Origin of the sequence: Paenacidovorax caeni (assembly GCF_001298675.1) — a bacterium.
GTDB lineage: Bacteria > Pseudomonadota > Gammaproteobacteria > Burkholderiales > Burkholderiaceae_C > Paenacidovorax > Paenacidovorax caeni.
Genome location: NZ_CYIG01000007.1, coordinates 218,859 through 265,271 on the forward strand (window position 1 = coordinate 218,859; position 46,413 = coordinate 265,271).

At 66.9% G+C, this 46,413-nt stretch carries 40 protein-coding genes and 1 pseudogene (1 of these 41 cut by a window edge); 10 read left to right on the top strand and 31 right to left on the bottom strand.

What is annotated here, in order from left to right; all coding sequences use genetic code 11:
• The 3 genes from BN2503_RS05170 to BN2503_RS05180 form a co-directional block, all read right to left on the bottom strand.
• A protein-coding gene (locus tag BN2503_RS05170) for a class I SAM-dependent methyltransferase (protein ID WP_054255573.1) crosses the window boundary here: on the bottom strand, window positions 1-451 show its 5' portion. 428 nt of this gene lie to the left of the window's left edge; 451 of the gene's 879 nt are visible here — the first part of the coding sequence; it begins with the start codon at window positions 449-451; its stop codon lies beyond the left edge, outside the window.
• A 157-nt stretch (window positions 452-608) separates the two neighbouring features.
• Window positions 609-1,388 carry a hydroxypyruvate isomerase gene (hyi, locus tag BN2503_RS05175; protein WP_054255574.1) on the bottom strand — a complete coding sequence of 260 codons (780 nt, stop codon included), beginning with the start codon at window positions 1,386-1,388 and terminating at the stop codon, window positions 609-611.
• A 75-nt stretch (window positions 1,389-1,463) separates the two neighbouring features.
• A complete protein-coding gene (locus BN2503_RS05180) occupies window positions 1,464-2,810 on the bottom strand; it encodes a glycerate kinase type-2 family protein (RefSeq protein WP_054255624.1) in 1,347 nt (448 codons plus the stop codon).
• A 103-nt stretch (window positions 2,811-2,913) separates the two neighbouring features.
• Here BN2503_RS05180 and BN2503_RS05185 point away from each other — a divergent pair, with 103 nt between their 5' ends.
• The 4 genes from BN2503_RS05185 (at window position 2,914) to BN2503_RS05200 (ending at window position 7,664) form a co-directional block, all read left to right on the top strand.
• On the top strand, window positions 2,914-3,579 hold the full coding sequence (locus BN2503_RS05185; protein ID WP_054255575.1) for a GntR family transcriptional regulator: 666 nt from the start codon (window positions 2,914-2,916) through the stop codon (window positions 3,577-3,579).
• Window positions 3,580-3,592: 13 nt separating this feature from the next.
• Window positions 3,593-4,558 (top strand): allantoinase PuuE, encoded by a 966-nt coding sequence (puuE, locus tag BN2503_RS05190; protein ID WP_054255576.1) that lies wholly within the window; start codon window positions 3,593-3,595, stop codon window positions 4,556-4,558.
• Window positions 4,559-4,638: 80 nt separating this feature from the next.
• Window positions 4,639-6,414 (top strand): 2-oxo-4-hydroxy-4-carboxy-5-ureidoimidazoline decarboxylase, encoded by a 1,776-nt coding sequence (uraD, locus tag BN2503_RS05195; RefSeq protein ID WP_054255577.1) that lies wholly within the window; start codon window positions 4,639-4,641, stop codon window positions 6,412-6,414.
• The gene (locus tag BN2503_RS05200) at window positions 6,411-7,664 is read left to right on the top strand and encodes a M20 family metallopeptidase (protein WP_054255578.1); all 1,254 of its coding nucleotides are present in this window, start codon (window positions 6,411-6,413) and stop codon (window positions 7,662-7,664) included. Before uraD ends, BN2503_RS05200 begins: the two co-directional genes overlap by 4 nt.
• Window positions 7,665-7,713: 49 nt before the next feature.
• On the opposite strand, the gene BN2503_RS05205 is transcribed toward BN2503_RS05200, so the two are convergent.
• Window positions 7,714-8,574, bottom strand: a complete 861-nt coding sequence (locus BN2503_RS05205) for an EAL domain-containing protein (protein ID WP_054255579.1) — start codon at window positions 8,572-8,574, stop codon at window positions 7,714-7,716.
• 315 nt (window positions 8,575-8,889) lie between these two features.
• A complete protein-coding gene (locus BN2503_RS05210) occupies window positions 8,890-10,659 on the bottom strand; it encodes a methyl-accepting chemotaxis protein (protein ID WP_082366500.1) in 1,770 nt (589 codons plus the stop codon).
• 212 nt (window positions 10,660-10,871) lie between these two features.
• Between BN2503_RS05210 and BN2503_RS05215 the strand changes: the two are divergent.
• Both BN2503_RS05215 and BN2503_RS05220 read left to right on the top strand, forming a co-directional pair.
• Window positions 10,872-12,358: pseudogene (locus BN2503_RS05215) on the top strand (nucleobase:cation symporter-2 family protein).
• A gap of 79 nt (window positions 12,359-12,437) precedes the next feature.
• Window positions 12,438-14,750 (top strand): NADP-dependent malic enzyme, encoded by a 2,313-nt coding sequence (locus tag BN2503_RS05220; protein WP_054255580.1) that lies wholly within the window; start codon window positions 12,438-12,440, stop codon window positions 14,748-14,750.
• Window positions 14,751-14,929: 179 nt separating this feature from the next.
• Here BN2503_RS05220 and BN2503_RS05225 read toward each other — a convergent pair whose 3' ends face one another.
• The 16 genes from BN2503_RS05225 to trxB form a co-directional block, all read right to left on the bottom strand.
• Entirely contained in the window at window positions 14,930-16,114 is a 1,185-nt protein-coding gene (locus BN2503_RS05225; RefSeq protein ID WP_054255581.1) for an MFS transporter, read from the bottom strand.
• A gap of 104 nt (window positions 16,115-16,218) precedes the next feature.
• Window positions 16,219-17,091, bottom strand: a complete 873-nt coding sequence (gene accD / locus BN2503_RS05230) for an acetyl-CoA carboxylase, carboxyltransferase subunit beta (protein ID WP_054255582.1) — start codon at window positions 17,089-17,091, stop codon at window positions 16,219-16,221.
• Between the two features lie 175 nt (window positions 17,092-17,266).
• Window positions 17,267-18,076: a tryptophan synthase subunit alpha gene (trpA, locus tag BN2503_RS05235; RefSeq protein WP_054255583.1), complete on the bottom strand. Its 810-nt coding sequence runs from the start codon at window positions 18,074-18,076 to the stop codon at window positions 17,267-17,269.
• Window positions 18,073-19,353 carry a tryptophan synthase subunit beta gene (gene trpB, locus BN2503_RS05240; protein WP_054255584.1) on the bottom strand — a complete coding sequence of 427 codons (1,281 nt, stop codon included), beginning with the start codon at window positions 19,351-19,353 and terminating at the stop codon, window positions 18,073-18,075. Before trpB ends, trpA begins: the two co-directional genes overlap by 4 nt.
• Window positions 19,331-20,095, bottom strand: a complete 765-nt coding sequence (locus tag BN2503_RS05245) for a phosphoribosylanthranilate isomerase (RefSeq protein ID WP_054255585.1) — start codon at window positions 20,093-20,095, stop codon at window positions 19,331-19,333. Before BN2503_RS05245 ends, trpB begins: the two co-directional genes overlap by 23 nt.
• The gene (gene truA, locus BN2503_RS05250; protein ID WP_054255586.1) at window positions 20,092-20,901 is read right to left on the bottom strand and encodes a tRNA pseudouridine(38-40) synthase TruA; all 810 of its coding nucleotides are present in this window, start codon (window positions 20,899-20,901) and stop codon (window positions 20,092-20,094) included. Before truA ends, BN2503_RS05245 begins: the two co-directional genes overlap by 4 nt.
• Window positions 20,901-23,552 carry a FimV/HubP family polar landmark protein gene (locus BN2503_RS05255; protein ID WP_054255626.1) on the bottom strand — a complete coding sequence of 884 codons (2,652 nt, stop codon included), beginning with the start codon at window positions 23,550-23,552 and terminating at the stop codon, window positions 20,901-20,903. Before BN2503_RS05255 ends, truA begins: the two co-directional genes overlap by 1 nt.
• 382 nt (window positions 23,553-23,934) lie before the next feature.
• A complete protein-coding gene (asd, locus tag BN2503_RS05260) occupies window positions 23,935-25,047 on the bottom strand; it encodes an aspartate-semialdehyde dehydrogenase (protein WP_054255587.1) in 1,113 nt (370 codons plus the stop codon).
• A 352-nt stretch (window positions 25,048-25,399) separates the two neighbouring features.
• Window positions 25,400-27,013, bottom strand: a complete 1,614-nt coding sequence (locus tag BN2503_RS05265; protein WP_074929997.1) for an alpha/beta fold hydrolase — start codon at window positions 27,011-27,013, stop codon at window positions 25,400-25,402.
• Between the two features lie 396 nt (window positions 27,014-27,409).
• Entirely contained in the window at window positions 27,410-28,480 is a 1,071-nt protein-coding gene (leuB, locus tag BN2503_RS05270; protein WP_054255589.1) for a 3-isopropylmalate dehydrogenase, read from the bottom strand.
• A gap of 114 nt (window positions 28,481-28,594) precedes the next feature.
• Window positions 28,595-29,251 (bottom strand): 3-isopropylmalate dehydratase small subunit, encoded by a 657-nt coding sequence (gene leuD / locus BN2503_RS05275; protein WP_054255590.1) that lies wholly within the window; start codon window positions 29,249-29,251, stop codon window positions 28,595-28,597.
• 11 nt (window positions 29,252-29,262) lie between these two features.
• Window positions 29,263-30,684 (bottom strand): 3-isopropylmalate dehydratase large subunit, encoded by a 1,422-nt coding sequence (leuC, locus tag BN2503_RS05280; protein ID WP_054255591.1) that lies wholly within the window; start codon window positions 30,682-30,684, stop codon window positions 29,263-29,265.
• 19 nt (window positions 30,685-30,703) lie between these two features.
• Entirely contained in the window at window positions 30,704-31,639 is a 936-nt protein-coding gene (locus BN2503_RS05285; RefSeq protein WP_054255592.1) for a LysR family transcriptional regulator, read from the bottom strand.
• Between the two features lie 172 nt (window positions 31,640-31,811).
• A complete protein-coding gene (rpmG, locus tag BN2503_RS05290) occupies window positions 31,812-31,982 on the bottom strand; it encodes a 50S ribosomal protein L33 (protein WP_054255593.1) in 171 nt (56 codons plus the stop codon).
• A 22-nt stretch (window positions 31,983-32,004) separates the two neighbouring features.
• Window positions 32,005-32,238, bottom strand: a complete 234-nt coding sequence (rpmB, locus tag BN2503_RS05295) for a 50S ribosomal protein L28 (protein ID WP_003058229.1) — start codon at window positions 32,236-32,238, stop codon at window positions 32,005-32,007.
• A gap of 159 nt (window positions 32,239-32,397) precedes the next feature.
• On the bottom strand, window positions 32,398-33,354 hold the full coding sequence (gene trxB / locus BN2503_RS05300) for a thioredoxin-disulfide reductase (RefSeq protein WP_054255594.1): 957 nt from the start codon (window positions 33,352-33,354) through the stop codon (window positions 32,398-32,400).
• Between the two features lie 125 nt (window positions 33,355-33,479).
• Between trxB and BN2503_RS21290 the strand changes: the two genes are divergently transcribed.
• Genes BN2503_RS21290 through lolA form a run of 4 tightly spaced genes read left to right on the top strand, consistent with a single transcriptional unit; the run spans window position 33,480 to window position 39,069 of the window.
• Window positions 33,480-35,819 (top strand): DNA translocase FtsK, encoded by a 2,340-nt coding sequence (locus tag BN2503_RS21290; RefSeq protein ID WP_054255595.1) that lies wholly within the window; start codon window positions 33,480-33,482, stop codon window positions 35,817-35,819.
• 6 nt (window positions 35,820-35,825) lie between these two features.
• Window positions 35,826-37,091, top strand: coding sequence for an ABC transporter substrate-binding protein (locus tag BN2503_RS05310; protein WP_199445239.1), 1,266 nt, complete (start codon window positions 35,826-35,828; stop codon window positions 37,089-37,091).
• 11 nt (window positions 37,092-37,102) lie between these two features.
• On the top strand, window positions 37,103-38,437 hold the full coding sequence (locus BN2503_RS20860; RefSeq protein ID WP_139235298.1) for a GGDEF domain-containing protein: 1,335 nt from the start codon (window positions 37,103-37,105) through the stop codon (window positions 38,435-38,437).
• 2 nt (window positions 38,438-38,439) lie between these two features.
• The gene (gene lolA / locus BN2503_RS05320; RefSeq protein ID WP_054255597.1) at window positions 38,440-39,069 is read left to right on the top strand and encodes an outer membrane lipoprotein periplasmic chaperone LolA; all 630 of its coding nucleotides are present in this window, start codon (window positions 38,440-38,442) and stop codon (window positions 39,067-39,069) included.
• 86 nt (window positions 39,070-39,155) lie between these two features.
• Here the strand turns inward: lolA and BN2503_RS05325 are convergent, their stop codons facing one another.
• From BN2503_RS05325 to BN2503_RS05370, 10 genes are all read right to left on the bottom strand, one after another.
• Window positions 39,156-39,512: a DUF1304 domain-containing protein gene (locus BN2503_RS05325; protein ID WP_054255598.1), complete on the bottom strand. Its 357-nt coding sequence runs from the start codon at window positions 39,510-39,512 to the stop codon at window positions 39,156-39,158.
• A gap of 90 nt (window positions 39,513-39,602) precedes the next feature.
• Complete coding sequence (locus BN2503_RS05330) at window positions 39,603-40,172, bottom strand: peroxidase-related enzyme (protein WP_054255599.1); 570 nt, start codon at window positions 40,170-40,172, stop codon at window positions 39,603-39,605.
• Window positions 40,173-40,198: 26 nt separating this feature from the next.
• Window positions 40,199-41,188: an acrylyl-CoA reductase (NADPH) gene (acuI, locus tag BN2503_RS05335; RefSeq protein WP_054255600.1), complete on the bottom strand. Its 990-nt coding sequence runs from the start codon at window positions 41,186-41,188 to the stop codon at window positions 40,199-40,201.
• Between the two features lie 21 nt (window positions 41,189-41,209).
• Window positions 41,210-41,851, bottom strand: a complete 642-nt coding sequence (acuR, locus tag BN2503_RS05340; RefSeq protein ID WP_054255601.1) for an acrylate utilization transcriptional regulator AcuR — start codon at window positions 41,849-41,851, stop codon at window positions 41,210-41,212.
• Between the two features lie 104 nt (window positions 41,852-41,955).
• The gene (locus tag BN2503_RS05345; RefSeq protein ID WP_139235297.1) at window positions 41,956-42,894 is read right to left on the bottom strand and encodes a prenyltransferase; all 939 of its coding nucleotides are present in this window, start codon (window positions 42,892-42,894) and stop codon (window positions 41,956-41,958) included.
• 127 nt (window positions 42,895-43,021) lie between these two features.
• Complete coding sequence (locus BN2503_RS05350) at window positions 43,022-43,639, bottom strand: uracil-DNA glycosylase family protein (RefSeq protein WP_054255603.1); 618 nt, start codon at window positions 43,637-43,639, stop codon at window positions 43,022-43,024.
• 8 nt (window positions 43,640-43,647) lie between these two features.
• Window positions 43,648-44,037, bottom strand: a complete 390-nt coding sequence (locus tag BN2503_RS05355; RefSeq protein WP_054255604.1) for a DUF488 domain-containing protein — start codon at window positions 44,035-44,037, stop codon at window positions 43,648-43,650.
• Between the two features lie 91 nt (window positions 44,038-44,128).
• On the bottom strand, window positions 44,129-44,422 hold the full coding sequence (locus BN2503_RS05360; RefSeq protein ID WP_054255605.1) for a hypothetical protein: 294 nt from the start codon (window positions 44,420-44,422) through the stop codon (window positions 44,129-44,131).
• Between the two features lie 67 nt (window positions 44,423-44,489).
• Window positions 44,490-45,287, bottom strand: coding sequence for an alpha/beta hydrolase (locus tag BN2503_RS19925; RefSeq protein WP_139235296.1), 798 nt, complete (start codon window positions 45,285-45,287; stop codon window positions 44,490-44,492).
• Between the two features lie 47 nt (window positions 45,288-45,334).
• Complete coding sequence (locus BN2503_RS05370; RefSeq protein ID WP_054255607.1) at window positions 45,335-46,306, bottom strand: IS481 family transposase; 972 nt, start codon at window positions 46,304-46,306, stop codon at window positions 45,335-45,337.
• Between the last annotated feature and the right edge of the window lie 107 nt (window positions 46,307-46,413).

Here is a 46,413-nt window from a genome sequence, read left to right on the forward strand (position 1 = left end):
GGCGCAAGCGTGGGGAGCTGTGCGGTGCCAGCGTGCGGCGCAGCGCCATCACCTCGGGCAGGTCGGCGTCGAGCCAGGTGTTGCGGCCCTGGTCGAGCCACTGGAAGTAGTGCGACAGGCCGCAGCCGAGGTTCACGCCCCAGGCCAGCGGGTGGCGCGCGAAGAAAGCCTCTCCCGCCGCGCGCACGCGCCGCGTGCGCCACAGGATGTTCAGCACCGTGGGGTAGTCGGCCAGGTAGCTGTCCACCCGGGTGTTCAGGGCGGCCAACTGGCGCTGGGCCTCGGTATCGTGGCAGGCCAGGTGGGGAAAGAGGGCATCGCCCCGGGCGCGCGCCGCCAGCGGAATCAGCAGCGTGCTGGGCACGGCGTGCAGCGGCTCGGTGGCAGGCGCCGCCACCCGCGGGGGCGATGGCGCGGGAGGCGGTGAGAAGAACGACAGCCCGTGTTGCATGGAAGAACCCTCGGCGCCAGCGACGGTGGCGATCGCCGCAATCTACGGTGCACGCCGGGGCCCGGCAATCGGTGGTGGCCGATACCTTGTGCTGAATCAAGACGGTGCGCTGCAACAAAAGGTACCCGGCGGGTCTTGGCCGCACGGAAACACGTTCTCAGCGGCACAGCGCAGCGCGCCAGCCCAGCCCGGCCTCGGTGGTGCTGGCGGGGCGGTACTCTGCGCCGACCCAGCCCTGGTAGCCGATGCGGTCCAGGTGCTGGAAGAGAAAACGGTAGTTGATCTCGCCGGAGCCGGGCTCGTGGCGCCCGGGGTTGTCCGCAATCTGGATGTGGCCGATGCGTGCCAGGTGCTGCGCCAGCGTCGCGGCCAGCTCGCCCTCGGTGCGCTGGGCGTGGTAGATGTCGTATTGCACGAAGGCATTGGGGGCGCCCACTTCGTCGAGCACGGACAGCGCCTGTGCCGTGCGCTGGAGGTAGAAGCCCGGTATGTCGTACCGGTTGATGGGCTCCACCAGCAGGCGCAGGCCGGCCTGGTGCAAGGCGGCTGCGGCAAAGCGCAGGTTGTCGACGAAGGTGCGGCGCAGCAGCGCGTCATCGGCGCCCACAGGGGCCTTGCCCGCCAGGCAGTTGAGCTGGGGGACACCCAACGTGGTGGCGTAGGCCACGCCCCGCGCCACGCCAGCGCGGAATTCGGCCACGCGCGCGGGGTCGCAGGCGATGCCGCGATCACCGCCTTCCCAGTCGCCGGCGGGCAGGTTGTGCAGCACGGCCTTCAGCCCTGTGGCATCCAGCCGGGCCTTGATTTCCTGCGGGCTGTGGGCGTACGGGAACATGAACTCCACGGCCTCGAAGCCCGCCTGCGCGGCGCGCTCGAAACGGTCGAGGAAAGGCACTTCGGTGAAAAGCATGCTGAGGTTGGCCGAGAAGCGGGGCATGGGCAGGTCTCCAGGAGCGAAAGGGGGATTTTTAGTGTTTTTGGCCTTCAGCGCTTATACAGAAAGCGCTAGGTGCTACAAAATAAGGAGTGCGCGGAAGTCGTTCACGTTGGTGTGGGTCGGCCCGGTGACGAACAGGTCGCCCAGCGGCTGGAAGAAGCCGCAGGCGTCGTTGCGGTCCAGGTGCGCGCCCAGGCGCAGGCCGAGGGCCTGGGCGCGTGCCAGGGTGTCGGGCGCCACATGGGCGCCGGCGTTGTCCTCCACGCCGTCGATGCCGTCGGTGTCGGCCGCCAGTGCCCACACCCCCGGCGCGCCCTGCAGCGCCTGCGCCAGCCCCAGGCAGAACTCGCCTGCGCGGCCACCGCGCCCCGGGGGCGTGCCCGGCGGCTGGGGGCGCAGGGTGACGGTGGTTTCCCCACCCGAAAGCAGCACACAGGGCCGCGTGAAAGGCTGGCCATGCCGCGCCACGGCGCGTGCCAGGGCGGCGTGCACTTTGCCCACCTCGCGCGACTCGCCCTCGATATCGTCTGACAGCACATGGGCCGCCAGGCCTGCGGCGCGTGCCGCCGTGGCCGCCGCCTGCAGCGATTGCCGCGGCGTGGCGATCAGGTGCACCGCGTGGCCGTGGAAGGCCGGGTCGCCCGGCTTCGGTGTTTCGCAGGCGCCGGCTTGCAGCGCTGCCCGTACGGGGGGCGGCACGTCGATACCGTAGCGCGCCAGGATGGCGAGCGCGTCGGCACAGGTGCTGGCATCGGGCACGGTGGGGCCGCTGGCGATGACCGAGGGGTCGTCGCCCGGTACATCGCTGATGCACAGCGTCACCACGCGCGCCGGCGCGCAGGCCGCAGCCAAGCGCCCGCCCTTGATGCGCGAGAGGTGCTTGCGCACGCTGTTCATCTCGCCGATGGTGGCACCGCTGGCCAGCAGGGCCTGGTTGATGCGCTGCTTGTCGGCCAGCGTCAGGCCTTCGCCGGGCAGCGTGAGCAGTGCCGAGCCGCCGCCCGAGACCAGGCACAGCACCAGGTCGCCGGCGCTCAGCCCCTGGGTCAGCGCCAGCATGCGCTCGGCGGCGGCCTGGCCGGCGGCATCGGGCACGGGGTGGGCAGCCTCGGCGACCTCGATGCGCTGCACCAGCCCGGCAGGGCGCGGCGGCGTGTGGCCATAGCGCGTGACCACCAGGCCAGACAGCGGCGCGTCCGCGGGCCACAGTGCCTCCAGTGCCTGGGCCATGGCGCCGGCGGCCTTGCCCGCGCCCAGCACCAGGGTGCGCCCGCCCGGGGCCGGCGGGGGCTGCAGGAACGCGCCCAGGGTGAAGCGTGGCAGCGCCTGGCGCACGGCCACGCCGTAGAGATGCTCCAGGAAGGCGCGCGGCGTGCGGAACGGGTCGGGGGTGGGGGTGGGGGCAAATGGGTGGGCGGTCACGGCATGTCTTTCGGCAGTTTCCGCCACGGTATCAGGGGAAGTGCCTAGGTGTCGGTCTACCAAAAGTGTATACACATTCTGTCGCCGCCGTTATCATGCGGCCATGGAAACGTCCACCACCAGTTTCATTGTCGAGAGCCTGACCCGGGCCATCGTCGAGCACCGGCTGCGCCCCGGCACCAAGCTGGCCGAGCAGAAGCTGGCCGACCACTTCGGCGTGTCGCGCACGCTGGTGCGCCAGGCGCTGTTCCAGCTGTCGCAAAACCGCCTGATCCGCCTGGAGCCCGCGCGCGGCGCCTTCGTGGCCGCGCCCTCGGTGGAAGAGGCCAAGCAGGTGTTTGCCGTGCGCCGCATGCTGGAGACGGAGATGACGCGTGCCTTCGTGCGCGAGGTCACGCCCGCCAAGGTGCGCGCCCTGCGCGAACACGTGGCGCGCGAGAAGGCCGCCGTTGCACAGGACGATGTGCCCGGCCGCACCGAGCTGCTGGGCGACTTCCACGTCTGCATGGCCGAGCTGATGGGCAACCAGGTGCTGGCGCAGCTGCTGGGCGAGCTGATCTCGCGCTGCGCGCTCATCACCCTGATGTACCAGAGCGCCAGCGCTGCCGAGCACTCGCACGAAGAGCATGCCGAGATCGTCAAGGCGCTGGCGGCGCGCGACGAGGCGCTGGCCGTGCGGCTCATGCAGGAGCACCTGCAGAACGTCGAGGCCAGCCTGACCTTCGAGCGCGAGCAGCCGGTCAACGAACTGTCTTTAGCCCTTTCCTGAGGCATTTGCGCACATGAACTCCTCCGCCGTTTACGACGCCACCGCTGCCTATCCACGCGACCTGATCGGCTACGGCCGCACGCCCCCGCACGCCCGCTGGCCCGGCGGCGCGCGCGTGGCGGTGCAGTTTTTACTGAACTACGAAGAGGGGGGCGAGAACTGCGTGCTGCATGGCGACCCGGCCAGCGAGCAGTTCCTGTCGGAGATGTTCAACCCGGCGGCCTACCCCGAGCGCCACATGAGCATGGAGGGCATTTACGAGTACGGCGCCCGTGCCGGCGTGTGGCGCATCCTGCGCGAGTTTGAAAAGCGCGGCCTGCCGCTCACCGTGTTTGGCGTGGCCACGGCACTGCAGCGCCATCGCGAGGTGGCCCAGGCCTTTGCCGAGCTGGGCCACGAGGTGGCTTGCCACGGCCTGAAGTGGATCCACTACCAGAACGTGCCCGAGGCGGTGGAGCGCGCCCACATGGCGCAGTGCATGGAAATCTTCGACACGCTCTACGGCCAGGGCGGCGACCACGGCCTGGGCTGGTACACCGGCCGCGACAGCCCCAACACCCACCGCCTGGTGGCCGATGACGGGCGCTTTGCCTACGACAGCGACTACTACGGCGACGACCTGCCGTTCTGGATGAAAGTGGCCAAGAGCGACGGCAGCGCGCACCACCAACTGGTGGTGCCCTACACGCTGGATGTGAACGACATGCGCTTTGCGCTGCCCCAGGGCTACTCGCACGCCGACCCGTTCTTCCAGTACATGAAGGACACGTTCGACGCGCTCTACGCCGAGGGCGACCCGGCCGGCGACAACGCGCCCAAGATGATGAGCATCGGCATGCACTGCCGCCTGCTGGGGCGGCCCGGGCGCATCACGGCGCTGCAGCGCTTTCTGGACCACATCCAGGCGCACAACAAGGTGTGGATTTGCCGCCGCATTGACCTGGCGCGCCACTGGGCGCAGTTGTATCCGGCACCGTGAATGCGCTGATTTCAGAAGAAAAGTGCCTCTGGCCCTTGCTGGATAAGCGCTAGCAGCTCCTATTTTTGAGAGTGAGACCCATGCCCCTGACCCTGCAAGAACTCAACGCCGCCACGCCCGAAGCAGCCGCGCAGATGCTCGACGGACTGTACGAGCACACGCCCTGGATTGCAGCCCAGGCCCTGGCGGCGCGGCCATTTGGCTCGCTCGCGGCGCTCAAGCACGCCATGGTGCGCGTGCTGGCACAGGCACCGCGCGAAGCCCAGGTGGCGCTGGTACGCGCCCACCCCGAGCTGGCGGGCAAGGCCATGGTGGCGCAAACGCTCACGGCCGAGTCGACCAACGAGCAGAGCAAGGCCGGGCTCACGCAGTGCACGCCCGAGGAGTTTGCGCGCATCCAGCAGCTCAACGCCGACTACAACGCGCGTTTTGGCTTCCCGTTCATCCTGGCGGTGCGCGGGCCGCGCGGCACGGGGCTCGCCAAGCAGGAGATCATCGACACCTTTGCGCGCCGCCTGGACAACCCGCCCGACTTCGAGCTGGCCGAGGCGCTGCGCAACATCCACCGCATTGCCGAGATCCGGCTGAACGACAAGTTCGGCGTGGTGCCCCAGCTCGGCAACGACGTGTGGGACTGGCAGGAAAAGCTGGCGCAGCACAGCGACCCGGGCTATGCCGAGAAAGGCCAGCTCACGGTCACCTACCTCACCGACGCCCACCGCGCCTGCGCCCAGCGCATCAGCCACTGGATGCACGACTGCGGTTTTGACGAGGTGGAGATCGACGCCGTGGGCAACGTGGTGGGGCGCTACCACCCGGCGGTGGCGGGGGCCAAGTATTTGCTGACGGGCAGCCACTACGACACCGTGCGCAACGGCGGCAAGTACGACGGGCGCTTGGGCATTTTTGTGCCCATGGCGAGCGTGCGCGAACTGCGCCGTGCCGGCCGCCGCCTGCCCTTTGGCGTGGAGGTGGTGGCCTTCGCCGAGGAAGAGGGCCAGCGCTACAAAGCCACGTTCCTGGGCTCGGGGGCACTGATTGGCGACTTCCAGCCCGCCTGGCTGGAGCAAAAAGATGCCGACGGCATCACCCTGCGCCAGGCCATGCAGCACGCGGGCCTGTGCATTGACGACATCCCGAAGCTGCGCCGCGATCCCGCGCGCTACCTGGGCTTCGTCGAGGTGCACATCGAACAGGGGCCGGTGCTCAATGGGCTGGACCTGCCGCTGGGCATCGTCACCTCCATCAACGGCAGCGCGCGCTACGTGTGCGAGATGCTGGGCATGGCCAGCCATGCCGGCACCACGCCCATGGACCAGCGCCGCGACGCCGCCACCGGCGTGGCCGAGCTGGCGCTGTACCTGGAAAAGCGCGCCGCCCGGGATGGCGACAGCGTGGCCACCATCGGCCAGCTGCAGGTGCCGTCGGGTTCGGTCAACGTGGTGCCGGGGCGCTGCCAGTTCTCGCTCGACCTGCGCGCGCCCACCGACGCGCAGCGCGACGCCCTGGTTGCCGATGTGCTGGCCGAGCTGGCCGCCATCGCCGCGCGCCGCGGGCTGCGCTACACGGCCGAGCTGTCGATGAAGGCCTCGGCCGCGCCCAGCAGCGCGCCGTGGCAGCAGCGCTGGGAACGCGCCGTGCAGGCCCTGGGCGTGCCGCTGCACCGCATGCCCAGCGGTGCCGGCCACGACGCCATGAAGCTGCACGAGGTCATGCCCCAGGCCATGCTGTTTGTGCGCGGCCTGAACGGCGGCATCAGCCACAACCCGCTGGAAAGCACCACGAGCGACGACATGCAGCTGGCCGTCGACGCCTTTACCCATGTCCTGAACCAGATCGCCACGGAAACCCCATGACTACCTACGAACAACTCGACGCCTGGATCGACCAGCACTTCGATGAGCAGGTGCGCTTCCTGCAGGAACTGGTGCGCGTGCCCACCGATACCCCGCCGGGCAACAACGCGCCGCATGCCGAGCGCACTGCCGAGCTGGTCAAGGGCTTCGGTTTCGAAGCCGAAAAGCACCCCGTGCCCGAGGACCAGGTGCGTGCCTACGGCATGGCGTCGATCACCAACCTGATCGTGCGCCGCCCCTACGGCGGCGGTGGCAAAACCATTGCGCTGAACGCCCACGGCGACGTGGTGCCGCCGGGCGAGGGCTGGTCGCACGACCCCTACGGCGCCGAGATCGTGGACGGCAAGATGTACGGCCGCGCCACGGCGGTGAGCAAGAGCGACTTTTCCACCTTCACCTTCGCCGTGCGTGCCCTCGAAGCCGTGGCCAAGCCCGCGAAGGGCGCGGTGGAGCTGCATTTCACCTACGACGAAGAGTTCGGCGGCGAACTCGGCCCCGGCTGGCTGCTGGCCCAGGGCCTGACAAAGCCCGATTTGATGGTGGCCGCTGGCTTCAGCTACGAGGTGGTGACGGCCCACAACGGCTGCCTGCAGATGGAGGTGACGGTGCACGGCAAGATGGCCCACGCCGCCGTGCCGCACACCGGGGTGGACGCGCTGCAGGGCGCCGTGGCCATCATGAACGCGCTGTACGCCGAGAACGTGAAGTACCAGCAGTTGACGTCCAAGGTGGCGGGCATCAAGCACCCGTACCTGAACATCGGCCGCATTGAAGGCGGCACCAACACCAACGTGATCCCGGGCAAGGTGGTGCTCAAGCTCGACCGCCGCATGATCCCCGAGGAAAACCCTGCCGCGGTGGAAGCCAGCATCCGCGCCGTGATCGCCCAGGCGGTGGACGCCTTCAATGCCCAGCGCGGCTATGCAGGCGAGGACGCCGTGCGCGCAGACATCAAGCGCCTGCTGCTGGCTAACGCCATGACGCCGCTGCCCGGTAACCAGCCGCTGGTGGACGCCATCCAGAAGCACGGCGAGGCCGTGTTTGGCGCCCGCCCCCCGGCGGTGGGCACGCCGCTGTACACCGACGTGCGCCTGTACGTGGAGCGCGGCATCCCTGGCGTGATCTACGGTGCGGGCCCGCGCACGGTGCTTGAGTCGCACGCCAAGCGCGCGGATGAGCGCCTTGATCTGGAAGACCTGCGCCGCGCCACCAAGGTGGTGGCGCGCACGCTGCACGACCTGCTGGGCTGACGGTCTTTTGCTCCTGAAAAATGAGCTGCTAGCGCTTGCTGGGTAAGCGCTAGCGCCTTATTTGGCTCAAACTTCGTAGCGCGGTATCGACGGCCACCGGGCGCCCATACAGCCAGCCCTGTGCCAGCTCCACGCCGTAGGCGTGCAGCGCCTCGTGCTGCGCTTGTGTCTCCACGCCCTCGGCCAGCACGCGGCAGCCCAGCTGGTGCAGTTGCGCCACGGTGTGGGCGATGTCCGCGTCGAGCGGGCCCCCCTGGCCTGCGTGGCGCACCACGGTAATGCACAGCTTGGCGATGTCGGGCTGCAGCACGCGCGCGGTATCCAGGTCGGCAAAGCCGCACCCGGTGTCGTCCAGCGCCAGGCCGACGTTCTGCGCGCGCAGGCTGGACACGGCCTCAGACAGCTCCAGGGCACCGTCCAGAGGCAGGTGCTCGGTCAGTTCAAGCAGCACGTCCTGGCGCCCCCCCAGCGGTAGCCTCTGCGCGGCACAGGCCAAGGCCTGCGGGCCCAGGTTGACGCTCAAAAAACAGCCTGGCGGCAGCCGCCCCTGGGTGCGCTGCAGCGCCAGCGTGGCGCTGTGCAGCTCCATGTCCAGCGTACGGCCGCAGGCGCTGGCGGCGGCGAAGAGCCGGTCCGGCGACTCCAGTACGCTGCCTTGCGGCCCCCGGGACAGCGCTTCGTAGCCGACGATGGCCCGGTCGTGCAGGCGCACGATGGGCTGCAGCAGTGTGCGCATGCCCTGCGGCCCGGCCAGCAGGTCTGCCACGAGCGCTGCTGTGTTTTCCCCCGAGACGCCGCAAGGCGGGGAGTGCGGCGCGGACTGCAGCCAGTCAGGTGGGCATTGGCCACCGTGCGCGGCCCAGGTATCGGCCGCCAATGGGCGCGCCAGCAAGACCAGCGGCATGCGCATGCCCGTGCCGGTGCCCAGTACCTGGGCCGGCAGCGGCTGTGCCCTGCAGCCTCAATGGCGCTGCAGGTTTCCTGCAGGTCGCGCACCAGCGTGCTGCGGCGCAGGCGAAACAGCATCGACCAGCGCCCAGCCGCGTCCTGCCGGTGCTGCGCCACGATCTCGTGCTGGGCCAGCAGGCGGCGCATCAGCGCACCGGCGGCATCGCCCAGTTCGCGCAGTGCCAGCTGCGCAGCCTGCACACCGAAGATGGCCTCCAGGCGCGCCGCGCTGGGCATGGCGATGGCCAGCACTGCGGTGGCCGGCGGGGTCTGGCCGTCAGAAAGATTCCCACTCGGCATCGTGGCTCTCCTGCGTGCTGCGGCGGGCTTGGGGCAGCTTGGCCGGTGCGGCGCGCAGCGCCGGGGGGCGGGGCTGCGGCGTGCCTGCGGCGGGCAAGGGCTTGGCCGCTGCCGGCAGCGGCCGCGCCGTGGCTGTGCGCGGTGGCGTGGATGCGGTGCGTGCTGGCATCCGGGCCTGCCCGTCGCCGTCGAGCGTGAAGACGCTCACCGCCGTGGCCAGCTGCGCGGCTTGCTGCTGCAGGGCTTCAGCGGCGGCTGCGCTTTGCTCGACCAGGGCCGCATTCTGCTGCGTGGCGCTGTCGAGCTGGGTGACGACGCTGCCGACCTGTGCGATGCCCTCGGTCTGCTCGGCCGTGGCGGCGCTGATCTGCGCGATCAGACCGGCCACACGCTGTGCCTGGTCCACGATGTCGGTCATGGTGGCGCCGGCGTCGCCCACCAGGCGCGAGCCTTCCTCGACCTTGGCGACGCTGTTGTCGATCAGTGCCTTGATTTCACGCGCCGCAGCGGCGGAGCGCTGGGCCAGCGAGCGCACCTCGCCCGCTACCACGGCAAAGCCCCGGCCCTGCTCGCCTGCGCGCGCGGCTTCCACGGCGGCGTTCAGCGCCAGGATGTTGGTCTGGAAGGCGATGCCGTCGATCACGCCGATGATGTCGCCGATCCTGCGCGAGCTGGCGGTGATCTCATGCATGGTGCTCACCACTTCGCCGACGACGACGCCGCCCTTGTGCGCGGTCTCGCTGGCGGATGCGGCCAGCTGCGTGGCCTGGCGTGCCGAGTCGGCGTTGTTCCGGACCGAAGCGGTCATTTGCGCCATCGACGATGTCGCTTGCTGCAGGCTGGCGGCCTGCGCCTCGGTGCGCTGCAGCAGCCCGGTGTTGCCGCTGGCGATTTCCTGCGAGCCCGTGGTCACTGCGTTGGATGCCTGGCGCACCTGGCCGACCACGGCGGCCAGACTGGCCTGCATGGCACCCAGCGAGGCCAGTACGCTGCCGGGGCGCGCTTGCGCAGCACCCGCCACCGGGCCGAGGTCGCCCTGCGCCACGTGGTGCGCCACTTCGGCGAGCGCACGCGGCTCGGCGCCGAGCTGGCGCAGGATGCTGCGCGCCACGATCCATGCCACCGCACCGCTGAGCAGCAATGCCAGCACCAGCGCCGTGAGCATCACGGCCAAGAAGCCGCCCGCCTGCTCCAGCGCGGTGCGGTTCTCGGCCTGGATACGGGCTTCCTCGAAGTCGATGAGCTGGTTGATCGCTGCCAGCCACTGCACGTACTGGGGCTTGGCCTGCTGCCACAGCGCCTCGCGCGCGGCGGCATCCCCCGCCTCGGCCTGGGCAATGATGGCCTGGGTGGTGGCAACCGCCTTGGCCTCGATGGCGCGGATGTCGGCATACAGGCGCGCCAGCTCGGGCGCGGCGCCTGGCCTTGCAATGAGCTTTTCCAGCGGGCCGGCGGATTCTGCGTAGAAGGCGGCCAGGGCGGCGATGGTGGCGATCTCCTTTTGCCGCTCGGCCGGCGTGTTGCCGAGCACGACGTCGCGCACCGCGATGGAGCGGTCATGCGCTGATCCACGGAAGTTGATGGCGTAGCGCTGCACCTGCACGTGTTCTTCGCTGTTGGCACGCAGCGCGCCGTTGATGCGCTCGACCTTGGCCATGGCGATGCCGGTGACGACGGCCAGCAGTGCCAGGATCAGACCAAACCCTGCATACAGGCGCGCAGCGACGCTCATTTGGGAAAACGGCATGGAGTGTCCATTTGTTTAAAAGTGTGAAATTAATTATATAAATGTATGCTTTTCATTCAATGGTTAATTTCTATCGACGTGAAAGCCATTGGCAGCGGGCGTTCGCGGCAACCAGGGTTCACCCGTATGGCGGCTTTTTGGTGCATCTGTATACACTTTTTGTATGGATTGCGGCGTGCCGGCCGCGCGAAAAACTGACCCGAGGAAGCCACATGCCCACGAACGTCCACCCTGTCGATGAACACCTGCCCATGGGGCGGCTGACGGCCCTGGGCCTGCAGCATGTGCTCGTGATGTACGCGGGTGCCGTGGCCGTGCCGCTCATCGTCGGCCGGGCGCTGAACCTCACGCCCGACCAGGTGGCCAAGCTCATCTCCGCCGACCTGTTCTGCTGTGGTCTGGTCACGCTGATCCAGGCCCTGGGCGCTACGCAGTGGTTCGGCATCAAGCTGCCAGTGATGATGGGCGTGACCTTCGCGGCCGTGGCGCCCATGGTGTCCATGGCACAGAGCAACGGCGGGCAGGTGGGGGCCGGGCTGATCTTCGGTGCCGTCATCGGTTCGGGGGTGATCTCCATCCTGATCGCCCCGGCGGTGAGCCGCATGCTGCGCTTTTTCCCGCCGGTGGTGACCGGCACCATCATCACGGTGATCGGCATCAGCCTGATGCGCGTGGGCATCAACTGGATCTTCGGCAACCCCGTGGGCCCGACGGCACCCAGCGTGGTCAACCCCGAGCACCTGAAGTGGCTGGCCGAGGCGCAGGCCATGGCAGGTGCGCCGGGCTCGTCGCTACCGCCTCTGCCCAAGGGCCTGGCCATCATGCCCACCGTGCCCAACCCGCGTTATGCCGACCTCACGGGCATGGGCATCTCGGCGCTGGTGCTCCTGTCCATCCTGCTGATTGCCAAGTTCGCCAAGGGCTTCGTGGCCAATATTTCGGTGCTGCTGGGCATCGTCATCGGCGCCGTGGTGGCCACGCTGATGGGGCTGATGAACTTTGACAAGGTGAGCAAGGCCGAATGGTTCGACCTGGTGCTGCCGCTGGAAATCGCCATGCCGATCTTCGACCCCATCCTGATCCTGACCATGACGCTGGTGATGATCGTGGTGATGATCGAGTCCACCGGCATGTTCCTGGCACTGGGCGAGATGACCGAGCGCAAGATCAGCCAGGACGACCTGACGCGTGGGCTGCGCACCGACGGCCTGGGCACGCTCATCGGCGGCCTGTTCAACACCTTCCCGTACACCAGCTTTTCGCAGAACGTGGGGCTGGTGGCGGTCACCGGTGTCAAGAGCCGCTTTGTCTGTGTGGCTGGTGGCGTGATCCTGATTGTGCTCGGCGTGCTGCCGAAGATGGCCGCGCTGGTGGAGTCGCTGCCCACCGTGGTGCTGGGCGGCGCCGGGCTGGTGATGTTTGGCATGGTGGCGGCCACCGGTATCCGCATCCTGGGGGGGTGGACTTCAAGGTCAACCGTTCCAACGCCATGATCGTGGCCGTGTCCATCGGCATTGGCATGGTGCCGCTGGTGGCGCCGAACTTCCGCCAGTGGATGCCGCATTCCATCCACCCGCTGATCGAGTCGGGCATCCTGCTGTCGTCGCTCACTGCCGTGCTGCTGAACCTTTTCTTCAACGGTGCCCGTGGCGATGCTGCCAGCGCCGTCGAGGCGGCGCGCCAGGCGGAAGCGCACTGAGTCGCACGCCGCAAGGTGCGTTCTATGATGGAGGGCTGCCAGCCTGCGCGTTGGCAGCCTTATTTTTCTGGACTGTCCCATGAGCAAAACCCTGTCCGCCGCTGAACAAGCCCTGCGCGAAGCCGCACTCGAATACCACCGCAGCCCCGTCAAGGGCAAGATCGCTGTCATGCCGACCAAGGCGCTGTCGAACCAGCGCGACCTGTCGCTGGCGTACTCGCCCGGCGTGGCCTACCCGTGCCTGGATATCCAGGCCGACCCTTCCAAGGCCTTTGACTACACCTCGCGCGGCAACCTGGTCGGCGTCATCACCAACGGCACCGCTGTGCTGGGCCTGGGCGACATCGGCCCGCTGGCCGGCAAGCCGGTGATGGAGGGCAAGGGCTGCCTGTTCAAGAAGTTCGCCGGCGTGGATGTGTTCGACATCGAACTGGACGCGCGTGACCCCGACAAGATCATCGAGATCGTCGCCAGCCTGGAGCCCACGCTGGGCGGCATCAACCTGGAGGACATCAAGGCGCCCGAGTGCTTCTACATCGAGCGCGAACTCTCCAAGCGCATGAACATTCCCGTGTTCCATGACGACCAGCACGGCACGGCCATCATCAGCAGCGCCGCGCTGCTCAACGGCCTGGAGCTGGTGGGCAAGCAGATCGGTGATGTGAAGGTGGCCGTCTCGGGCGCGGGGGCCGCCGCCATTGCCTGCCTGAACGTGATGGTGGGCCTGGGCGTGAAGCGCGAGAACATCTTCGTGTGCGACTCCAAGGGCATCATCTACGAAGGCCGCCCCGGCGGCTACGACGAGTCCAAGGCGCAATACGCGCAGAAGACCGAGGCGCGCACCCTGGCCGACGCGGTGAACGGTGCCGACGTGTTCCTGGGCTGCTCGGCCCCCGGCGTGCTCACGGCCGAGATGGTCAAGACCATGGCGGCCAAGCCCATCATCCTGGCGCTGGCCAACCCCGAGCCGGAAATCCGCCCCGAGCTGGCCAAGGCCGTGCGCCCGGACTGCATCATCGCCACAGGCCGCTCGGACTACCCGAACCAGGTCAACAACGTCCTGTGCTTCCCGTACATCTTCCGTGGCGCGCTGGACTGCGGCGCCACCAAGATCACCGAGGCCATGAAGCTCGCCTGCGTGCGCCAGATCGCCGCGCTGGCCAAGGAGAACATCAGCGAGGAAGTGGCCGCCGCCTATGCGGGCAAGGAGCTGTCGTTTGGCCCCGACTACCTGATCCCCACGCCGTTCGACTCGCGCCTGATCCTGAAGATTGCGCCCGCCGTGGCCCAGGCCGCACTCGAGTCGGGCGTGGCCACGCGCCCCATCACCGACATGGAGGCGTACAAGGAAAGCCTGTCGCGCTACGTGTACCAGACCGGCATGCTGATGCGCCCAGTCATCAACGCCGCCAAGGCCCTGCCGGCAGAGCAAAAGCGCGTGGCCTACGCCGATGGCGAGGACGAGCGCGCGCTGCGCGCGGCGCAGATCGCCCTTGACGACGGCATTGCCCGCCCCATCCTGATCGGCCGCCCCGCCGTGATCCAGGCGCGCATCGAAAAAGCGGGCCTGCGCATGCAGCCGGGCAAGGACGTGGAGATTTGCGACCCGTCCGATGACCCGCGCTTCCGCCAGTACTGGGAGCACTACCACCAGCTCATGAAGCGCGACGGCGCCACGCCCGAGGTGGCGAAGGCGGCGGTGCGCCGCTCCAACACCATCATCGCCTCGCTGATGGTCAAGCTCGGCGATGCCGACGCCATGATCTGTGGCCTGGTGGGCACCTACGAGACGCACCTGGAGCGCATCCACAGCATCCTCGGGCGCGAGCCTGGCGCAGCCCAGTACGCAGCGCTGAATGCGCTCATGACCAACCAGGGCACGCTGTTCATCGCTGACACTTACGTGAACGAGAACCCTTCGGCGCAGGAGCTGGCCGACATCGCCTGGGCGGCGGTGCAGGAAGTGCGCCGCTTCGGCATTCCGCCCAAGGTGGCGTTCCTGTCGCACTCCAGCTACGGTTCGTCCAAGCGTGCCTCGGCGCGCAAGATGCGCGAGGCGCGTGACCTGTTCGTGGCGCGCCACCCCGAGATCGAGTGCGACGGCGAGCTGCACGGCGATGCAGCGCTGGAGCCCAACCTGCGCAACGCCTACCTCACCGACTCGACCCTCACCGGCTCGGCCAACCTGCTGATCTGCCCGAATCTGGACGCGGCGAACATCCTCTACAACGTGCTCAAGACCACCACCAGCGGCGGCGTGACCGTGGGGCCGATTCTCATGGGCGTGGCGGGCACGGCCTACATCCTGACGCCGGCCTCCACCGTGCGCCGGGTGCTCAACATGACGGCCCTGGCCGTGGCCAGCAGCGCCGCGCGGCGCAGCAACGGCTGAACGCCCTAGCGTCTGGCGTGCAAAGCCCCATCCGCCCGTTCAGGGTGCATGGGGTTTTTTTATGCCAAATCGGGCTGCAACGCTTTCCCAGAAAGCGCTAGCAGCTCTTTAATTGATAGCAAATGGTGTGTTGCGTGGGGTGCCGTATGCCGTATGCCGTGCGGCTCGCAGGGGGCGCGTCAGCCGCGCACCGGGGCGCGTCGCTGCAGCGCTGCCGAGGCGGCGAAAACGGCCAGCCCGCCCAGCGCCAGCGCCACCCCGACCCAGCCGGTGGACGCCCAGCCCCAGCCCCATAGCACGGCCATGCCGCCAAGCCATGCGCCCAGGGCGTTGGCGGCGTTGAAGGCCGAGTGGTTGAGTGCGGCGGCCAGGGTCTGGGCCTCGCCCGCCACGTCCATCAGGCGCACCTGCAGCGCCGGGCCCAGGGCGCCGAGTGTGCCCACCAGGAAGGTGCCTGCCACGGCCAGCGGCAGCACCGGCACCGTGAGCGCGAACAGCGCCAGCACGGCCGCGCCCCACAGCAAAATACCGGCAATGGTGGCCATGAGGTGCCGGTCGACGAACTTCGGGCCGATCCAGTTGCCCGCCACCATGCCCAGCCCGAACAGCGCCAGCACGAACGGCAGGCCCTGGGGCGGCAGATGCGCCACTTCCAGCATCGTCGGCTTGATGTAGCTGAACACCGAGAACAGCCCGCCAAAGCCCACCGCCCCCACGCCGAGCGTGAGCCACACCTGCGGCTGGCGCAGCGCCTGCAGCTCGCGCCACGGGCTGGCCGCTGCCGGGGCGGGTTCGTGGGGCACGTGGCGGTGCACCAGCCACACCGTCAGCAGGCCGATGGCGCCCACCAGCGCGAAAGCCGCGCGCCAGCCCAGGGCCTCGCCCATCCAGGCCGACAGTGGCACCCCCACCACCACGGCCACGGTGAGCCCCATCATGATCTGCCCCACGGCGGCGGCACGTCGCCCGGGCGGCGCCAGCCCTGCCGCCACCAGCGCGGCAACGCCGAAATAGGTGCCGTGCGGCAGCCCGGTGACGAAGCGCAGCAGGTTCAGCGACAGGTAGCCCGGTGCCAGTGCGCTGGCGAAGTTGCCCAGCGCAAAAAACAGCATCAGCGCCATGAGCAATGCGCGCCGTGGCAGGCGTGCGCCCAGCACCGCCAGCACGGGCGCACCGACCACCACGCCAAGCGCGTAGGCACTGATGACATGGCCCGCTGTGGGGATCGACACGCCCAGGTCGGCCGCCACCTCGGGCAGCAGGCCCATGATGGCGAACTCACCCGTGCCGATGCCGAAGCCGCCCACGGCCAGCGCCAGGACGGCGGCGGTGGAAGAGGGCGCGCGGGGGCAGTCTGAAGGCATTGGTGAAATATGAAAAAAACAGCTCCAGGCCTTATCTGGCAAGAGCGAGGTGCTATGAAAAAAGAAAACCGCCTTGCGGCGGTTGACGGGGGGCGTGGGGGCGTTCAGGCCACCGCGTCGGCCGGCAGGCGCTGCAGCATGGCCAGGCTGCGGGCGATGGTGTCGCGCAGCTCGCGGCGGTCGCAGATCAGGTCCACGGCGCCCTTGGCCTGCAGGAACTCGGCGCGCTGGAAACCCTCGGGCAGCGTCACGCGCACCGTGGATTCGATCACGCGCGGGCCGGCGAAGCCGATCAGCGCCTTGGGCTCGGCGATCACCATGTCGCCCACGAAAGCGAAGCCCGCGCTCACGCCGCCCATGGTCGGGTCGGTGAGCACGCTGATGTAGGGCAGGCCTTTCTTCGCGAGGCGCGTGAGCGCGGCATTGGTTTTGGCCATTTGCATCAGCGAGAACAGGCCTTCTTGCATGCGCGCGCCACCGGTGGCCGTGAAGCAGATGAAGGGCACCTTCTGCTCGATGGCCGCTTCGACGCCGCGCACGAAGCGCTCACCCACCACGGAGCCCATGGACCCGCCCATGAAGTCGAATTCGAAGCAGGCCGCCACGACGTTGATGCTTTTCACGGCACCGCCCATGACGATCAGCGCATCGGTCTCGCCCGTATGCTCCAGCGCTTCCTTGAGCCGCTCGGGGTACTTGCGGCTGTCCTTGAACTTCAGTGCGTCGACGGGAATGACTTCCTGGCCGATCTCGTAGCGGCCTTCGTTGTCCAGGAAGGCGTTGAGCCGCGCACGCGCACCGATACGGTGGTGGTGTGCGCAGTGCGGGCAGACGTTCTGGTTGTGCTCCAGGTCGTTCTTGTAGAGCACGGTCTCGCAGCTCGGGCACTTGATCCACAGGCCCTCGGGCATCTGGCGCCGCTCGGCGGGATCGGTTTGCTGGATTTTGGCAGGCAGGAGTTTTTCGAGCCAGGACATGGGTGTTCCTTCTGTGAATTTGCCAGGCTGTACGCGCAGCCTATGAAACTGGCACGGCCCAGGCCAGTGGCCGCCGTGCAAGGGCCGCCCCGCCGCACTGGCGGCGTCCCCCTTCCCGCGCGCAGCGCGAGAGAAGGGGGAAGCGGCGCAGCCGCTCAGGGGGTTGCATTCTTGATTATGCGTCGAGCGCCTTGCGCACGCCGCGCAGGAAGTCCACGGTGACGGCGACCACCTTTTCGTGCGGCTGGTCCTCGATCAGCTGGATGATGCGGCTGCCGATGACCACCGCGTCGGCCACCTTGCCAATGGCCTGCGCCGTGGCCGCATCGCGGATGCCGAAGCCCACACCCACGGGAATGTGCACGTGCTTGCGGATGGTGGGCAGCATGGCTTCCACCGCCGCCGTGTCGAGCGCGCCGGAGCCTGTCACGCCCTTGAGCGAGACGTAGTACACGTAGCCGCTGGCCACGCGCGCCACCTGCTGCATGCGCTCCTCTGTGCTGGTGGGGGCGAGCAGGAAGATCAAGTCCATGTCGTGCGCACGCAGCGCAGCGGCGAAGTCCTCGCACTCCTCGGGCGGGTAGTCCACGACAAGCACGCCATCCACGCCAGCTGCTGCGGCGTCACGCACAAAGGCGCCAGCGCCGTGGATTTGGTCGTAGCGCTCGACCGGGTTGGCGTAGCCCATCAGTACCACCGGGGTGGTCTGGTTGCGCTGGCGGAACTGGCGCACCATCTCCAGCACCTGGGCCGTGCCGATGCCCAGTGACAGGGCCTTTTCGCCCGCCTTCTGGATGACTGGGCCGTCGGCCATGGGGTCGGAAAAGGGTACACCGAGTTCAATGACGTCGGCCCCGGCCTCGACCATGCCGTGCATGAGTGCGGGGGTGATGTCGGCGAACGGGAAACCGGCGGTGACGTAGGGGATCAGGGCTTTGCGGCCTTTTTCCTGCAACTGGCTAAAAGTGGTGGCGATGCGGCTCATGGCTTGGCTCCGTGTGCGCCGAGGGGGCTGGGCGCGCCTTTGACGGCGAGGCCCCGGGTCGAGGGGCGGTCGTAGAAATCCACGCCCGAGAGGTCGGCCACGGTGCCGATGTCCTTGTCGCCACGGCCCGAGAGGTTGACCAGGATGGACTGGTCCGGGCGCATCTCCTTGGCCAGCTTCATGGCGTAGGCGAAGGCGTGGCTGGATTCGAGCGCGGGGATGATGCCTTCGGTGCGGCACAGGTGGTGGAAGGCCTCCAGCGCTTCGCTGTCGGTGATGCCCACGTACTGCGCGCGGCCGATCTCCTGCAGCCAGGCGTGCTCGGGGCCGACACCAGGGTAGTCCAGGCCGGCACTGATGCTGTGCGTTTCGGTGATCTGGCCGTTCTCGTTTTGCAGGATGAAGGTGCGGTTGCCGTGCAGCACGCCGCTGGAGCCGCGTTGCAGGCTGGCCGAGTGCTTGCCGCTGTCCAGGCCCTCGCCAGCCGCCTCCACGCCGATCAGGCGCGTGTTGGTATGGTCGATGTAGGGGTAGAAGATGCCCATGGCGTTGCTACCACCGCCGACGCAGGCGACCACGGCATCAGGCTGGTGGCCGGGGCCGAGGAACTCGGGCATCTGCACCAGGCACTCTTCACCGATCACCTTCTGGAAGTCCCGCACCATCATGGGATAGGGGTGCGGGCCGGCCACGGTGCCGATGATGTAGAAGGTGTTGTCCACATTGGCCACCCAGTCGCGCATGGCTTCGTTGAGCGCGTCTTTCAGCGTCTTGCTGCCCGACTCCACCGGCACCACGGTGGCGCCCAGCAGCTTCATGCGGAACACATTGGGGCTTTGGCGCTTCACGTCCTCAGCACCCATGTAGACGATGCATTCCAGGCCGTAGCGCGCGCAGATCGTGGCCGTGGCTACGCCGTGCTGGCCGGCGCCGGTCTCGGCAATGATGCGCGGTTTGCCCATGCGCTTGGCGAGCATGGCCTGGCCGATCACGTTGTTGATCTTGTGCGCGCCGGTGTGGTTCAGGTCTTCGCGCTTGAGGTAGATCTGCGCGCCGCCCAGCTCGCGGCTGGTGCGGGCGGCATGGTAAACGGGCGAAGGGCGGCCCACGAAGTGGGCCAGCTCCGAGCGGAATTCGGCTTGGAAATCCGGGTCGTTCTGGTAGCGTGCATAGGCCTCGCGCAGCTCGGTCAGGGCGTGGGTCAGTGTTTCGCTGGCGAAGCTGCCGCCGTAGGGACCGAAGTGGCCGCGTGCGTCAGGTTGTTGGTAGGTAGACATGGGTGTTCTTTGCAAGGTGGGCGTCGGCCGCACGCACGGCGGCAACGAAGCGGTGGATCTTGTCGGCGTCTTTGATGCCCTTGAGCGGTTGGCCGCTGGGGCCGTCCTGCTCTACGCCGGAGCTGACGTCAACGGCCAGCGTGCGGCAGCGCGGGCGCACTTGCAAAATGCCATCGGTCACGTTTGCAGGCGTGAGTCCACCAGACAAAACGAGGTGACAGTTGACGCTTGGTGGTAGGAGTGACCAATCGAATGCCTTGCCGCCGCCGCCATACCCGTCGACATGGGCGTCGACCAGGATGGCCTGGGCTTGTGAAAAATCGTGTGCGTATTTTACGAGGTCGAAGTCAGCCGCCCCGGCGCCGAGGGGTATGCGTGCTGCGCGCATCCATGGGCGCGCGCCCTGGCCGCTGGCCGCCCAGCAGTCGGCGGGTGATTCATCTCCATGAAATTGGGCGATGGCCCCCGCCACACAAGCGCTAGAAGCTATCACATTGCTAGCGTGTTCGTTCACGAAGAGCAGCACGGGGGTGACGAAGGGAGGGAGGCGCCGCGCCAGTTCTGCAGCCCGCTGCGGCGTGACGGCACGCGGGCTCCTGGCGTAGAGCACGAAGCCGATGGCGTCTGCACCGGCGGCGACAGCGGCGTCTACGTCCTGCTCACGCGTCAGGCCGCAGATTTTGATGCGTGTGCGGGTGAGGGAGATGGGGGGGGAGGGGATGCTGGGGGCGGGGCTGCTCATGGCAGCCAATCATACGCAGCCGTGCGGGCCGGCAAGCCCCAGACCGGGTCGTACACCGGGCCGAGGAAATACAGGCCATCCGGTGCAAAGGTGGGGGCGGCGGCGTCGCGCGAGCGCGCGGCCAGGACGTCGGCCATCCAGCCAGCCGGCTTGTGTCCCTGGCCTACGGCGATCAGGCATCCCATGATGTTGCGCACCATATGGTGCAGGAAGGCATTGCCTTCGAATTCGAAGCGCCAGTAGCAGTGTGCGTCTTCACCGCGCCGCGTGATGTCGATGCGGTGCAGTGTCTTGATGGGCGTCTTGGCCTGGCAGGCCGAGGCGCGGAAAGAAGTGAAGTCGTGTTCGCCCAGCAGATGCTGTGCGGCAGCGCGCATGGCGTCGCCGTCGAGCGGATGGAACACCCAGCCAACGCGGCCGGACTCCACGCTGGGGCGCACGGGGGACTGCAGCAGCACATAGGCGTAGCGCCGCGCGGTGGCGCAGGCGCGTGCGTGGAAGGCGTCGGGCACGGGCTGGGCCCATTGCACCGCGATGTCGGGTGGCAGGAAAGTGTTGGTGCCACGCACCCAGGAAAAAGGCGTGCGGTGCAGGGGGGTGTCGAAATGCACCACCTGCATCAGGCCGTGCACCCCGGCGTCGGTGCGGCCGGCACACAGGGTCGCCACCGCCTGCGTGGCGAAGCGGCCCAGGGCCGCTTCGAGGTGGTCTTGCACGGTGTGGCCCGAGGGCTGGCTTTGCCAGCCGTTGTAGCGCTGCCCGTTGTAACTGACGCCGAGGGCGATGCGCTGTGTGCCTTCGGGCATCAGCCGAGGTCAGCCAGCAGGCGCTGGGCGCGGGCCTTGACCGGGCCGGAGGCTTCGGCAATCACCTCTTCGATCAGCGTACGCGCACCATCGCTGTCGCCGATGGCATGGAACTCCTCTGCCAGGGCCAGTTTGGTGCTCAGCGGGTCGCTCTCGTCCAGTGGTGCTGCTTCAGTCGTTTCTGTGGCTGCCGGTGTGTTGCCCAGCGGCGCCGGCGTACTGGCCAGATCCAGCGACAGGTCGCCCAGGTCGAATTCCAGCGAGGGTTCGGCAGCGGGCGACTGCGCAGGCGTAGCCGCTGTCTCCAGCGGCAGGGCGGCCGAGTCGAGCAGTTGCAGACCTTCCGTCGGGAAATCGAGTGAGGCCGTCAGGGCCGCATCTTCGGCACTGGGCGGCTCGGGCTGGAGAGGCTCTGGCAGTTCCAGGGGCTCGACCACCGGGGGCTCCAGCAGATCGGGAACGTCAATGGTGCCTTGATCCAGCTCAGGGAGGGGGGCCAGCGGCTCGGGCATGGGTTCCGGCTGCGCCGCTGCAGCCGCAGCGGCGGCGAAGTTGCCGGGCGCGCTGGCAGGGGCTTCGCCCGGCACATCGGTCGCCAGATCCAGATCCAGGTCCAAATCCAGGTCGGGCGGCAGGGCGATGGGCGCTGCCGTAGCGGCTGCAGCCGTCACTGGGGTGGTTGCCGGAAAGTCGGCCATCAGAGGCGCGGGAGCGCTGGCTACGTCGGCCTTCATGCCAGGTTGTCCGCCCGGCTGGTAGATCGGGTTCTCCGGGTCGATGTCGCGACCCAGCCCAGCCACGCGGTTCCAATCCGGCCCCTGGCCATTGGTTTGGCGGAAGACTTCGCCTGCCACCGCCTCCAGGGCCTTGCGGTCCTGGCGCTTGGCGTAGATTTCGGCGAGCTTGACCTGGATGGAGGTGCGGTCGGGATTGTGGCGCGCGGCTTCCTTGAGGATTTCCTCCGCCTGCAGGTCACGGCCGTAGGCCAGGTAGACATCTGCCTCCGCGACGGGATCCACGTCACCGCCGGCATCCAGTTGACTGGGCGAATAGGCCAGCGAGGAACCGGTGGTCATCTCGCTGTTGGCCGTGTCTACGCGCTGGCCGCCGCTTTGGCCGAAGAAGGAGTCGGGCTGCAGCTTGCTTTCCATGAAGCTGCTGTCCACGCCACCAGCCGCTTGGCGGCGGCGCTGCAGGACGCGGTAGCCACCATAGCCCAGCAGCAGGGCCAAGATGCCCCCGCCTGCCAATGGAATCAGCGGGTCGCCGAGCAGGCCGTCAATGAAGCTGGGCTCCGGTGCGGGCTCAGGCGCCGGCGCTGGCTGAGGTTTGGGTGCTGGTGGAGGCGGCGAAGCCTCGGCGGACGCCGTAGCCTGCGGCGCCGGTGCGTCGGCAGTGGCCGAGGCAACCGCGACGGGCGCGGAGGCGGCCGGCTGCTCCACCGCAGGTGTCGGGGCTTGCGATGCCGGGGCTGCCGGGGTGGTCGGCGCAGCGACAGGTACCGGGATGCTGGGGGCCGATGCTGCCGTGGCTGCGGGCGCCGCGGCAGATGCGCCGGTAGCCGCCGATGCGGCGCTGATCTTGTTCAGTTCGGAAATATTGCGCGACAGCTCGGCCATGCGCGCGGCGTTCTCGCTGGACTGCTTGTCTTGCGCCAGCTTTTCGTCGGCACCCTTGGGGCTCTTGATAGCCCCCTTGGACAGGGTCAGTTTGTCCGGCGCGGCCTGTGCGGGTCGCTTGTCCTCGACCTGGGTCTGCACCTTGCCGCTGGCACTGCGGCTTTGCGTCGCCACTTCGGCCGAGGGAGCCGATGCAGCCAGCTTGCGGCGGAATTCGTTGAAATCGCGGCTTTGGGTAGCCATGATCTGACGCGCCTCCGTGGCAGACACGGCCTGGGCGGTGGCTGCATCGGGCATGTGCAGCACCACGCCTGACTTCAGGCGGTTGACGTTGCCGCCGACGAAGGCGTCAGGATTGCTGCGCATCATCGCCACCAGCATTTGGTCGAGCGAGACGCCAGAGGGGCGGTGGGCACTGGCCAGGCGGCCTGCGGTGTCGCCAGGGCGCACGGTCACGCCGTCCGCCGTTGTATCGGTGGCTGGGCGGGGGGCGGGGCGCGGCGTGGCTGTCGGCACTGCCGCAGCGACCGTGCTGCGGGGGGCTTGGCTAACAGCGGGTGCTGCGATAGCGGCTGGCGCCGCACTGGCTTGCGCAGGTGCCGTCACCGCTGCAGGCTGCTGGCGCAGGGCCGGCGGATCGAACAGCATGGTGTAGCTGCGCACGATCTGGCCCGAACCCCAGGAGGCGTTGAGTACCAGATCGACGAAGGGCTCATTCATGGGCCGGGTGCTGGACAGGCGCAGCACCATGGAGCCATCGCTGCGGCGCTGCAGCTGCACTTGCACGCCGTTGATGGCGGGCGAGTATTCCATGCCCTGGGCGCGGAAGGTTTCCGGCGGGGCGACTTGGGTGCGCAGCGTTTCCGCCTCGGATGCGGAAATCTGCGGCAGATCGATTTCTGCGCGAAGCGGCTCACCCAATGCAGACTGCACGGTGATGCGGCCCAGAGCCAGGGCCGAGGCGTCGGCTGCGTACAGGCCGCCCAGGGCCAAGGCCGCTGCGGCCAAAGCGGAGGATTTCCAACGGTGCATGTTTGCCATCTGCTGTAGGAGTTGTGTGGCGCAATCGGCTGGCGTGATGGACATGAGCGATCTCCTCCTCTGCCGTGGCGCTGAATAAATGTAAAAAAGCACCTTAGCAGCAATGTTTTGCACTGACAAGCTCAGGCATCGCTCTAGCTTTTCCCATGCCACCGCAGGGCGCGGAAGCGGGCGGATCGTGTTGGCAATGGACAACGACCGGTAACAGGGCGTATCCAGAGCAACCCGGCCTTGTGCGCCTTGGTGGCGTGCATCTGTTGCTGCGGCGGTGCTTTTTTACCGCCTGCCCGCTACCTTAGCAGGGCTGCACTGCCGGGAAAGGTGCGAACAACGCGGTTGCCAGGGTGCTTTTCGCCCCGGCAACCGCGCGCCATCAGGCGCCCAGCAGAATGCGTAGCATGCGGCGCAGCGGCTCTGCGGCACCCCAGAGCAACTGGTCGCCGATCACGAAGGCCGACACGTATTCCGGCCCCATGTTCAGCTTACGCACGCGGCCCACGCCGACTTCCAGGCCGCCGGTGATGGCGGCTGGCGTCAGCTCCTTCACGGTAAGAGCGCGCTCGTTGGCGACAAACTTGACCCAGGGGTTGCCACTCTTGATCAGGGCTTCAATCTCGGCCAAGGGCAGATCCTTCTTGAGCTTGAGCGTCAGCGCCAGGCTATGGCAGCGCATGGCGCCAATGCGCACGCACAGGCCATCCACAGGGATGGTGGCCTCGGTGCCCAGGATCTTGTTGACCTCGGCCTGGCCCTTCCACTCTTCCTTGGACTGGCCGTTGTCGAGCTGTGCGTCGATCCAGGGGATCAGGCCGCCCGCGAGCGGGGCGCCAAAGAACTCGGTGGGCACGTCCTCGCGGATGGTCTGGGCCACCTTGCGGTCGATGTCGAGGATGGCCGAGGCGGGCGTCGCCAGTTCGTCGGCCACTGCGGCATGCACCACCCCCATGCCCTTGAGCAGTTCGCGCATGTGGTTGGCGCCGCCGCCCGATGCTGCCTGGTAGGTCATGGAACTGACCCACTCGACCAGGCCGGCCTTGAACAGTCCGCCCAGGCCCATCAGCAGGATGGAGTTGGTGCAGTTGCCGCCGATCCAGTTCTTGCCACCAGCGGCCAGCTTGGCTTTGATCAGGCCTTCGTTGACGGGGTCGAGGACGATGACGGCATCTTTTTCCATGCGCAGCGAAGAGGCGGCGTCAATCCAGTGGCCATTCCAGCCGGCAGCGCGGATCTTGGGGAAGACTTCCTTGGTGTAGTCGCCACCCTGGCAGGTGATGATGATGTCGCACTTGGCCAGCTCGGCGATGTCGTTGGCATCCTTGAGCTGGGTGTGGACGGTGACCATGGCCGGGGCCTTGCCGCCGGCATTCGAGGTGGAGAAGAACACCGGCTCGATCAGTGCGAAGTCACCTTCGGCCTGCATGCGGTCCATCAACACAGAGCCGACCATGCCGCGCCAGCCGACCAGACCTACCAATTGCTTGCTCATTTCAATCGCCCTTTCAAGTTAAAAACAGTGCGCACCCGACCGGTGGCTGCTTTTTTGCCCCCGGCTCGTCTGGCCAGGGAGGGCGCACGACGATACCGGAGCTGGATCAGCCCTTAATGGTCGTGGTTTTGGTGGTGATTGCGCGCGCAGCCTTGCATGCCGTGGTGGCAGAGGCGGTGTTCAGGGCGAACGGGCGGGCGGCAAACATAGCCAATCATTCTAACGGATGTCCTGCATGCGCCCATACACAGGTGTTCGTTGCGCGCAACGCTAGGGCGCTGATGTGCGCCTGCTGCATGGGGGATCAAAAAAGCGCCCCGCAGGGCGCTTGGGCATAGGTTGCGGCGCAAGCTTAGTGCTGCATGCTGCCGCGGCCCAGCGTTTTCTTGAATTCGTTAATCAAATCAACGCGCTGCTGCTCTTCGGTAGACAGCGATTTGGGCGCCTGCGACGGGTCCAGCGGGAAGGCAACGTCAGACAGAGGGCAGTCGGTTTGGCGCTCGGCCGGCGCCTGGCCCAGCATATGGCGCAGCACAGCCCCATCAACGCATCGGGTGTTGTAGGGGAACACGCCATGGGTGTATTCGCCCGTCACATGCACCATGTGCGCTTTGGGCAGTTGGGCAAATCCCTTCATGGCGCCCGGCGTGGGGGTGGCGGCATCGTACTGTGACTGCACCATGAGTACGCTGTCGAGCTCTTGCAATGGCGCAAGCGGGGGCTGCGCAATCGGTGGCAGGGTCCAGTACATGCAGGCTTGGTTCCCGATGGTGCCGCCGCCGAAGAAGGGCGCTTGCTGCGCAATATGGTCACCCAGTGCTTGCCATTGGACGGCGCTGCGCACCGAGGCGGGATTGTCGTTACACATGATGGTTCGGAAGGTGGCGTTGTTCCCACCTTCGCCATCGGGGCCTAGGTTCGTACCCTCGGATATGGGGGTGCCAATCATTGCGGCGCCAGCGATCACTTCGGTGCGAAATGTATTCAGTTGGAGTGCCGCACTGCGGATGCCTGCCTGATTCGCCGGGGTGTCGGCGACACCGTAGGTGTGTGCGCGGATACGCTCTTGTGATAGCGGCAGCCCTTGCTCAAGCAGCTTGTGCAGTCCTTTGGCAGCGATCAAGGTAATGATCATTTCATGTGTCTTGGCGCTGGAGTACATCCTACCGGCGGTGGCCCACTTAACGGCTGTCTTGAGTGCCGGATCGAATGCCGCCAACGTGGCGCGTACTTCGTCCGGGGTGTTGCCCAGGCCAAACAGGGCGGCGTGGCGGGCCGCGTAGGGGGCCAGTGCATCGTTGAGGAGCGTGTCACGGGCGATGGCTTGGTACTCGTTAAAGTCCAGGTGGCTTGCCGTGACGTCAGCATTGCTGTCGAGCACCATGCGGTTGACCCGCTGAGGAAACAGGCGGGCGTACCAGGCACCTAACCAGGTGCCGTACGAGTAGCCGAGGTAGCTGATTTGCGCGTCGCCCATCAAGCCGCGCAGAAGATCCATGTCCCGGGCGGTGGCATCGGTGGAGAGATAAGGGGCAATGGGGTTCGCCTGGCAGGCCTGTGTTTCGGCGCGCATGTTGGCGTGAGCAGCCTCTTGGTTGCCGGGGGCGTTTCGACCTGCGCTGGTCTCGTCCGTAGCAAGCTGGGGTGTGTTGGATTCGCAGGTCAGCGTAGGTGTTTCATTGCTGCCGCGGGGGCTGAACCCCAGCAAGTCGTAGCGCTGCAGCAGTTGGGTTTGCAAGGTTTGCACATCGGCGGAGGCGCCTCGAACAGAGAGAATCCTGTAGAGCAGGCCTAGGCCGCTGCTAATTCCGTCGCCGCCGGGGCCGCCGGGGTTGAAGAAAATGGCGCCCTGGCGCTGCGCCGACATGGCAGGCACGCGCTTGGCCTGGATCGTGAGTTCGCCCTTGTCTGGTGCGCCGTAGTCAAGCGGCACTAAAAAGCTGGCGCATTGCAGCTTCGCAGTCACTGCCCAAGGTGTTGTATCTGGGCAATCTACCCACTGCAAAGTTTGGCGGGTGTATTTGCTCAAGGGGTCGTCACTGCCTCCACCGCACGCGACCAAAGAGGCGGCCAGAGGAAGTCCAAGGGCCAAGGTCAGGCTCCAGCGGGGTAGGCGTTTGAAGGGGGGCAGGCAGGGCATGGTGTGTGGGTGTGAAGGAGTGGGTCGAGGCGCCAAGTCTTCCCAAGGCTGCGCAGCTTGTCGATCCCTGAAATCAGGTAATTGAAGCCCTCTGGGTCAAAGTTTTTGCACTTTGGCCCGCTTCACGCGCCCGAAAAAAGAAAGCCCCGCAGGGCGGGGCTTCAAAAATGGTTGCGTGGGCCGCTTCAGCGCCACAGGCGCGCGGTGCGCGCCGCGTGGGCGTTAGCCCAGTGCCTTCACCACCGCATCGCCCATCTGCGCTGTGCCGACCTTGGTCGTACCTTCGCTGTAGATGTCGGGCGTGCGCAGGCCCTGGGCCAGCACCTTTTGCACGGCAGCTTCGATGCGGGCGGCGGCTTCGCCCTGGTTCAGCGAGAAGCGCAGCATCATGGCCGCGCTCAGGATGGTGGCCAGCGGGTTGGCCACGCCCTTGCCGGCGATGTCGGGCGCGCTGCCGTGGCTGGGCTCGTACAGACCTTGTTTCTTGTCGTTCAGGCTGGCGCTGGGCAGCATGCCGATGGAGCCGGTGAGCATGGAGGCTTCGTCCGAGAGGATGTCGCCGAACATGTTGCCGGTGACGATCACGTCGAAGGCCTTGGGCTTCTTCACCAGCTGCATGGCGGCGTTGTCCACGTACATGTGCTCCAGCTCCACGTCCTGGTAGTCCTTGTGCACCTCGGTGACCACATCCTTCCAGAACTGGAAGGTTTCCAGCACGTTGGCCTTGTCCACGCTGGTGACCTTCTTGCCCCGCTTGCGTGCGGCTTCAAAGGCCACGCGGGCGATGCGCTCGATCTCGGGGCGCGAGTAGCGCATGGTGTCGAAGGCTTCTTCGGCGCCGGGGAAGTGGCCGTCCACGGCCGTGCGGCGGCCGCGCGGCTGGCCGAAGTAGATGTCACCCGTCAGCTCGCGGATGATGAGGATGTCCAGGCCCGCCACCAGCTCGGGCTTGAGGCTGGAGGCGTGTGTGAGCTGCTCGTAGCAGATGGCCGGGCGGAAGTTGGCGAACAGGCCCAGCGCCTTGCGCAGGCCCAGGATGGCTTGCTCGGGGCGCAGCGGGCGGTCCAGCGTGTCGTACTTCCAGTCGCCCACGGCGCCGAACAGGATGGCGTCGGCCTCCTTGGCCAGCTTCAGCGTGGACTCGGGCAGCGGATGGCCCGCAGCCTCGTAGGCGGCGCCACCGACCGGCGCGGTTTCCATCTCGAACTTCAGGTCCAGGGCCTTGAGGACCTTGACCGCCTCAGCGACGATCTCGGTGCCGATGCCGTCACCGGGCAGAACTGCGATTTTCATGGTGCTTCCTTTTTAAATTTGATAGCTGCTCGCGCTTTCCAGCATTGGGTTTCAATAGAAAATGGCATTGAAACCCTTTGTGGGAAAGCGCTAGGCGCTCACTTTTTTGCTGCATCAACCCTGTGCCATGGTGTGCGCCAGCCAGGGCTTGGTGGCCAGGCGGTGCGCCTCGAAGGCGGCAATCTTGTCCTTGTGGCGCAGCGTCAGGCCGATGTCGTCGAAGCCGTTGAGCAGGCAGTACTTGCGGAACGGAATCACGTCGAACGGAATTTCCTCGCCCTGTGGGCGCACGATCACCTGGCGCTCCAGGTCGATGGTGAGTTCGTACCCGGGGAAGGCCGCCACTTCGTTGAACAGCAGGTCCACCGTGGCCTCGGGCAGCACGATGGGCAGCAGCCCGTTCTTGAAGCAGTTGTTGAAGAAGATGTCGGCGAAGCTTGGCGCGATGATGGCGCGAAAGCCGTACTGCTCCAGCGCCCAGGGCGCGTGCTCGCGGCTGGAGCCGCAGCCGAAGTTCTTGCGCGCCACCAGGACGCTGGCGCCGCGGTAGCGCGGCTGGTTCAGCACGAAGTCGGGGTTGGGCTTGCGCGCGCTCTCGGGCACGCCGGGCTGGCCCGGCTGGTCGAGGTAGCGCCACTCATCGAACAGGTTGGGGCCGAAGCCGGTTTTCTTGATCGACTTGAGGAACTGCTTGGGGATGATGGCGTCGGTATCGACGTTCTCGCGGTCCATGGGGGCCACCAGGCCCTTGTGCACGGTGAATTTCTGCATGGCGTGTTCCCTCAGGCGAATTTACGGATGTCCACGAAGTGGCCGTGGATGGCCGCCGCTGCGGCCATGGCCGGGCTGACCAGGTGCGTGCGCCCGCCCGCGCCCTGGCGGCCTTCAAAGTTGCGGTTGCTGGTGGAGGCGCAGCGCTCGCCGGGCTCCAGGCGGTCGGCGTTCATGGCCAGGCACATGGAGCAGCCGGGCTCGCGCCACTCGAAGCCTGCGGCCTTGAAAATTTCGTGCAGCCCTTCGCGCTCGGCCTGCTCTTTGACCAGACCCGAGCCGGGCACCACCAGCGCCTGCTTGATGTTCTTGGCCACCTTTTGGCCCAGCTTCTTCACCACGGCTGCGGCCTCGCGCATGTCCTCGATGCGGCTGTTGGTGCACGAGCCGATGAACACCTTGTCCACGAAGATGTCGCTCAGCGGCTTGCCGGGCTCCAGCGCCATGTAGGTCAGCGCGCGCTCCATGGCGCCGCGCTTGTTGGCATCTTTTTCCTTGTCGGGGTCGGGTACGGTGGTGTCCACGCCCACCACCATCTCGGGGCTGGTGCCCCAGGTGACCTGGGGCACGATGTCTTCGGCGCGCAGCGTGACCACGGCGTCGAAGTGCGCGTCAGCGTCGGAGTGCAGCGTTTTCCAGTACGCCACGGCCTGCTCCCATTCCACGCCGGTGGGGGCCAGCGGGCGGCCTTTGACGTACTCGATGGTCTTCTCGTCCACGGCCACCAGGCCGGCGCGCGCACCGGCCTCGATGGCCATGTTGCACACCGTCATGCGGCCTTCTATCGACAGGGCGCGGATGGCGTCACCCGCGAACTCGATGGTGTAGCCCGTGCCGCCGGCGGTGCCGATCTTGCCGATGATGGCCAGCACGATGTCTTTGGCGGTGATGCCGGGCGCCACCTTGCCATCGACCTGGATGCGCATGTTCTTGGCCTTCTTGGCCAGCAGCGTTTGCGTGGCCATCACGTGCTCGACCTCGCTGGTGCCGATGCCGTGCGCCAGCGCACCAAAAGCGCCGTGCGTGGAGGTGTGCGAGTCGCCGCAGACCACGGTCATGCCGGGCAGCGTGGCGCCGTTTTCCGGGCCGATGACGTGCACGATGCCCTGGCGCTTGCTCATGAACGGGAAGAAGGCGGCGGCGCCCACTTCGGCAATGTTCTTGTCCAGCGTGGTGATCTGCTCCTTGCTGATGGGGTCGGCAATGCCGTCGTAGCCCAGCTCCCAGCCCGTGGTGGGCGTGTTGTGGTCGGCCGTGGCCACGATGGAGCTGACGCGCCACACCTTGCGCCCGGCTTCGCGCAGGCCTTCAAAGGCCTGCGGACTGGTCACTTCGTGCACCAGGTGGCGGTCGATGTAGAGCACGGCGGTGCCGTCCTCCTCGGTGTGGACGACGTGTTCGTCGAAGATCTTGTCGTACAGGGTGCGTCCCATGGCAGTCTCGCTTCGTCTTTCAGGTGGGGGTGGAAATTGTAGGAGGCGTCAAATGCTCGACCAGCAGCCGTGCGGTGACGGGCAGGGTGTCAAAGTCGCGCGCCACCAGGCGCAGCTCGCGCCGCGCCCAGGGCGCTTGCAGCGGCACGGCGGTGAGCTGTCCCACGCCGCGCATCAGCGCGAAGGCCCGGTCGGGCAGCAAGCCCACGCCCAGGCCGTTGTCGATCATGCGGCACATGGCGTCCAGGCTGGTGACCTGGATGCGCTGGCGCAGCGGCCGCCCGGCCTGCGCAGCGGCCTGGTGCATGGCCAGGCTGATGCTGCTGCCGGCGTGCAGGCCGACGATGTCCCAGTCCAGCACTTCTTCGAATTCAATCGCGGTTCGCGCAGACAGGGCGTGCGTTTGCGGCACGACGAGCACCAGATGGTCGCTGCGGTAGGGGCGGCTTTGCAGTGGGCTGCCATGGCTGGTGGCGGGCATGTTGCACAGCCCCAGGTCGGCGGCGCCCTCTTGCACCGCGTGCAGCACGGCGGGGCTCAGATGCTCCTGCAGGTCGATCTTGATCTGGCTGTGCGCGCGTGCGAAGGCACCCAGGTCTTCGGGCAGAAACTGCACGATGGCGGAAATATTCGCGTGCATGCGCACATGGCCGCGCACGCCGCCGGCGTATTCGCTCAGCTCGCCCTGCATGCGCTCCAGCCCGAACAGCACGGTGCGCGCATGGTGCAGCAGGCTTTCCCCAGCGGGGGTGAGCGTCACGCCCCGGCTGTGGCGGTACAGCAGCGCCGTGCCTACGGCCGCCTCCAGGTCCGACAGGCGCTTGCTCACGGCAGACGCCGCGATGAACTCACGCTCGGCCGCGCGGCCGATGCTGCCCAGTTCGCAGACGGCTACGAACAATTGCAGCGAGGTGAGATCGATGCGGCGCGCGAAACTGCGCTCGGAGCTTTTCATGGGGTGGCGTTATCTTCTCATTTGGAGAAGGTTTTGCGCATTTTCCCATGATGATTGGCGCTCTGCCATCGTGATATGCGATGGATTGCTTCGTGGATCGGGCGGCCACGGGCAACAAAAAACCGCCAGGGCACGGATGCCGTGGCGGTTTCTTGGCAGAGAGCGGCCGAAATTACTTCAGCTTGGCTTCCTTGTACTCGACGTGCTTGCGCGCCTTCGGGTCGAACTTGATGATCGACATCTTCTCAGGCATCGTCTTCTTGTTCTTGGTGGTGGTGTAGAAGTGGCCGGTGTCAGCGGTAGACACCAGCTTGATCTTTTCGCGTCCGCCTTTTGCAGCCATGTTGGTTCTCCTTCAGTGGAAATTAAGCCTGGCCACGGGCGCGCATGTCAGCGAGCACGGAGTCGATGCCGTTCTTGTCGATCAGACGCAGGGCAGCGCTGGAAACGCGCAGGCGCACCCAGCGGTTTTCGCTTTCCACCCAGAAACGACGGTACTGCAGGTTGGGCAGGAAACGGCGCTTGGTCTTGTTGTTGGCGTGGGAGACGTTGTTTCCCACCATGGGCTTCTTGCCCGTTACTTCACATACGCGTGCCATCAGGACACTCCGATAGTTCACGGCTGCCCGCCCTGGTGGCCGGCAACCTCACCTCGCCAGTTGGAACGGGTGGCGGTAACCCGGCTGCCGCGCCCGCCCCATCAGTTAAGCGGGGCGGAAATTCAGCAAAGCCGCAGATTATAGCGCGGCCGCCAGGAATCACTCCTGCTGTTCCAGAAAGCGCTGTGCATCCAGCGCTGCCATGCACCCTGTGCCCGCGCTGGTGATGGCTTGGCGGTAGACATGGTCCTGCACATCGCCTGCGGCGAACACGCCAGGCACGCTGGTTTGGGTGGCGAAGCCCTTGAGACCGCCCTGGGTGACGATGTAGCCGTTTTCGAGCTGCAGTTGGCCCTGGAAGATCTCCGTGTTGGGCGCGTGGCCGATGGCAATGAAGCAGCCCTGCAGCGCGATGTCCTCGCTGTGGCCGTCCTGCGTGCTCTTGATGCGGATGCCCGTGACGCCGCTGGCGTCGCCCAGCACCTCGTCGAGCGTGAAGAATGTCTTGAGTTCGATCTTGCCGGCAGCCACCTTCTCGTGCAGTTTGTCGATCAGGATGGGCTCGGCGCGGAACTTGTCGCGCCGGTGCACCAGCGTCACCTTGCGCGCAATGTTCGACAGGTACAGCGCTTCTTCCACGGCGGTGTTGCCGCCGCCGATCACGCACACGTCCTGGTCGCGGTAGAAGAAGCCGTCGCAGGTGGCGCAGGCCGAAACACCGCGGCCCATGAAGGCCTCTTCCGACGGCAGGCCCAGGTATTTGGCTGAGGCGCCGGTGGCGACGATGAGTGCGTCGCAGGTGTAGGTGGCGCTGTCTCCGGTGAGGGTGAAGGGGCGCTGCGACAAATCCACCTTGTTGATGTGGTCGAACACGATTTGCGTCTTGAAGCGCTCGGCGTGCTCCAGGAAGCGCTGCATCAGCTCAGGCCCCTGCACGCCGGCCACGTCGGCGGGCCAGTTGTCCACCTCGGTGGTGGTGGTGAGCTGCCCGCCCTGTGCCATGCCGGTGATGAGCACCGGATTCAGGTTGGCGCGCGCGGCGTAGATGGCTGCGGTGTAACCGGCGGGGCCGGAGCCGAGGATGAGGACTTGGGCGTGTTGCGTGGTAGTGGCCATGGTCGGTCTCTGGAGGGCAGTGCGCCCGGGTATCTGAGGGCAAACGCCGATTGTAGGGAGCGCCACCGCCGTCCTGTTTTGTAACGGCTGTTCACCCCTGCTTCGGGTAAGCTTGCCCGCCTGCCATGACCTATTCCCTCAATACTTTGAACGCCTCTTCCGGAAGCCGCGCTGCACCGCGCTCGGGCGCTGCCCGCTTTGGCCACGAGATCGGCCTGGTGCTGGGCTTGGTGGCATGGGTGTTCTGGCTGCTGGCGCTGCTGAGCTATTCGGCGCAGGATGCGGCCTGGTCGACCTCGGGGGCTGGGCAGGCGCGCATGGTGTCCAACTGGGTCGGGCGCCTGGGCGCCTGGCTGGCGGATAGCAGCTATTTCATGCTGGGCTTTTCCGTGTGGTGGGCCGTGGTGGCTTTCGTGTGGGCCTGGCTGTCGGCACTGGCCCGCTGGATGCGCGGTGGCGAGGTGCCCGAGGGCGCTCCCTCGCCGCTGCTGCGGCGCCTGCTCTTCTGGGGCGGCCTGGTGCTGCTCCTGGGGGCCAGCACGGCGCTGGAGTGGTCGCGCCTGTACCGTTTCGAGGCCCTGTTGCCCGGCCACGCGGGCGGCGTACTGGGCTATGTGCTCGGGCCGGCTTCCATGAAGTGGCTGGGTTTCACAGGTTCGGGGCTGCTGGGCATCGTGCTCCTGGTGTTGGGCGTGGCGCTGGTGTTTCGCTTCTCCTGGGGCCAGGTGGCTGAACGCCTGGGCGGACAGATTGACGGACTGGTGCAGCTTGGCCGTGCGCAGCGCGAGAAGGCCAAGGACCTTGCCGTGGGCAAGCGCGCGGCGCGCGAGCGCCAGGAGGTGGTGCAGGAGGAGCGCCACGAGATTGAGGCCCACCACCCGCAGCCCGTGGCCATCATCGAGCCGGTGCTGGCCGAGCCCGTGCAGAGCACGCGCGTGGTGAAGGAGCGGCAAAAGCCCCTGTTCTCCGACATGCCGGACAGCCCACTGCCGCAGGTGGATCTGCTTGACGCCGCGCAGGCGCGCCAAGAGACCGTCTCGCCCGAAACGCTGGAGATGACCAGCCGCCTGATCGAGAAGAAGCTCAAGGACTTCGGCGTCGAGGTCACGGTGGTGGCAGCGCAGCCTGGCCCCGTCATCACGCGCTACGAGGTCGAGCCTGCCACGGGCGTGAAGGGCTCGCAGATCGTCAACCTGGCCAAGGACCTGGCACGCTCGCTGTCGCTGGTGTCGATCCGCGTGGTCGAGACCATTCCGGGCAAGACCACGATGGCGCTGGAGCTGCCCAACGCCAAGCGCCAAACCATCCGCCTGTCGGAAATCCTGGGCTCGCAGGTCTACCACGACGCCAAGAGCCTGCTCACCGTAGGCCTGGGCAAGGACATCATCGGCGCTCCGATCGTGGCCGACCTGGCCAAAATGCCGCACTGCCTGGTGGCCGGCACCACGGGCTCGGGCAAATCGGTGGGGATCAACGCCATGATCCTCTCGCTGCTCTACAAGGCTGAGGCGCGTGACGTGCGGCTGATGATGATCGACCCGAAGATGCTGGAAATGTCGGTCTATGAGGGCATTCCGCACCTGCTGTGCCCGGTGGTGACGGACATGAAGCAGGCCGCCAACGGCCTGAACTGGTGCGTGGCCGAAATGGAGCGGCGCTACAAGCTGATGAGCAAGGTCGGCGTGCGCAACCTTGCGGGCTACAACGCGAAGATCGACGAAGCCAAGGCGCGCGGCGAAGTCATTGGCAACCCCTTCAGCCTGACGCCGGAGCAGCCCGAGCCGCTGGACCGCCTGCCGCACATCGTCGTCATCATCGACGAGCTGGCCGACTTGATGATGGTCGTGGGCAAGAAGATCGAAGAGCTGATCGCACGCCTGGCGCAAAAAGCCCGTGCGGCGGGCATCCACCTCATCCTGGCGACGCAGCGCCCCAGCGTGGACGTGATTACCGGTCTGATCAAGGCCAACATCCCGACGCGTATCGCCTTCTCCGTGGGCAGCAAGATCGACAGCCGCACCATCCTCGACCAGATGGGGGCCGAGGCACTGCTGGGCATGGGCGACATGCTCTACATGGCCAGTGGCTCGGGCTTGCCGATCCGTGTGCACGGCGCCTTCGTGAGCGATGACGAGGTGCACCGCGTCGTCAGCTACCTCAAGCAGCAGGGCGAGCCCGACTACGTCGAAGGCGTGCTCGAAGGTGGCAGTGGCGAAGACAGCGAAGGCGGCTTCGCCGACAGCGGCAGCGAAGGCAGCGGCGGCGAGAAAGACCCGATGTACGACCAAGCCGTCGAGGTGGTGCTGAAAGACCGCAAGGCCAGCATCTCCTATGTGCAGCGCAAGCTGCGCATCGGCTACAACCGCTCGGCGCGCTTGCTCGAAGACATGGAAAAGGCCGGCCTGGTCAGTGCCCTCACGGCCAGCGGCCAGCGCGAGGTGCTGGTGCCCGCGCGGGCGGAGTAGCCGCGCATGCGCGCCGGCAGCGTCGCTGCTTGCGGCCTGGCTTTGGCCATGGCATTACCGGCGCTTGCCTGGGCCCAGGCGAGCGTGCCCAAGGTGGACGTGATGCACTGGTGGGTGTCCCAAGGGGAGCAGGCCAGCATTGACGTCATCAGGCGCTACGTCCGGCAGGCCGGCATGGCGTGGCAGGAAGAGGCGCGGCCCGGCAGCGGCACCGCCCGCTACGGGGACTTCGTGCGCCAGCGCGTGGAGGCCGGAAGGCCCCCGGCTGCGGCGCAGATGATTGGCTTCGATATCCACTACTGGGCGCGGCGTGGCGCGCTCGCCAGCCTGGACGCGCAAGCCCGCGTGCAGGAATGGGACGAGGTCGTGCCCTATGGCATCCAGCGCCTGTCCAAGTACCAGGGCCATTGGATTGCCGCGCCCATCAACGCGCATGCCACCAATTGGCTGTGGGTTAACAAATCCGTGCTGGACCGCCTGGGCGGCACCGCGCCGGACAACTGGGATGCGCTGATCGCGCTGCTGGAGAAGGCCAAGGCGGCCGGCGTCGTGCCACTGGCCATCGGCAAGGAGGCGTGGGAGCAAACCCTGCTGTTCGAATCGGTGGCCGCGGGGGTGGGTGGTGCGGAGTTTTACCGCCGTGCCTTCCTCGACCTGGACCCGCAGGCGCTGCAGCCCCAGCTGCTGCGCACCATCTTCCAGCGTATGCGCCAGCTGCGGGCCTTCGCGGATGCGGGCCTGGCCGGGCGCACCTGGGACCAGGCCACCCGGATGGTGATGGCGGGGCAGGCGCTGCTGCAGGTGCAAGGCACCTGGGTGAATGGTGAATTCACCTCGCGGCGCATGGTGCCCGGCAGGCAGTTCGCGTGCTTCCTGTTCCCCGATACCCAGGGCATCTACCTGTTCAACGCCGACCAGTACGTCTTCTTCCAGGGCGCGGCCATGGCGGATGCGACGCGCGGGCGCTTCGCCGCCACGCTGATGGATACCGGCCTGCAGCGCGACCTGAACATTGCCACCGGCGCGGCGCCAGCGCGCGTCGATGTGGCGCTGGAGCCGTTCAACGCCTGCGGGCAGCAGCTCATTCGCCACCTGCGTGCCAGCAACATGCGCCGCACCGTGCTGGGATCGGTCGCCATGGGCAACGCCAACCCGCCCGCAGTCAAGACGGCCATCTACCAGCTGGTGCATGCGCACTTCACCGGCGCCATCGACGACGAGACGGCCATCGCCCGGCTGCAGGCAGCCATCAGCGGGCCTGCCTCGGAGTGAAGGAGCCCGACATGTCGCGTTTCTTCAACAACCTGAAGCTGGTCAACAAGGTGCTGCTCATGGTCGGGCTGCTGGGTTCGCTGTCCGTGCTCATCACCGTCTTCGCGCTGCTCAACATGCGCGCCATTGACCGCAGCTACCGCGACCTGCTGGCCGTGGACGTGCAGGCCGCCATCCTGATTGACGGCGCGCTGCTGGAAATGAACGAGGCCAGCCGCCTGGTGTTCGCCGTGCTGACCGAGCAGGAGGAGGCGCACATGCGCGCCGTGGGCCGGGATATCGCTTCCGCGCAGGAGCGCTTTCGCCAGGCGCTCGACCGCCTGGCCCCGCTGCTGCGGGGCCAGCAGGGGGCACTGGCCGACGTGCGTGCACGCGAAGCCGCGGTGGCGGCGCACTCGGCACAGATCGTGGAGGCAGCGGCCCGCTGGCGCGGCGACCGGGCGCTGCACATCATCCATGACCAGCTGCAACCCGAACTCAAGGCCCTGCGCCGCGGCATGGATGGGCTGCGCGATGTCTCCGTCGCCAATTACCAGGCCGTGGCTGCCGAACTGGCGGCGCAGACCCAGCGCACCACCGTGCAGACGGCGTTGGCCTTTGGCCTGGCCGTTACCTTCGTGATCCTGCTGTCGGCCTGGCTGTCGATCCACGAGGTCTCACGCCCCATCAACGCCCTGGCGGCGGCCATGCGGCGCCTGGCCAACAAGGACTACGAAAGCCAAATCGAAGGCGTGCACCGCCGCGACGAGGTTGGCCAGATGGCCCAGGCCATGGACTATTTCCGCGAGAAAATGATCGAGGCCGACCGGCTGCAGCAAGAGGTGCTGCGCGATCCGCTGACCGGCATTGCCAACCGCCGCGCCTTTGACCAGGCCCTGGAGCGCACCTGGCACGCGCTGCAGGCCAGCCAGCGCCCCCTGAGCCTGCTGTTCATGGACATCGACCATTTCAAGCCGTTCAACGACCACTACGGCCACGGCGAGGGCGACCGCTGCCTGACCCGCATTGCCAGCGCCCTGCACGGCTGCACGCACCGGCCGGGCGACCTGGTGGCGCGCTACGGCGGCGAGGAATTCGTGGCCATCCTGCCCGACACCGACGCCCAGGGCGCGCTCGGCGTGGCACAGGCGTGCCATGCCGCCACGGCCGTGCAGGCCATTCCGCACGGCCATTCCGGCGTATCCGGCTGGGTGACTCTCAGCATCGGCGTGGCCACCATGGTGCCGCGCCAGGACAGCACGCCCCAGGCGCTGCTGCAAGCCGCCGACGCCATGCTCTACGCCGCCAAGGCCGCAGGGCGCAACACCACCCGCGCCACCACCGTGGCGCCCAACGCGATGGAGTAACCATGCGGAAAATTGCTTTCTTTTTCATAGCTGCCTGCGCTTTCCCAGCTTGGGCTGACGGCCTGAAAAGCCTCGAAAACTTCATGAAGACCGCGCACAGTGGCCGCGCCGCTTTTACCCAGGCGGTAACGGCCCCGCCGAAAGACGGGCAGGCGGCGCGCACCAAGCAGTCGAGCGGCCACTTCGAGTTCCAGCGCCCCGGACGCTTCAAGTTCGTTTACGAGAAGCCGTTCGCGCAGACCATCGTGGCCGACGGCAAGACGCTCTGGCTCTACGACGCCGACCTGAACCAGGTCACGCAGCGCGCCCAGGACAAGGCGCTGGGCAGCACGCCCGCCGCGCTGCTTGCCTCGGCGCCCGACCTCGCCGCGCTGCGCGCCGATTTCACGCTGGAGTCGGCGCCCGAAGACGGCGGCTTGCAGTGGGTGCTGGCCACGCCGAAGGCGCGGGAGGGCCAGCTCAAGAGCGTGCGCGTCGGCTTCGACGGCGAGGCGCTCGCGGTGCTCGACATCGTGGACAGCTTCGGCCAGCGCTCGCTGATCCGCTTCACCGGCATGCAGCTCAACCCGGCGCTGCCCGCAGGCGCGTTCACTTTCAAGCCGCCCGCAGGGGCCGACGTGCTGCAGCATTAGCGCTCCTTTTTCAGGAGCTGCTAGCGCTTGGCTGGAAAGGGCTAGAGCCTTTTTTCGTCAATACCGGGCCTGCCCTGGCCCGTTGGTCAGGCCAGCGCCCGCAGCGCCAGCCCGATGGCGGCAGGCACCGCCTGGATGAACAGGATCTTGCGGCTGGCCGTGGCGGCGCCGTACAGGCCCGCCACCAGCACGCACAGCAGGAAGAACACCTGCACCGGCACGCCCTCCTGGCCGAGCCACAGCCCCCACAGCAAGCCGGCCGCGAGGAAGCCGTTGTACAGGCCTTGGTTGGCCGCCAGGGTCTTGGTGGCGGCGGCCATTTCCGGGCTCAGGCCGAAGGCGCGGCGCCCGGCAGGCTTGTCCCACAGAAACATCTCCAGTACCAGGATGTAGACGTGCAGCAGGGCAATCAGGGCAACGACGGCGTTGGCGGCAACAGACATGGCGTGGCGCGTGGGGTGGGTGGACGCCCAGCATATCCGCTGCCCGTGCGGCGTGCACGGGCAGGCTGTCGCCTGCGTGCGCAGGCTTGTTCAGCGGCCCATGCCGTAAAACTCGTCGTTGGGCCGCATGCTGGTGACGTTGGCCATGCGGTTGGACAGGCCAAAGAACGCAGCGATGCCGGCGATGTCCCAGATGTCCTCCTGGTCGAAGCCGTGCTGGCGCAGGGTTTCAAAGTCGTGGTCGTCCACTTCGTGCGCGCGCGCCGAGACCTTCATGGCGAAGTCCAGCATGGCCTTCTGGCGTGGCGTGATGTCGGCCTTGCGGTAGTTCACCGCCACCTGGTCGGCGATGAGCGGGTTCTTGGCACGGATGCGCAGGATCGCCCCGTGCGCCACCACGCAGTACTGGCACTGGTTGGCGTTGCTTGTGGCGACGACGATCATCTCGCGCTCGGCCTTGCTCAGGTTGCCTTTCTTGTCCATCAGCGCGTCGTGGTAGGCGAAGAAGGCGCGGAACTCGTCCGGGCGGTGCGCCAGCACCAGGAACACGTTGGGCACGAAGCCGGATTTCTCCTGCACGGCCAGGATGCGCGCACGGATGTCGTCGGGCAGGTCCTTGATTTCAGGCACGGGAAAGCGGCTGATGGGGGCTGCGGTCATGGGTCTCTCCTTGGTTTGAAAATGGATCACACGCGCACCACGAGGCGGCCGCGCACCTGACCGGCCAGCAGGGCGGGCGCGATGGCGATGGCGTCGTCCAGCGTGATGTCGTGCAGCAGCGTTTCCAGCACGGCGGTGTCCAGGTCGGTCGCCAGGCGCTGCCAGGCCTGCAGACGGTCCGCCGTGGGCGCCATCACGCTGTCGATGCCCGCCAGCGTCACGCCGCGCAGGATGAAGGGCGCCACCGTGGCCGGAAAGCCCATGCCCGCGGCCAGCCCGCACGCTGCCACCACGCCGCGGTAGCGCATGGCGGCGCACACGTTCGCCAGCACCTGCCCGCCCGCCACGTCCACGGCGCCGGCCCAGCGTTCCTTCTCCAGCGGCCGGCCGGGCTGGGAGATTTCCGCTCGGTCAATGACGTGGCGCGCGCCCAGGCGGGTGAGGAAGTCGGCCTCCTGGACCCGCCCGGTGACGGCGGCCACCTCGTAGCCCGCCTTGGCCAGCAGCGCCACGGCCACGCTGCCCACGCCGCCCGCCGCGCCGGTTACCACCACGGGGCCCTTGTCCGGCGTCACGCCGTGGTGCTCCAGCGCCAGCACGCACAGCGCAGCGGTGTAGCCCGCGGTGCCAATGCCCATGGCCTGGCGCGCGGTGAAGGGCGCTTGCAGCGGAATGAGAAAGCGCCCCGGCACGCGGGCTCGTTCGGCCAGCCCGCCCCAATGCCCTTCGCCCACGCCCCAGCCGTTGAGCACCACGGCGGCGCCAGGCTGCCAGGCCGGGTCGGTGCTGGACTCCACCGTGCCGGCGAAGTCGATGCCCGGCACCATGGGGAACTTGCGCACCACCGGCGAGCGGCCGGTGATGGCGAGCGCGTCCTTGTAGTTCAGCGTGGAATAGGCCACGCGCACGGTTACCTCGCCCTCATTGGGAAGGGAGGGCAATGAAGCCTCATCCAGCATGCGCACGGCAGCGGTTTGCTGGCCGTCCTGTTTGTCGATGAGCAAGCCACGGAACATAGGGGTCTCCTTGTCGTTGATTTATCTAAGCAGTTGAAAAAAACCGTCGGCATAGACCTGCAGCGGCGCGGCGCAGCGCTGCAGCTTGGCGCGCAGCACCGCGCCTTCCCAGCCAATCCAGAAGAACTGCGCCAGCACCGCGCAGTCGTGCTGCGGAGCGATCTCGCCGGCCTGCTGCGCGGCGCGCAGGCAGGCCGCGGTGCGTGCCTGCCAGTCGAGCAGAACGCCCTCCAGCTGCGCGCGGAACGATTCGGGCAGCGTGCCCATTTCCTGCCCCAGGTTGCCAACCAGGCAGCCGCGCTGGAAGCCGTGGCGCTGCATGCCCGCCTGGGCGTCGGCGATGAAGCCGCGCAGCCGCTGCAGGGGCGGCGTCGCGGGGTCGAGGAACCAGCGGTCGAGCTTGCGCGCGAAATAGCCGGCGTAGGCCGCGATCAGCGTCTGGCCGAAGGCTTCCTTGCTCTCGAAGTAGTGATAGAACGAGCCCTTGGGCACGGCGGCCTGGCGCAGGATCTCGTCGATGCCGACGGCCGAGTAGCCCTTCTCTGTCAGCACCGCCACGCCGGTGCGCACAAGCAATGCGCGCGTGTCTTCACGCGGTACGGCGGAGTTCTTCGGCGGGCGGCCCCGGCGGCGCGGCGCGTTCGGGGGGGCGGAGGCGGGCATGGCGTACAGGTGAAAAATAGACTGAACGGTTTAATTGTTTCATTAATTAGACCGACTGTCTATATTTCGGCGTGGCCAGGTCGCAGGGTGTCAGGCCGTGGGAGTCAGTGCGCGCTCGCAGCCAGCCCCGCCGCCAGGGCCAGCGCGTGCACCAGGGGCGCCGCCACCGACAGCGCGATGGCTGGGCGCAGGCGCTGCGGTTCGCTGGCATGGCGCAGCAGCAGCGCGGCCGCCGCCAGCGAAAGCGGCGCCGAGGCCAGGCCCCACAGCGCGGCGGCGGGCGGAATCAGCAGCCATACCGCCAGCGCCAGCCAGCCGTGCGCCAGCAGCGCCAGCGCCAGGTACAGCCAGGCGGCACGGCGTGCGCCCAGGCGTACCACCAGGGTGTTTTTCCCCACCTGGGCATCGGCCGGGGCGTCGGGAAAGCCATTGATCAGCAGCAGATTGACCACCAGCAGCGCAAAGCTCGCCGCCGTGACCGCCGGAATGATGAAGAACTGGTGCCGCTGCACGTAGTCCGCCCCCAGCACGATGAGCCACCAGGCCAGGCCCACGGCCAGCTCGCCCAGGCCACGCGACATCAGTGCCAGCGGCGGCGCCGAATAGGCCCAGGCCAGGAACAGGCCCGCCATGCCAATCAGCAGCAGCCCGCCGCCGCTGTGCAGTGCCAGCAGCAGGCCGGCTGGCACCAGCACAAGCAGCAGCAGCGCGGCCCAGCGGCCAGTGTCGGCCTCGGACACCAGGCCCTGCTGGATCAGCCGCGAACCGCCAGAGAACGGGAACAGGCCCTGCTGGTTCGCGGCGTCGGCGCCGTTGCGCGCGTCGTGGTAGTCGTTCAGCACATTGGCGCCGGCATGCGCCACCACGGCCAGCACCAGGGTGGCAGCGGCCTTGGGCACGTCAAAGCCGCAGCCGCAGGCCCAGGCGAACGCCATGCCGAGGATGCAGGCAGCCGCCGTCAGCAGCAGGAAGCCGGGGCGCGTCATGCGCAGCAGCATGCGCCAGCCGGGCGCGGGCGCAGGGGGGCGAGAGTCGGAAAGCATGGCGCTATCGTAGCCACGCGCCGTGGCAGGGCGCGGCAGCGGGCGCGCTGGCGCGCAGCCCATGTGCCTCACATGGTGCGCCTTTGTGCTTCTGTATTGATAGCTGCTTGCGCTTGATGGTTAAGCGCTAGAGGCCTTTTTCGCTTGTATCTTCAGCCAGCACGGCGGCCACGCGGGTACGCACCCGGGGCAGCACCTCGGCCTCGAACCACGGGTTGCGCTGCAGCCAGCCGTTGTTGCGCGGGCTGGGGTGGGGCAGGGCGATGGTGTGCGGCCCCGGGCCCGCCCACTGGCTCCGCCATTCGCGCACTGCGGCGGTAACGCCCTGGCACGCATCCGGCAGGTGCCAGGCCAGTGCGTACTGCCCCAGCACCACCGTGAGGGCACGCTGCGGCAGGTGCGCCAGCAGGGACGTGCGCCAGGCAGGCGCGCATTCAGGGCGTGGGGGCGCGTCGCCCGACGGTCCCCGGCCGGGGTAGCAAAAGGCCATGGGCAGGATCGCCACCTGCGCGGCATCGTAGAAGACCGTGCGCTCCAGGCCCAGCCAGGCGCGCAGGCGCTCGCCACTGGCGTCGTCGAACGGGATGCCGCTGGCGTGCACCTTGCGCCCCGGGGCCTGGCCCGCGATCAGGATGCGCGCGCTGGCGGCTGCCTGCAGCACCGGGCGCGGGCCCAGTGGCAGGTGCGGTGCGCAGAGCGTGCATGCGCGCACACGGCGTAGCAGGGCGGGCAGCGGTTCGGGCATGCGGCGCGCTACTCGGCGATCTGCGCGCCTGCCTCGGCCAGCAGCGCGCGCAGCACCGCGCGGTGGCAATGGGCTTCTTCCTCACAGTAGCAGCCCATGGAAAAGTTTGTCTGCCGCGACAACTGCGCCAGCAGCGCGATGCTGTGGCGGTTCTCGGGCGTTCCCATCTCGGCGCGGTAGCGGCGCTCGAAAGCGGCCCACTCCTGCGGCGTGGCAGCCGCCTGGGCCATCTTCACCGTGTCGTTGCTCGGGGCCAGGTTGGGGTACCAGACGTCGTACCAATCCTGCGCCGCGAACTGCTCCTTGGGCACGCCGCGCGGCGGGCGGCGCACGGTGCCAATGCGCGTGCCCTCGTCAGGTGCGCGCGGGGTGCCGAGGCGGACGATGCGAAGGGACATGGCAGGCAGGGTTGAAGCGGGGAGGCCGCCATTTTGCCGGCGATGGGATCAGCCGCTGGCCAATAGGGAACGGCTGGGGCGCAAGGCCGGGTTAAGGCGCATAAGAGGAGTGGCTGTAGGCGGCGATCAATGCAAAAAAGACAACCGCCAGGCCAAGCCAGATGAGATTTCTCACCCCTGAGCGTGACGCCAAAATTCCCATGAGGAAAAAGGCGGCCGCGATGAAAAGCCACCCCTGCACGACTGCACCCAGGCCCGAAGAGGTGGAAATGCCGAGCTTTCCCCCCGTGGTGAGCTGGTGTTCCGTGATGCCCATCCAACCGACGCTCGCGCAAATGGCTGCCATGGCACATAAAACGATAACGATAGAGAGGGGCGGTTTCATTGTCTCTGCCGTGCAAAGTCACGGTTTGCTGAAGGCTTAGCTGTGCACTGTGGGCGTAGCCCCGTTGCTACAGGGTTGGTTTTTTTATCCAGGCTGCCATGCTTTTTACAGTGGCCTCTTCAATGCCAATGAACCCGTGGTAATGCAGTGCCTCGCAGGGGTCGCCTGTCGGATTGTCGCCCCCGGAAACCATGAGCAATTTTTTGACAGGCGTGTTTTTGAGGCCTTTCATGATGCTCGGTACTTCGTGCGGTGCGCAAATGACGCAACCGTCTTTTTCATGGTGCACCACCAGGACGGGGATTTGAATTTTTCCGATATCTTGCGTGGGAACCGCACCCGCTTTCTTGTAGCTGACCACGCTCGCAGTGAGAACGATGCCGCCAAGGAGTTCGTTGCCGAAATCGATGGCTGCTGCAGTCGCTGAAACAGTCCCTCGGCTCGTTCCTACAAGCCAAACAGGCAATCCCGTATCGGCTTTCAAATATTCAACCACCCTCTTGATATCCTGGAGATGCTCGGAGCTGAGGCGGTCGGCGTATTCAACGTAGCCGGTCTTCTTGTCCGACGGCAAGCCAAGTACGGCAACATTCAGCCCGTTTTCGGTGAAATGATTTCGGCTACGGACTAAGAAATTCTCACTGGATGGCTGTCCATCCACTATTTTTCCCATCCCTCCTTTTCCTCCGGAGAGGAGCAAAACGGTTGCGCTGGCGCCATTATTTTTAATGTAGAAGATCGGCGTTTTGACATCCGGGCGGGTGTCAAGTCTGAGCAATTCTTCAGATGCCAGAGTCGGAAGGGTGATGAGTGTGGCTAAAAGGAAAAATAGAAAGCGCATGATGGATAGGGGCTGCTGAATCAAGCCGAGATATGCGGCAGATGGAAGCCATCTGCTTGAGAGCAAGGTTGCTAGCTGTCGCATCCCGGACGATCATATGGTCGCTTGTGAAACAGGTGCGGGTGGGTGTGATGCCACTCTTTCATGGCCTGCATCGGCGTACTGCTCTTGAGCGCTGACTGCGGCAGCTGGTGGTTGTACAAGGCCACATAGCGCAGCAAGGTCTGCTCCATGTCCTCGCGGCTGTTGAACCGGTGGGTCTTGAGCACATCGGCAATGCGGCCGTTAAACCGCTCCACCATGCCATTGGTTCTGGGCGTCCTGGGCTTGGTCAATCGGTGCTCTATGCCCAACTCCCGGCACAGTTGATCGAATTCATGGTTGCCGCTGGGTTCGCGTTCCTTGCTGGCAAACAGACGGTCCGTGAACTCTTTGCCGTTGTCGGTCAACAGTTTGTTGATCCTGATCGGACAGGCCTTGTGCAACGCCTTGAGGAAGGCCTGTGCACTGGCTGCGGTCTTGTTGGACTTGAGCTGCACAAACACCCAGCGCGTAGCCCTATCGATAGCCACGAACAGGTAGCGCCGGCTGCTCTCATCCTGCATCTGGGGCAGGTACTTCACGTCCATGTGCACGTAGCCTGGCTCGTAGCTCTTGAAGGTCTTGTGCACAGGCTGTGGCTCCTGGGGCTTGAGGGCGTTGAGGTTGCCCGCCCCATGGCGGCGCAGGCACCGGTCCAGGCCCGAGCGCGAGACATGGGGGCAAATGAACTCGCGCGTGACTGCCAGCAGGTCATCCAGGGGCAGCAGCAAGGTGCGCCGCAGGTGAACCACCACGATCTCTTGCGCAGGTGTGAGCACGGTCTGCAGGCGATGGGCCGTGTGGGAACGGTCCCCAAAGACAGAGCGCTTCTTCCACTTGTAGACCGTCTGCTCGGTAATCCCATAGCGTTGGGCCAGGACACCGGCTGTCTCGTCGCTGGCTGCGATCTCGGCCCGCACTGCAGGCGTGGTGCGGGCGTTCTTGTGCAGGGCTATCAACATGGCTTCACTCCCAGGGTCGATTGCAAGGACTCTATCAACTCTTGCAGAACCGCGCGGGCCATGAATAGGGGATAGCGTTTTGGGTCTATGCAATCATCTGGGATGCG

Bases quoted from the DNA above. Each gene is read 5' to 3' on its own strand.
- hyi (WP_054255574.1), bottom strand. From the start codon at position 1,388: ATGCCCCGCTTCTCGGCCAACCTCAGCATGCTTTTCACCGAAGTGCCT.
- BN2503_RS05185 (WP_054255575.1), top strand. From the start codon at position 2,914: ATGGAAACGTCCACCACCAGTTTCATTGTCGAGAGCCTGACCCGGGCC.
- puuE (WP_054255576.1), top strand. From the start codon at position 3,593: ATGAACTCCTCCGCCGTTTACGACGCCACCGCTGCCTATCCACGCGAC.
- uraD (WP_054255577.1), top strand. From the start codon at position 4,639: ATGCCCCTGACCCTGCAAGAACTCAACGCCGCCACGCCCGAAGCAGCC.
- BN2503_RS05200 (WP_054255578.1), top strand. From the start codon at position 6,411: ATGACTACCTACGAACAACTCGACGCCTGGATCGACCAGCACTTCGAT.
- BN2503_RS05205 (WP_054255579.1), bottom strand. From the start codon at position 8,574: ATGCGCATGCCGCTGGTCTTGCTGGCGCGCCCATTGGCGGCCGATACC.
- BN2503_RS05210 (WP_082366500.1), bottom strand. From the start codon at position 10,659: ATGCCGTTTTCCCAAATGAGCGTCGCTGCGCGCCTGTATGCAGGGTTT.
- BN2503_RS05220 (WP_054255580.1), top strand. From the start codon at position 12,438: ATGAGCAAAACCCTGTCCGCCGCTGAACAAGCCCTGCGCGAAGCCGCA.
- BN2503_RS05225 (WP_054255581.1), bottom strand. From the start codon at position 16,114: ATGCCTTCAGACTGCCCCCGCGCGCCCTCTTCCACCGCCGCCGTCCTG.
- accD (WP_054255582.1), bottom strand. From the start codon at position 17,091: ATGTCCTGGCTCGAAAAACTCCTGCCTGCCAAAATCCAGCAAACCGAT.
- trpA (WP_054255583.1), bottom strand. From the start codon at position 18,076: ATGAGCCGCATCGCCACCACTTTTAGCCAGTTGCAGGAAAAAGGCCGC.
- trpB (WP_054255584.1), bottom strand. From the start codon at position 19,353: ATGTCTACCTACCAACAACCTGACGCACGCGGCCACTTCGGTCCCTAC.
- BN2503_RS05245 (WP_054255585.1), bottom strand. From the start codon at position 20,095: ATGAGCAGCCCCGCCCCCAGCATCCCCTCCCCCCCCATCTCCCTCACC.
- truA (WP_054255586.1), bottom strand. From the start codon at position 20,901: ATGCCCGAAGGCACACAGCGCATCGCCCTCGGCGTCAGTTACAACGGG.
- BN2503_RS05255 (WP_054255626.1), bottom strand. From the start codon at position 23,552: ATGCACCGTTGGAAATCCTCCGCTTTGGCCGCAGCGGCCTTGGCCCTG.
- asd (WP_054255587.1), bottom strand. From the start codon at position 25,047: ATGAGCAAGCAATTGGTAGGTCTGGTCGGCTGGCGCGGCATGGTCGGC.
- leuB (WP_054255589.1), bottom strand. From the start codon at position 28,480: ATGAAAATCGCAGTTCTGCCCGGTGACGGCATCGGCACCGAGATCGTC.
- leuD (WP_054255590.1), bottom strand. From the start codon at position 29,251: ATGCAGAAATTCACCGTGCACAAGGGCCTGGTGGCCCCCATGGACCGC.
- leuC (WP_054255591.1), bottom strand. From the start codon at position 30,684: ATGGGACGCACCCTGTACGACAAGATCTTCGACGAACACGTCGTCCAC.
- BN2503_RS05285 (WP_054255592.1), bottom strand. From the start codon at position 31,639: ATGAAAAGCTCCGAGCGCAGTTTCGCGCGCCGCATCGATCTCACCTCG.
- rpmG (WP_054255593.1), bottom strand. From the start codon at position 31,982: ATGGCTGCAAAAGGCGGACGCGAAAAGATCAAGCTGGTGTCTACCGCT.
- rpmB (WP_003058229.1), bottom strand. From the start codon at position 32,238: ATGGCACGCGTATGTGAAGTAACGGGCAAGAAGCCCATGGTGGGAAAC.
- trxB (WP_054255594.1), bottom strand. From the start codon at position 33,354: ATGGCCACTACCACGCAACACGCCCAAGTCCTCATCCTCGGCTCCGGC.
- BN2503_RS21290 (WP_054255595.1), top strand. From the start codon at position 33,480: ATGACCTATTCCCTCAATACTTTGAACGCCTCTTCCGGAAGCCGCGCT.
- BN2503_RS05310 (WP_199445239.1), top strand. From the start codon at position 35,826: ATGCGCGCCGGCAGCGTCGCTGCTTGCGGCCTGGCTTTGGCCATGGCA.
- BN2503_RS20860 (WP_139235298.1), top strand. From the start codon at position 37,103: ATGTCGCGTTTCTTCAACAACCTGAAGCTGGTCAACAAGGTGCTGCTC.
- lolA (WP_054255597.1), top strand. From the start codon at position 38,440: ATGCGGAAAATTGCTTTCTTTTTCATAGCTGCCTGCGCTTTCCCAGCT.
- BN2503_RS05325 (WP_054255598.1), bottom strand. From the start codon at position 39,512: ATGTCTGTTGCCGCCAACGCCGTCGTTGCCCTGATTGCCCTGCTGCAC.
- BN2503_RS05330 (WP_054255599.1), bottom strand. From the start codon at position 40,172: ATGACCGCAGCCCCCATCAGCCGCTTTCCCGTGCCTGAAATCAAGGAC.
- acuI (WP_054255600.1), bottom strand. From the start codon at position 41,188: ATGTTCCGTGGCTTGCTCATCGACAAACAGGACGGCCAGCAAACCGCT.
- acuR (WP_054255601.1), bottom strand. From the start codon at position 41,851: ATGCCCGCCTCCGCCCCCCCGAACGCGCCGCGCCGCCGGGGCCGCCCG.
- BN2503_RS05345 (WP_139235297.1), bottom strand. From the start codon at position 42,894: ATGCTTTCCGACTCTCGCCCCCCTGCGCCCGCGCCCGGCTGGCGCATG.
- BN2503_RS05350 (WP_054255603.1), bottom strand. From the start codon at position 43,639: ATGCCCGAACCGCTGCCCGCCCTGCTACGCCGTGTGCGCGCATGCACG.
- BN2503_RS05355 (WP_054255604.1), bottom strand. From the start codon at position 44,037: ATGTCCCTTCGCATCGTCCGCCTCGGCACCCCGCGCGCACCTGACGAG.
- BN2503_RS05360 (WP_054255605.1), bottom strand. From the start codon at position 44,422: ATGAAACCGCCCCTCTCTATCGTTATCGTTTTATGTGCCATGGCAGCC.
- BN2503_RS05370 (WP_054255607.1), bottom strand. From the start codon at position 46,306: ATGTTGATAGCCCTGCACAAGAACGCCCGCACCACGCCTGCAGTGCGG.